Genomic DNA, 56,586 nt, shown 5'->3' with positions numbered 1-56,586 from the left:
AGATCGCTTCCACCATCGGGCTGCGGGTTGCGTCCGAGCTGCGATACAGCCGGACCTCGAGATCGAGCGTCCAGGTGGGATTGGCTGAACAGGCGACGAGACCGCCGCTGGAAATGTCTTTCTCGACGAGACTTTCCGGCAGCCAGCAGATGCCGGCACCCGCCAGCGTCAGTTCCTTGAGGCCGGCGCTGATCGTGCTTTCGTGCACCGTTTGACGCCGGAAGGGTGAGTGTTTCGAAAACAGCCTTCCAAGCGCTACGCCAAAGAACGAACTGTGACCGTAGCCCAGATAGGGCAAAGGCCGGGTCACCGTGTCCGGCCTGTCCAGAATACCTGCCGCATGCACCGGCTTGTCGAGGCGCAACTCCGGCGCAGCAACGGGGATCAGCCGGTCCGCGCCGATGGTCAGGAAGGCGAACTTGTCGCGGTCGAGGTGAAACGGCACTTCGCGGTGTGCGTAGGTGAGAAAAAAGTCGGTCTCATGATCGGTCAGCGCGGCGAGGTTCGCCTCGATGCCGCCCCTGTCGGCGATGAAGGACGTGCCGAACTTGCGGGTCGTGCGCTGCAATTCCCGCAGCCAGTCGGGAAAGAACGTGATGGTCAAGGTGTGGAGGGAGGCAAAGCGTACGAGGCCCTGTTCGGCGGGCGGGCGCAGCGATTCGCGCACCGAATAGAACATCCGGATCGCATCCTGCGCCATGGGGAGAAAATTGCGCCCGGCCGGTGTCAGTTCGGCCGGCATGGTGGCGCGGCTGATGAGCGGCGCGCCGACCCATGTTTCAAGCTGCTTGATGCGTCGGCTGAAGGCCGGTTGGGTGACATTGCGGATTTCGGCCGCGCGCGAAAAGCTCGATGTCTCGGCAAGCGTTACGAAATCCTCCAGCCATTTGATCTCCACCGAGCCCCCCTTGTTTGCGGCAGACAGCCGATTTTGAGCCGGAATTTTCCCTGAACTTGCAATGTATTTCATTCTAATTGCAATGCTATGCAAATTTTGCATAGCATGTTGCGAAAACCGAATTGGCCACGAGCCGGCCGACACCGCAACGTGAAACGAACAAGCTGGCAGGCAAGCTGGCGTCCGGGAGGGTACCGTTTTGAATTCCGCTGTCGATCCGGCAGAATTTCCGGATGCCGTTGACACAAGCAGATCTACCCAGCTTACTGAACACGACTGAGCGGCATCGTAACTCCGGGGGATGATTTGGGGCAGCCATCGATGCGCTTGTGAGATACGCGATGAGGTCGGGTGCGAGGGCTGTCCGGCCGGTGCACGGCGACGGATCGGCACTTCTCGTCAACCAAAGCTGGCGACGCCTTGCGCGCGCCTGGGGGAATAAAAAGCAATATGACTTCCGTAGATAAGGCCGACCTCGTCCTGCATAGCGGCAAAATATGGACCGGCTACGGCAATCCGGTCGTAGAGGCGATTTCGGTCCTTGGGAACAAGGTGCTGGCCAGCGGCTCGAATACCGATATCAAGGCGTCGATCGGCCCGGATACGAAAGTCGTCGATCTGGCCGGCCGCTTTGGCATGCCCGGTCTGAACGACGCGCACCTGCATCTGATCTCGACGGGGCTTCTGCGCAGCAAGGTCGATGCGACGCCGGATGCGGCACCTACCCGCAGCGCGCTGGTTGCCGCCCTTCAGGCGCGTGCCGCCCAAACGCCCAAGGGTGAATGGGTGACGGCGCGCGGATTTGACCAAACCCGTTATCCCGACGGCCAGATGCCCACGCTAAGGGAACTGGACGCGGCCTTGCCCGACCACCCGGTTTCGGTCACGCGCGCCTGCGGCCATGTCACCATCGTCAATTCGCGGGCGATGGCGCTGGCGGGGATCGACATCGACACGCCCGATCCGGATGGCGGCCTCATTGAGCGCGAGGGGGGCGAACTGACCGGACTGCTGGCGGAGAACGCCCAGCATCTCGTCTATGAGGTCCAGCCGACGCCGTCTCTTGCCGATATTGTCGACGCCATCGAGGCGGGCGGCCATCACCTTTTGCAGTTCGGCATCACGTCCTGCATGGACGCGGCCGTCGGCCAGATCGACGGGATGACCGAGATCGAGGCTTATCAACAGGCCGAGGGTAGCGGCCGGCTGCCGGTCCGGGTCTGGGCGACGCTGCTGGGCGATCCGGGGTCGTCCATCGTCGAGCCGTGCCATGCCATGGGCCTCGTCACCGGCAGCGGCAGCGCCCTGTTCCGCATCGGCGGCGTAAAAATCTTCACGGACGGCTCGGCCGGCGGGCGAACGGCCTGGATGCGCCAGCCCTATGTCGGCCAGCCCGACAATGTCGGCATTCAGATGCTACCCGATGCCCAGTTGTTCGAACTGGTCGACCGCTATGCAGCGCTTGGCTATACGCTGGTCTTCCATGGCATCGGCGACGCGGCAATAGACCAGTTGGTGCGCGCCTATGAGCGGGTGCGCGCCGCCAATCCGGACCACACCCACCGTCACCGGATCGAGCATTGCGGCTATGTCGACGATGCGCTCAACCAGCGCATGTTGAAGGCGGGCGTGCTGCCCGCGCCGCAGCAGGCCTTCATCTATGATTTCGGCGATGCCTACGTCCTGGTGCTCGGGCTGGAGCGCGGCTTGCGGTCCTATCCGATCGCGACCTGGGATCGCCTGGGGATGAAGCCGTCCACCGGCAGCGATTCGCCGGTCTGCTCGCCCAATCCCTTCCCGGATCTCTACGCCATGCTGACGCGCAAGACGCACAAGGGCACGGTGATGGACGCGTCCGAGATACTGACGCGCGAACAGGCCTTGCGCGCCTATACCGAAAATGGCGCCTATTCCCAGGGTGAGGAAAAGATCAAAGGCCGGCTGGAGCCGGGGATGTTGGCGGATATCGCCGTGTTTTCGAGCGATCTCCTGACAGCCGACCCTGAAAAAATCCTGCGGCAAACACACTGCGAGGTAACGATTCTGGACGGACGTATCGTCTATGAAAGAGGTTGAGCCGTTCGCTCAGGCGGGTCCGGCTCCAACAGGAAGACCATTAAACGAACCACACAGGGAGGAAACTAGGATGTGGACCCGATTTGGCCTGATAGCGGCGTTCGCGCTCGGAACGGCGACCGCCGCGCTGGCGCAGGATGCGACCCCAAAGGATGGCGGGCGATTCGTGTACGTCGCGCCTTACGGCAATTCCATCACGTCGCTCGACATAACGGCGACACCGCATACGCAAGACGAAATCGTCGCGAAGGCAATCAACGCCTCGCTCTACAAATGGAACTCGGAAAGCGGCAAGCCCGAGCTCGCTCTGGCGGAATCGGTCGAGAAGTCGGCGGACGGCAAAACCTATACGTACAAGCTTAAGGATGCGACCTTTCACAATGGCGACAAGTTCGACGCCGATGATCTGATCTGGTCCTACAACCGTCTGGCCGATCCCAAGAAGGCGCTGCCGGGCGCCGAGCAGATGCTGCAGATCGCCGGCGTCGCCGAATTCCAGGCAGGCAAGGCCGATCATATTTCGGGGCTGAAGAAGATCGACGACAAGACCGTCGAGATCACCTTCATCAACCTGGCCGAGCCGGGCTGGAACCTGATGTCGAACTTCGCGCCGATCTATTCCAAGGACTATCCGGAAGATCAGCTCGCCTCCAAGCCGAACGGGCTCGGGCCATTCAAGCTCGCCAACTACGTTCCAGGCTCGAAGATCGAACTCGAGAAGTTCGACGGCTACTATGAGCAGGGCAAGCCGCATCTCGACAAGCTCGCCATCATGCTGATGGGCGAAGCCGCCGCGCGTGACGTCGCCTTCCGCAACGGCGAAATCGACGTCAACGTCCTCGGACCCGTGCAATATGAAGCCTATGGCCAGGATGCGGCGCTGAAGGACCACATCCTCGAAGTGGCCGAAGTCTACACCCGCAATATCGGCTTCAACACCAAGCTCGATGCGTTCAAGGACAAGCGCGTCCGGCAGGCGATCAACTACGCGATCAATAAGGATTTGATCGTCGAGAAGCTCTTGAAGAACAAGGCCTATCCAGCGGTCTCGTGGCTGCCGATTTCATCTCCAGCCTTCGACAAGGACGCCAAGCCCTACGCTTACGATCCGGAAAAGGCCAAGGAACTGCTGAAGGAAGCGGGTTTTGAAAGCGGCCTGAAATTCTCGGTCACCGCGACCTCCAATGAAAGCTGGGGCGTGCCGATCGTCGAGGCGATCATCCCGATGCTGGCCAAGGTGGGCGTCGAAGTCACGACAGATCCTGTGGAAAGCTCGGTTCTGTCCGACAAGATCCTGTCGGACAATTTTGATGCCTATATGTGGTCGAACTCGTCGGGTCCCGATCCGCTGAAATATCTGACCTGCTTCTATTCGACAACGCCGCAGACCGCCTGCAACTACGTCAAGTTCAACAATGCCGACTTCGACAAACTGATCGACCAGGCGGGTAACGAAACCGACGAGGCCAAGCAGAACGAACTTCTCAAGCAGGCGAACAACCTGCTGCAGGAAGAGGCTCCGCTCTGGTTCTTCAACTACAACAAGGCCGTGATGGCCTATCAGCCATGGGTGCACGGTTTGAAGCCGAACGCCATGGAACTGGCGATCCAGGACTACGAAGACATCTGGATCGACGACACCGCACCCGCATCGAGCAAGTAGCGGGGTAGCCTGTTGGCTGGCGGGACCGATCATACGGCCCCGCCAGCCGTACGGCGCCCGCCATAGAGCACCGTGCGTTCAATTGAACGCACAAAGGACGCTCTAACACTTTGATGGAGCATCGGAATAATCCGAAAACCGGTTTCCACTTTTCGGTCCGATGCTCTAGGAGGCAGAACTCGCTTATGATGCGCTTCATCTTTCGCCGCTCGCTGCAGATGATCCCGACCTTGCTGGCGGTCGTCCTGATTATCTTCGTGATATTCAGCGTCGTGCCCGGCAGCTTCATATCGAGTTTGATGGCGGAGGGGCGTAACGCCACCAACGCCGATGTCATGGCGCATCTGAACGCGCAGTTCGGGCTGGACAAGCCCCTGCCAGTGCGTCTGTGGGACTATCTGTGGGGACTGGCGCATTTCGACCTTGGAATTTCCTACCGGACCCGCGAGGCGGTCTGGAACGTGATCGAGCCGCGGCTCTGGCCTTCGATCAAACTCGCCTTGGCGGCCATGGCCTTTGCCGCAGGGATCGGCATTCCGCTCGGTTTCATCGCGGCGCTGAAGCCGGGCAGCCTGTTCGATACCGGCACGATGATGGTGGCGGTTTCGGGCCTGTCGCTTCCCGAATTCTGGTTCGGCCTGCTTCTGATGTATTTCTTCGCGCTGCAGCTTGGCTGGCTGCCCAGCTTCGGCTACCAGGCCGGCAGCATCCGGCACGTCATATTGCCGGCCATCGCGCTTGGCGTATCGCCGATGGCGCTGCTGGCGCGAACGACCCGCGCGGGTGTTCTGGACGTGATGAACGCCGATTTCGTGCGCACGGCCCGCGCCAAGGGGCTGACCGAGTCGCGCCTGGTGCGTACGCATGTCACCCGCAACGTGCTGGTGCTGATCCTGACCACGCTTGGCCTTCAGATCGGCTCGCTCATGGGGCAGGCGATCGTGATCGAGAAGCTGTTCTCGTGGCCGGGGATCGGCTCGCTTCTGGTCGACAGCGTGGCGACGCGCGACATTCCCGTCGTTCAGGGCACGGTCATCGTGATCGTGCTGTGGTTCCTCGTTATCAACATGTTGGTCGATATCGCCTATGCCGTGATTGACCCGCGCATCAAGGTGGATTGATCCATGCGGCTGCGCTTCAATTTTGTCTTCGGGCTGACGCTGGTGGTGATCGTGGTGGTTGCTGCGCTCGCCGCTGGCTGGATCGCGCCCTACGATCCGGTATTCGACGCCGACCTGATGGTTTCCGAAATGCCGCCAAGCTGGGAGCACCTGCTGGGCACGGACGGGCAGGGCCGCGACGTCTTTTCCCGCGTTCTCTACGGCGCGCGGGTATCCTTGACGGTCGGCCTCGTCTCGCAGTTGATTAATTCGTTCATCGGCACGGCGCTCGGCGTGTCGGCGGGCTATTTCGGCGGCTGGTGGGACGATCTGGTCAACGGGCTGACCAACGTCATGCTGGCGATCCCGTCGCTGGTTTTCGCGCTCGCCATCATGGCGGTGCTCGGACCGGGGCTGCCGAGCCTGCTGATCGCGCTCGGCCTGACCAACTGGTCATGGACCTGCCGCATCGCGCGCAGTTCCACCCTGTCGCTCAAGAACCAGGGTTTCGTGCAGGCCGCCAGGGCGGCGGGCTTCGGCGACACCAACATCATGCGCACACAGATATTGCCGAATATCCTCGGTCCGGTCCTGGTCATAGCAACGCTTGGCATCGGCGGCGCGGTTCTGGCCGAGGCGGCGCTGTCCTTCCTCGGCGTCGGCATCCGCCCACCGCAGCCAAGCTGGGGCAACATGTTGTCCGATGCCCGCGAACTGATCCGCGCCGCGCCTTGGGCCGCCGTCTTCCCCGGCCTCGCGATCTTCATCACGGTGCTTGGCTTCAACCTGCTTGGCGACGGGCTGCGCGACATGCTCGATCCCCATATGAGGACCGAGAAGGCATGAGCGGCAATCTTTCCGATCCGATCCTGTCGGTGCGCGACCTGCGTATCGGCGTCGGCAAGCACAACGAAATCCTGCACGGCGTCTCTTTCGACATCCTGCCCGGCGAAACCTACGGGCTCGTCGGCGAATCCGGCTCGGGAAAAAGCATCACCGGCCTGTCGGTAATGGGGCTGTTGAAGCGCCCGCTGGAGGTGACCGGCGGCTCGATCCTGTTTCGGGGCCAGGACGTTCTGAAGCTGGGCAACCGCGCCAGGCGCCGCCTGCGCGGCGACCGCATGGCGATGGTGTTTCAAGAACCCATGACGGCGCTCAATCCGCTGGCCACGATCGGCCGGCAGATCGCGGAAATGTTCGTCGTGCATAGGGGCCTGGGATGGTCGGAGGCGCGCCGAAAAGCCGTCGAGGCGCTGGAAAGCGTTCGCGTGCCGTCGCCCGAGGAGCGCGCCCGGTCCTACCCGCATCAACTGTCCGGAGGGATGCGCCAGCGCGTCATGGTCGCGATTGCGCTGGCCTGCCGTCCCGACCTTTTGATCGCGGACGAGCCGACCACAGCACTTGATGTGACGGTGCAGGCGGGCGTGCTGGAGTTGATTGCCGAACTGTGCCGGGCCGAGGGAACAGCGGTGCTGCTGGTCAGTCACGACCTGGGCGTGATCGCCAATATGTGCCGACGCGTCGGCGTCATGGATCAGGGGCGGCTGGTCGAGGAGCAGGACACCAGGGCGCTGTTTGAAAATCCGCTGCATCCCTATACCAGGGGCCTGCTTGCGGCGCGCCCGCGCCTGGGTTCGCGCACGCTCGCCGAACGCGGCCGCTTGACCGAACTCGACCAGATGGTGACCAGCGCGGAGCGCGGGCGCGACGCTCCGACGCTGACCACGCCGCGCGCCCTGCCTCAGGAGGCGACCGCATGAGCACGCCCCTGCTGGAAATCCGCGATCTCAACGTCCACTTCCCGCTGGCGCGCAGATCGCTTTTGGGGAAAAAGCGGACGCTGCGCGCCGTGCAGGGCGTTAACCTGACCCTGAACGAAGGAGAATGCCTGTCCATCGTCGGCGAATCCGGTTGCGGAAAATCCACCACCGCGCTGACCGTAATGGGCCTGCAGGAGCCGACCTCGGGAGAGATCCTGTTCAAGGGAAAGCCGATGACGGGCCCCGGTGCTCCCGACAGGAAGGAACGCGCCCGCATCGCGCAGATGGTGTTTCAGGACCCCTATGCGTCGCTCAACCCGCGCCAGACCATCGGCCGGATGCTGTCCGCGCAGCTTGCCTTGCATGGTATCGCCAAGGGCAGCGAAGCCAGCCACCGCGTCGCCGAGATGCTGGTGCGCGTTGGCCTGACGCCGGATCATGTCGATCGCTATCCGCATGAATTCTCGGGCGGGCAGCGACAACGCATCGGCATCGCGCGAGCGTTGATGCTCGACCCGAAGATCCTGGTGCTGGACGAACCGGTGTCGGCGCTGGACGTGTCCATCCAGGCGCAGATCATCAACCTTTTGATGGATCTGCAGGAAACGCTGGGCCTGAGCTACATCATGATCTCTCACGATCTGAGCGTGGTCGAGCATGTCAGCGACCGGGTCGCGGTGATGTATTTCGGCCGCGTGGTGGAGGAAGGCGACTGGCATTCTATCTTCAGCCGCCCGACGCACCCCTATACGCGCCGTCTGATCGGTTCGGTTCCCGACCCGGATGCGATCCTGACCGGGGCGCGCGCCTTGCCGGAAGCTGCCTCCGTTCCCGAGGCTACGCGCTTTTCGCCCGACATATCGCGCCGCCCGAACCCCGACGAAGTGCCCGAGCCAAGCGAGCTTATCCAGATTGGCGGCAACCACCGCGTCCGCCTTGCGCAATAGAGACCGCCAATGACCTTCACTGTCCTGACCGCCGAATTCATGCATGAGAGCAATACGTTCTCGCGCTACGCCACCGACCTGCCGCAGTTCGAGGTGGATGCCCTGCACGTTGGCGACGAGGCGATCCGCGTCCGGCGCAACGCCAATACGGAACTCGCCGGGTTCATGGATGTGGCCGAGCCGGCAGGCTGGAACGTCGTTCATGCGATTTCGGCACATGCCGTACCCGGCGGGCGGGTGACGAAGGCGGCCTATGACCACATCGCCGGTATTATTGTGGAGGCGGCGCGCTCCAACAAAGGCCGTCTCGACGGCGTGCTTCTCGGCCTGCACGGCTCGATGGTGCCCGCGTTTTGCCCGGATGGGGAGGGCTACCTGCTGGGCCTGCTGCGGGCCGAGCTTGGGGCGGACATACCCATTGCGGTAACGCTCGACCTTCATGCGATGGTGTCGCAAGACATGGTCCGGGACGCGCAGATCTTTGTCTCCTACAAGACCTATCCGCATGTGGACATGCGTGAGATCGGCGCGCACGCCGCCCGCATCCTGGACCGCGCGATGCGGGGTGAAATTGCGCCGCGAACCGTCAGGGCGCATGTGCCGATGCTGGACGAAGTGAATTCCGGCCGCAGCGATGTTCCCGAGACACTGGCCCTTTATGACCGCGCCCGCGCGGCCGAGGCCGAAGGGCTGCTCGCGGTTTCCGTCAATTCGGGTTTTACGGGGGCTGACGTGCCCTGTGTCGGCCCGACCGTGCTCGCGACCTATGACAGCCGCGATCCCGACGCCGAAGAAGCTGCAAGGCGCGTGACGGAAGAACTGGCCGACAGGATCTGGCAGGGCCGGACCAAGAAGCGCACCGTTTTCATCGAGGTCGACGAGGCCGCCGCCGAGGCGCTCGCCTGGCGCGGCGACCGGCCGCTTGTCATCGCCGATTATGCCGACAATCCCGGCGCCGGCTCCTATGGCGACTCGACCGCGCTGTTGAAGGGCCTGCTCGATGCGGGGGTCAAAGGTGCCGTGTTCGCGCCGATGATCGACGCCGAGGCAGCGGCCGAACTGCACCGCCACAGGCAAGGTGAAACCGTAACCGTGACGATCGGCGGCAAGGGCGCCCCTGACTTTGGCGGCGGCCCGCTGACGGTGACGGGTGTGCTGGCCAGGCTTTCGGACGGCGCCTATGTCGGCGACGGCCCCATACAGGGCGGGCTTAGCCATAGTTTCGGGCCTACCGCCGTCATCGACGTTGACGGGATCGAAGTGCTGGTCGTTTCAGAAGCGCAACAGATGGTCGATCTTCAGCAATTGCGCGCTTTCGGGATCGAACCGACGGCGCGCCGCGTGCTGGTCCTGAAGTCGATGCAGCATTTCCGTGCCGCCTTCGAGCCGATAGCGGGCAAGGTCATCGTCTGCGACGCGGGCGCGCTGGCGACGCCGCGGGCGGAGCGGCGACCGTACAGCCATGTGCCGCGCCCGCTCTGGCCGCTCGACAATGATTTCGAGCGCGTCATTTAACCCGCTTCCTGAGCCTAAGTGCCCTTGGCCTGCCGCTGCTTGAACCAGTTGCCGCTATATTGCGCCAGCAGGACCAGGGCCGTGGAAATCAGGATCATGATGATGCCCAGCGCCGACAGCTTGCCCCACAGGCCGTCTTCGGCGAAGCTCAGTATCTGCACGGCCAGCACTTCGGTGCCGGGCCGCGACAGCACCACCGACACCGTCAGTTCGCGCATGAACATGGTCGCCATCAAGATCCACGCCGATACCACGCCGGGGATCAGCAGCGGCACGATGATGCGGCGCATGGTGGTCAGTGGGCTTGCGCCGCAGACCAGCGACGATTCCTCAAGATGCGAATGCACCTGCACGAAGGCGCTGGCCAGCGGCCGTACCCCGTAGGGGAGATAGGCAGCGATATAAGCCAGCAGCAGCGCCGTCAGCGTCGCATAGAGCGGCGTCTGCACGAAGAACCACATGAAGCCGATGCCGATGACGATGCCGGGGAACGAAAACGACAGGAAGCTCAATGTCTCCAGCAGGCCCGAAGCGCGGGTGCGTATCTTGACGATCACATAGGCCACGAACAGCGACAGCAGCACGCCCAGCGTGGCCCCCACGATCGCCAGGAACAGGCTGTTCTTCAGGGCAAGCAGCGACAGCGGATCGCGCAGGACATCGACCCAGTTCTTCCAGCTCATCATCGAGAAGGCGCGGGCGCTCGGCACCATGGAGTACGGCATGAAGGAGGTGTAAAGCAGCACCGCCACCGGCAGCACGATCATGAGCAGGCATAGCAGGCCGACGATGATGAACAGCGGCATGCGCGCGCGCTTCAACTCGATCATCGTTGGCTTGAAACCACGGCTGGAGATCGTCACATACTTGCCGCTTTCAGACGTCAGCGCGCGGTAGACGACGATCAGGACGATGGAGGCGGACAAGACGCTCATGCCGAGTGCCGCCGCCTTGCCGTAGTCCGGCGCAAAGCCGGTGGCGATCATTTCGTACAGGTAGGTTGCCAGCACGTCGACGCGTCCCGGCGTGCCCAGCACCCGCGGAACGGCATAGGAGGCCAGGCTACGCACTATGCCCAGTACGAGCGCCGCCAGGATGGCGGGGCGCAGGACCGGCAGCGTGATACGCACCAGCGTGCGCCAGAAGCCGGCCCCGAAGACGCGCGACGATTCTTCCAGCGAGACGTCGAAGGACGCCATGGCCGGCGCGATGATCAGATAGGCGATGGGCATGTTCAACAGCCCCTCCACCAGCACCATGCCGCCCAGGGAATAGATGTTGAACGGAGCGCTTTCCAGCGACAGCGTATTCATCAGAACGAGATTGATCAGCCCGTTGGACGGGTTGAGCAGCAGCGCCCAGCTTACCGAGAACAGCAAATGCGGGATCATCATCGGCACGATGGACAAAACGGTAAAGGCGGCTTTGAAGGGGATATTGGTGCGCGTATTCAGATAGGCCAGGAACAGGGCCAGCACCGTCGAAAACAGCGACGATCCCACCACGAACACGACGGTATTGAAGGTGACTTCCAGCAGAAAGGGATCGGTGTAGGCATCGACATATTTGCTGGTCGTGAACGTCCCGAAGGCGGTCAGCCCCTCGGAGAAACTGCCCAGCAGCAACATCAATACAGGGCAGAGGGTCAAAAGGCCGACGATAACGATCAGCGACCATGTCAGGACGGGGCGCGACTGGTTCATGCCGTGCCTTCAGGCCGACAGGAGCAGGCAGTGGGCAGGATCGAGGCTGATGCTGACTTCATCGCCCTGCGTCATGTCGATGTCCGGATCTATCCGGGCCAGCAGACGCTCCTCGCCCACGCTTATGTCGGCCTCATAGACCTCGCCGACGAACTCCAGCGCTTCGATCCTCCCCTGAATGACATTTTGGCCTTCGCCGCGATCCTTGCTGGTAACGCGTATGAATTCGGGCCGGATACACAGCGTTGCCGTGCTGCCCTCGGCCAGTTCGCGTGGCCGGCACTGGATGCGGCCCATCCCGGTCCGCACCACCGTGTGGCCGTCCCGATCGCCCTCGACGATCGCCTCGATCTGGTTTGCGCGGCCGATGAAGTCCGCGACGAAGCGGTGGTCGGCATTGAAATAGATTTTCTGGGGCGAGCCTTTTTCGACGATACGGCCTGCGCGCATGACGGCGATGGTATCCGACAGCGCCAGCGCCTCGACCCGGTCATGCGTAACATAGACCGCCGTGATGTTCAGCTTGCTCATGAAACTGCGCAATTCCTTGCGGGTTTCTTCGCGCAACTTTGCGTCGAGATTGCTGAGCGGCTCGTCGAACAGGATGACCTTGGGCTCCGCAATCAGCGCGCGGGCCAGCGCCACGCGCTGCTGCTGGCCGCCGGACAGCTTGGTGGCCGAGCGCTTCTCCACGCCCTCAAGCTGCACGAAACGCAGGGTGCGCGCGACTTTCTCGCGGATGACTTCCTTGCGTTCGCCCTTGATCTGCAAAGGATAGGCAATATTGTCGAACACGCTCATATGCGGCCAGATGGCATAGGTCTGAAACACCATGCCCAGGCCACGCTTTTCAGGCGGAATGGCTATTTTCTTGGCGCGAGACCACATGACCTCGCCGCCAATGCTGATCTCGCCGTCGTCGGGGGTTTCCAGCCCGACGATGCAGCGCAGCAGCGTTGTCTTGCCGCAACCGCTGGGGCCCAGCAGCGTGAAGATCTCATTGGCGGGAATGGTCAGGTCGACCTGATCGAGAGCCTTTACGGTTTTTCCCTCCGAGACGTAATGCTTGGACAGGCCCTCGATCCGTATTTCCATGTCGGTTCTTTTTCTGCTGGATCAACGAGTATTGAAAATGGTGCCGAATTCGCGGCCCCATTTCTGAATCTCTTCATCCGACAGATCGCGTACCGGCTTGACGTCCACTTTGTCGATGCCTTCGATGGCCGGGAATACGCCCGGTGCAAGCACATACTCGCCGACATCCTTGGCGAGCATGCCCATAGCTTCCTTGCCGAGCCAGTAATCCAGGAAAGCGCGCGCCGCGTCGGGATGCGGCGCTTTGGAGGTAAGCGCGATGGCGCGGGATGTGCCGAGCAGCGGCTGGCCGGAACGCGGACCCCAGTCCAGAGGCGCCGGCGCCTTGGTGATAATATATTTGGGCATGGAGATGCCGATGAGCTTCTCGCCGCTCTCGATGGGAGCGGGTGTCGGCCCGAAAGAGGCCACGAACATGGGTTGATTGGCCGCCAGGCCTTTGACGAAGACCATCCAGTCGTCTTCGGACTTGAAGACGCTTTCCTTCAGCCCGACCAGCCACGCGATGGTCGACGGGTGGTTGGACGGATTGGCCATGACGATCTGGTTTTTCCATTTGGGATCGGCCAGATCCTCATAGCTGGCGGGCGCTTCCGCCTTTTTCACGTGATCGGTATTGAACAGGTAGGAAACATACTCGATGCCGAAGAGCGTGATGCTGTCGTCCTTGACGGCCCAGTCCGGGTAGCCTTCGGCGGCGGGTGAGCGGTAGGCTTCCAAAACTCCCTTTTCCTTGAGCAAATCCAGCATGGGCTGCGGCGACTGCAATACGTCGGCCAAAAGTTTGCCGGCGTCAAACTCGGTCAATATGGTGGGGATGAACTTGGTGCTGGATGCGCGCGTGTATTCGCCCTTGACGCCGGTGGCTTTCTCGAAGGCTTCCATGATCGGATCGACAGAGGTGATATTGGCGTAGAATACGGCTTTCCCCTGGGCCTTGGCTTTTTCCATATCCGCTCCGGCGGCGCAGGCCAGCGTCGCGTAGAAGGGTAGAGCGCTCAGCCCGGCGGACAGTTTAAGAAAATATCTGCGATCGATGACGTGCATGGCAGCCTCCCTCCAAGGTTATATTGCCTGTTATCACAGGTCTGATTGCTGCGAACGTAGACTGGGGTGGAATACTTATCAAGAAGCGGATTCCTGCGCCGGCTTATCAACCGCACGGAATTTCTATTTGCCTTCCGAGACGGTCGTCAGTACCGCCTGCGCGGCCGGCGTGACCGTCCCCTCGTTCAGCGCATTCATATCGGCCAGGCCAAGCTGGCCATTGGCGATGCCGTTGGTCATGCGGGTGCACCACGCTTGCGCCGCCTGCTCCACCGGCACGCCCATGAACTGAGCGGCCCCGGCCGGGTTTTCGCCGATGCCCTGTTTGGTACAGACGGCGATGGCCGATTGCCTCTCCATCTCATTGGCTTTCAGGGCGGCCACCAATTGCTGAAACTCCTGCTCGTCGGCAGCCAATTGTTGCGCCCCGGCCGGCCCGACGGACAGGAAGCCGAGCAAGACGCCCACTACCAGAATCGATCTCAGATGCACGCTATCCTCCGTCCCTGTCTTAATGCCATGCCCGTCAGTCACCCCGCGTCAGGCTGCCGTCGAAGCCGCAAGCTCCTCCGTGGTAGAAGGTGCAAGGTCCTGCCACTTCCGTTTTCAGCGCGCTCCCTTCAGAAAGCGACAACTCCACCCGGCAGACCGGCGCTGCCAAAGACCCGCTCGTGCTGGTATTCGTAGAAGGTGATGCCAAGGGAGATATTCCATTTGAGAGAGGCAAGGTCCGGTCCGCGCCCGGCCGACCAGTCGAAGGAAGCATATCGGTCCTGCGCCCTGACATTGTGTGCGCCCTCGTCGAAGCGAAGCACCAGCCGATAGCCTTTGCGCATGCCGTGCACGCGCATCAGGTCCAGCCATACGGCGTCGGCGTAGCGCCAGTCGACGACGATCTCGTTTGCGTGGGCGCCACGGCTTATCGTGTAGGGAACGTCCTGCTCGTTGATGCCGAGCAGGCGCTGCATCAGCGTTTCCACCGCCACCGGAGCGATGCCGGGAACGGCCGGCACGGCACTCACCCAGGAAGCGACCCGGCCGAAGAGGAAGAATTGCATGCCGGCCCAGACGAAAATGCCGTATTTGGTGATCGACTTGACCTGTTCGCCAAAGCCATCCTTGGGGAAGGAAGGCGGGCCGTCGATCAGGCCGTACCTTGCCTGGACGACCGCCACGACGATCATCGGGATCGCGACGGCGAAGCCGAAGAAATAGAGGAACAACAGGAGCACCCGCAGGGCCTTTCCCGGACGTGGGGCCGGCATTTCCGGCGCGTCCTGCCCCCCTGCCCTGTCGCCGTCGCTTCCGGTGAACCCACGCTCCGCTCCGCTCGCATCGCAAGACGGCAGGCTGCCACGGCGATACACTCGATGTCTCGGACCAGGCGGAACCGGGCATGGACCAGACGGCACCGAATTGACGCTAATGGCCTCATACGGCATGATCGCCTGTGCCTTGCGGGGAACAAGTGAGCGAGCCGGAGCCTCTTTATTCGTCACAGCATCTTTCGACCGCTTCCCTGTCGGCGGCGGACAGGTTGCCGATGTGGCGCGAGGTGTTCGGGCAGACAATGGTTCGCCTCGACATCGAGCCAGCGAAAGGCCAGCCGTTCCATGCCGAAGGCACGCTCTGCGCGCTGCCGGGCGCCGCCCTCGCATCGGTGACGACCACCCCCGTTTGCGTATCGCGCACGCGCCGGCTGATCGCCGATGACAGCGTCGACATGCTCTTTCTCATCACCGCCAACGCGCCGCTCCACATTGCCCAGGGCGGCAAGGAGCAGAGGCTCGACGCCGGCGATGCGCTGTTCCTGCGCGGCGGCGAATGCAGCGTCATCCATTCGAAACAGAAGACGCGGTTCACCAATATCGCTTTCCCCGTGGACAGCCTGACGCCGCTGCTGCCGGGGGGCGAAGACCTGTCGATGACTGTGGTGTCGAGGCGAAACGAGACGCTGCGCCTGCTGCTCGGCTATGTCGACCTGTTGCAGACATGGCAACGGGCGGCTCCGACAGATGTTGGCCAGCTCGCGGCCGGTCATGTTCGCGATCTCATGGCGGCGATGGCGGCCACCATGCCGGATGTCGCGGCGGCCGGCGAACGGGGCGGCATCCGCGCCGCCCGGCTTGGCGCGATCAGGTCCGACATCGAAATGCAGCTATGCGATCCGGGCCTTTCGATCCAGCGGATCGCGGCGAGCAACCGGATATCGCCGCGCTACATCCGAAGGCTGTTCCAGGACGAGGGCACGACGTTTTCCGATTTCGTCCTCGGCCGGCGGCTGGAACATGCCTATCGCCTGCTGCTGCGCCGGACGCCGCCGTCAATGACGATCGGCGCCATCGCCTATGCCTGCGGCTTTTGCGACCTGTCCTATTTCAACCGCACGTTTCGCCGCCGCTTCGGTATGACTCCGAGCGATGTCCGTAACGGCACTGGTTAGAGCGCCGTGCGCCTCCACGCCAGCTTCACCCATGGGCCTGCGTGAAAGGCGCACATCAGCAGGTACATCGTGGCCATTCCGTTCAGGGGCGATCCGTGCGCGGCCGCGCAGATCATCCCGGCCGGGTCGCCGCCCGGAAGGCTGACCATGAGCGCCATGATGGCGAAGGTCGGCGCTGCCGCCAGAGCCAGCCAAAGCGCCAGCCAATCGGCCGTCCCTGGCGTGGCGGCGGGCCGGCGGGCCGGCTGCCCACCGGAATCGCCTGAACCGTCGCAACAGGCGTGGCTCATGGCTTCGCACCCGCCTCTTTGTTTCTAAACGCCGCCTCGCCGGCGTCCGACACTTCGGCCCACTTCTTGTTGGGTTCCGCCTCTGCCGCGTAATTGTCGTGCCAGTTCCACCATTTGTAGGTCGGGGTCTGCGGATAGCCCTCGGGCGAGTTTTCCCAGACCTCCTGCCGGCCAAGCGGCGTCAGGTCGAGATAGCTCCAGACCGTCCCCATCGCCTCGTCGCCGCGGTTGTTGATGAAGTAGGTGCGGAAGATCCGGTCGCCCTCTCGGATGAACACATTGTGGCCGTGCCACTCGTCCACGCCGAAATCGGCGTCAAAACTGTCGGTGATGGTGTACCAGGGCATTTCCCATCCCATCCTGGCCTTCAGGCGCACAATGTCGGCCTGCGGCGCTCGCGAGGCGTAGACCAGGGTGGTGTCGCGGGCGTTGAGATGGGCGAGATGGCCGACCTGGTCGGCTCCCAGCGAGCAACCCCGGCAGGCGTGGTCGGGCCAGCCGAACACGCCCGGCTCGAAGAAGGCGCGGTAGACGACCAACTGACGCCTGCCGTCGAACAGGTCGAGCAGGCTGGCCTTGCCCGCCGGTCCCTCGAACGCGTAGGGTTTCTCAACGGTCATCCACGGCATGCGCCGGCGCTCGGCAGCCAGCGCATCGCGGGCGCGGGTCTGGGCCTTTTCCTTCACGAGCAGTTTTTCGCGGGCTTCTTCCCACGCCTGCGGCGACACCACCGGCGGCGTTTGCATGGCAGGCTGTCCGGTAGTTTTTCCATTTTCGGCTGATCTGGTCATGGCTTTTGAAATCTCCTAGTTTTCACGAATTGCGTTGGACAGGGGGTAGCTTGGCACCGGAAATCGAAGGGCGGGAGTAACAAGTGTGACGGGATTGCGATGGACTCGCTGATTACCGCTGCCGCGCAGGCTCTGGCCGTCGGGGACCCGCTCGGCGCGTTGAAGCGGGTGGCCTTGCGCGACGATGCACCGGCGTTGGCGTTGCGCGGCATCGCGATGGCGCAGCTCGGCGATCTTGCGCGCGCGAAAGATCTTCTCCGGCAGGCGGGGCGCGCGTTCGGCCCGACGGATTCGATCCAGCGGGCACGGTGCGTGGTCGCTGAAGCCGAGATCGCCCTCGTCTCGCGCGACCTTACCTGGCCCACCAAGGCGCTCGACGCGGCGCGCATGGTGCTTGAACGGCGCGGCGACCGGCTCAATGCCGCGCACGCCGGCTGCCTCGCGGCCCGCCGCCTGCTGCTGATCGGGCATCTCGAAGAGGCCGAGCACCTGCTCGCCAAAATCGATCCCGCACCGTTCCCGCCCGCCTTGAGAGCCGGCTACGAGCTTGCGGCGGCAGGCATTGCGATCCGGCGCGTGCAGACGGCAAAGGCGCGCGCGGCGCTTGACACGGCCGCGCACGCGGCGCGGGTCGCCGGCATCCCCGCGTTGCAGGCGGAGGTGGCAAGCGTCTCGCTGCTGATGACGCAACCGGCGGCGCGGGCCATCGCGCGCGGGCAGGAACGGTTTCTCCTGCTGGAAGAGGTCGAGGCGCTGCTGGCTTCGGATGCACTGGTCATGGACGCCTGCCGCAATGGCGCAAGGCGCGCCGGAACGACGGTCTCGCTGGCGACCCGGCCGGTCCTGTTCGCCTTGGCGCGGGCGCTGGCCGAAGGGTGGCCAAGCGACGTGGCTAGGGAGGTGCTCATCAGGCGCGCGTTTCGGGCAAGGCATGCCGATGAATCGCATCGCGCCCGGCTTCGGGTGGAGATCGGACGGCTGCGCGTCGAACTTGGCGCACTGGCGCAGGTCAATGCGACCGACCGGGGCTTCATCCTGTCGCCGGGCGACGCGAGCGAGGTGATGGTGCTGGCGCCGAACACTGAAGAACAGCATGCGAGCGTTCTCGCCTTGCTCGGCGATGGCGAGTCCTGGTCGAGCACGACGCTTTCGATTGCGCTCGCCATCAGCCCGCGCAGCGTGCAGCGTGCGCTCGAGCAGCTTTCGAACACGGGCAAGGTGCAGTCCTTCGGGCAGGGCCGCGCGCGCCGCTGGATGACGCCGCCCGTGCCCGGTTTCCCGACAACATTGTTGCTCCCCGGCCCGCTGCCAAGCGGCTAGGATCGGGGGTGGCGATCATGACCCAAGGGGTATGACAGATGAAACCTTCCCGTGCCGAAGTCGTTGAGGAATACGGCCCTTTTCCTGAGGTCGATCAGGTGGGCGGCGTCACCTTCGATGGCCGTCACGTCTGGTTTGCATCCGGCAACAGGTTGAACGCGCTGGACCCGGTCAGCGGAAAGATCGAACGCAGCATCGATATCGCCGCGCATGCGGGAACGGCCTTCGACGGCCGATATCTGTTTCAGATTGCCGAGGACCGCATCCACAAGATCGACCCGGAAACCGGGGCCATCCTTTCCAGCATCCCGGCGCCCGGAAACGGCGGCGATTCAGGCCTCGCCTGGGCGGAAGGGACGCTGTGGGTCGGGCAGCATCGCGGCCGCAAGATCCACCAGATCGACCCGGAGACGGGCGCGGTCCTGCGCACGATCGAGTCCAACCGGTTCGTCACCGGGGTTAGCTGGGTGGACGGAGAACTCTGGCACGCCACCTGGGAAGGCGACGAGAGCGACATGCGCCGGATCGATCCCGAAACGGGAGAAGTTCTCGAAAAGCACAACATGCCGCCGGATGTGGGGGTATCGGGACTGGAGTCGGACGGGGGCGACCGGTTCTTCTGCGGCGGTGGCGGCAGCGGAAAGATAAGAGTGGTCCGGCGTCGGACGTGACCCCGCTGCTCTTAAGCCGGTCCAATCAGGCTGACTGCTCCGAATAAAGCTTGGAAAATACGGGCAGGAAGGTTGCGCCGCTCTTCGCCAGGAAATCCTGGAAGGCGGCGATGGCGGGCGTGATGACCCGGTCGTCGCGAACGACCGAAAACCACTGCCGGCGGATCGGCAGCCCGACGACATCCAGCACGGCAAGACGGCCAGCGCCCACTTCCGAAGCGATCGTGTGGGCCGATATGAAGGCAACGCCAAGACCCGCCATCACCGATTGCTTGATGGTCTCGTTGGAATCCATCTGCAGGTTTGTCTCGTCCAGCCGTGCGGGCGTGTCTGCGAAAAAGCGCTCGAAGGAGATGCGTGTGCCGGAGCCGGGCTCGCGCACGATGAAGTGTTCGGCGGCGATCCGCGTTCGGGTAATGTCATGCACGGCGACCAGCGGGTGATCGGGTGCTGCAACGATGACGAGCGGATGGTCGCCGAAGGCATGGGCATTGACCGCCACGTCGCGCGGCGGCCGTCCCATCACGGCGACGTCGATGGCGCGCCGCTTCAGGCTAGCGATCGTCTCGGCCCTGTTGCCCACCACCAACTGGATGTCGATGTCGGGAAAGGCGCGCATGAATCCGGCCATGAGTTGCGGCGCGAAATACTTGGCCGTGGAGACGACCCCGAGAATGAGGCTGCCGCGCCGCACGCCCGCAATGGCGTCGATCTGTTCCTGCAGCAGGCGCAGCCGCTCTTCGATGGCCAGGGCCGCCTCGACGAACGCCTGTCCTGCGTCAGTGGGACGCATCCCGTGCGATGTACGCTCGAACAGGGCCAATGCCACGACTTCCTCGACCTGCTGGAGCTGAAGGGTAACCGCCGGGCCGGTCAGGCCTAACATCTTGGCTGCATTGACGATTCGCCCTTGCTGATGAATGGCGGCAATGGTCCGGAGATGGCGCAGGGTAACGTTTCGCATTCCCCATAGTAAGCATTTCTTATCGCGGATGTAAGGGGATTAAAGTTTACTCACCGGGCGATTCAATGCCTTCTTTTGTCAACGCCGCCCCCGAAAAGGCTCCGGCGCACCGAGGGAGGATCGAATGCAAGGGTCGACACTGGAAGCTTTCCTGGCATCGCACGTTACGGCGACCGGCCGTTTGGATGTTGCGGATGTGATCAAGGCGCTCAGCAGCGCCGCCCTCAAGGTCAGCAAGGAAATCGAACTCGGACCGCTCGGCCATGCCTTCGCCGACGCACGCGGCACCATCAATGCGGATGGCGATGCCCAGCGTCAACTGGACGTCCATGCCGACGAGGTTTTTCTGGAAGCCGTGCGCCACACGCCGGTGGCGCTGTTTGCTTCGGAAGAGCAGGACGCCCCCATCGTGCTCGATCGCAACGCGTCGCTGGCGCTGGCGATCGACCCGCTGGACGGTTCCTCGAACATCGACGCCAACGTCTCCATCGGCACCATTTTCTCGCTCCTCCCTGCGGCCCCTGGGGCGGCCGAGACGCCGGCCGCCCCCTTTTTCCAGCCTGGCCGAAATCAGATTGCGGCGGGATTCTTCATCTATGGCCCGCAACTGGCGCTGGTACTCACTCTGTGCAGCGGCACCCATGGCTTCATTTACTCGCCGCGCATGGGCACGTTCATCCAGACGCAGGAAAGCATCTCCCTTAGCCGCGAAACCGGGGAATTTTCCATCAATGCTTCGAATTACCGGCATTGGGAAGAGTCCGTCCGGCTCTATATCGACGACTGCCTGAAGGGAGAGGACGGTTCGCGCCGGGCCGATTTCAACATGCGCTGGATCGCCTCGCTGGTTGCCGAAACCTATCGGATCCTGATGCGCGGCGGCGTCTTCCTCTACCCGCGCGATGCGCGCGAGGGCTATGGCAACGGCCGCCTGCGCCTGGTCTACGAAGCCAACCCGATCGCCCTGCTTGTCGAACAGGCCGGGGGGAGTGCCACCGATTCCGTCGACCGAATTCTCGATATCGTGCCCGCTGACCTGCACCAGCGCGTGCCCCTGGTCTTCGGCTCCGCCGGCGAGGTCGAACTCATTTCCCGCTACCACACCGGGCCGAGTTGCATCGGCGAACGAGCCCCCCTGTTCGGCACCCGCGGCCTGTTCCGCGCCTGAGGTCAGCCAATGTCCGCAAAGCATCCCATCATCTCGATCACCGGTTCGTCAGGCGCTGGCACCACGTCGGTCAAGCGCATCTTCGAGCAGATTTTCCGGCGCGAAAAGATCGAAGCCGCCTTCATCGAAGGCGATGCCTTCCACCGCTACGACCGCGCCGCGATGAAGACGAAGGTCGCGCAGGAGGAGAAGAAGGGAAACCCCAACTTCACCCATTTCAACGTCGAGGCCAACGAACTGGAGACGCTGCAGGAGGTCTTCGAGGAATATGGCCGCCGGGGAACCGGCCGCACTCGCACCTATGTGCATGACGAGGAAGAGGCGAAGCTCTACGCGACGCCGGCCGGGAGTTTCTCCGAATGGCGTGATTTTTCGCCGAGCGACCTGCTTTTCTACGAGGGCCTGCACGGCTGCGTGCAGAGCGAAACGGTGGACCTGGCAAAATACTGCGATCTCAAGATCGGGGTCGTTCCGGTCATCAATTTGGAGTGGATCCAGAAAATCCACCGGGATCGCTCAAGCCGGGGCTATTCGACGGAAGCGGTCATGGACGTGATCCTGCGCCGCATGCCGGACTATGTGCGCTACATCGTCCCGCAGTTCGCGCTTACCGACATCAATTTCCAGCGCGTGCCGATCGTCGACACGTCGAACCCGTTCATCGCGCGCTGGATCCCCACGGCCGACGAATCGATGCTGGTAATCCGCTTTGCCAATCCCCGGGGCATCGACTTTCCCTATCTGCTGTCGATGATCCACGACAGCTTCATGTCGCGGCCGAATTCCATCGTCGTGCCGGGCAACAAACTCGACCTGGCCATGCAACTCATTTTGACGCCGCTCATCCTGCAACGGATCGAGCGCAAGCATCGCGCGCCCTGAGGAGACCTGTCATGAACATCACAGCGGGCAAGATCGCCGCCACCACCACCACCACCACCGAACGCGAAATGGCCAACGCCATCCGCGCTTTGGCGATGGACGCCGTGCAGAAGGCCAATTCCGGTCACCCCGGCATGCCGATGGGCATGGCCGATGTGGCGACCGTGCTGTTCGGGCGCTTTATCAAGCTCGATTCGGCGCGGCCCGACTGGCCCGACCGCGACCGCTTCGTCCTGTCGGCCGGCCACGGCTCGATGCTGCAATACGCGCTGCATCACCTTATCGGCTACGCCGACATGCCGGCCGAGCAGCTGCAGAAGTTCCGCCAGTTGGGCAGCCGCACCGCAGGCCACCCGGAACATGGCCATGCGCTGGGCATCGAGACGACCACCGGGCCGCTTGGCCAGGGCATCGCCACGGCGGTCGGCATGGCGTTGGCCGAGCGCATGGCGAATGCGCGCTACGGTGACGGTCTCGTCGACCACTTCACCTATGTCATCGCCGGCGACGGTTGCCTGCAGGAAGGCATCAGCCACGAGGCCATCGACCTCGCCGGCCATCTGCAACTTGCCCGCCTCATCGTGCTGTGGGACGACAACCGCATCTCCATCGACGGACCGACCTCGCTTTCGACCTCGATGGACCAGCAGGCGCGTTTCACTGCCGCCGGCTGGCATGTGCAATCCGTCGACGGGCACGACCCGGAGGCCGTGGCGCATGCTATCGAGGCCGCGCGCATGGCGCAGCAGCCGTCGCTGATAGCCTGCCGGACCGTCATCGGCAAGGGTGCCCCTACCCTTCAGGGCTCCGAAAAGACGCATGGCGCACCGCTGGGCGACGCCGAAATCGCGGCAACGCGCGCAGCTCTTGGCTGGACGCATGCGCCCTTCGAGGTTCCGCAGGATATTCGCGCGGCATGGGCGCAGGTCGCCGCGCGCGGCAAGGCCTTACGCCTTGCCTGGCAGGAACGGCTTGCAGCGTCGGCCGAGCGCGATACTTTCCTTGGGGCGGTGGCGGGTGAATTGCCGGCGACGGTGACGGTGGCGTTGCGCGCCTTCCGGCGCGAGCATTTCGACCAGGCAACCAAGGTCGCGACCCGCAAGGCGTCGGAAATGGCGCTCGGCGCGATCAATAATGCTACCGACCTCACCATTGGCGGATCAGCCGATTTGACCGGCTCGAACCTGACGCTCACCAAGGGCATGAGCACCGTTTCGCCCGGCGATTATGCCGGCCGCTACATCCATTACGGCATCCGCGAGCATGGCATGGCCGCCGCGATGAACGGTCTGGCGCTGCATGGCGGCTTCGTTCCCTATGGCGGCACCTTCCTGTGCTTTGCCGATTATGCCCGCGGCGCGATGCGGTTGTCGGCGCTGATGGGCCAGCGCGTCATCTATGTCATGACGCATGATTCCATCGGGCTTGGCGAAGATGGCCCGACCCATCAGCCGGTCGAGCATCTGGCGATGCTGAGGGCGACGCCAAATCTCAATCTGTTTCGCCCCGCCGACATCATCGAAACAGCCGAATGCTGGGAACTGGCGCTGAAAAGCACCAACCGCCCAAGCGTGCTGGTGCTGTCGCGCCAGAACCTGCCGATGCTGCGCCAGGCGCATGAGGATGAACTGCCTTCAGGCCGTGGCGCTTATGTGCTGCGCGAACCGGAGGGAGCGAGGCAGGTGACGCTGATCGCCACCGGCTCCGAAGTCGAGATCGCGGTGGCGGCGGCCGACCGGCTGGCTGAAGACGGCATTGCAGCCGCAATCGTCTCGATGCCGTGCTGGGAACTGTTCGAGGAGCAAAGCCCGGCCTATCGGGGCCAAGTGCTGGGATCGGCACCGCGCATCGCCATCGAGGCGGCGGCCCGTCTCGGCTGGGATCGCTGGATCGGCGAAAACGGCGTCTTTATCGGCATGACCGGCTTTGGCGCGAGCGCGCCCGCCCCCGACCTCTACCGGCATTTCAACATCACGCCGCAAGCCGTGGTCGAAGCTGCGCGCAAGCTCATCTGAAGGGAGTAAACATGGCAGTCCGAGTTGCAATCAACGGTTTCGGCCGCATCGGCCGCAACATCCTGCGCGCCATCCTGGAATCGGGCCGCACCGACATCGTCGTCGTGGCGGTCAACGATCTCGGCCCGATCGAGACCAATGCCCATCTGCTGCGCTACGACAGCGTGCATGGCCGCTTTCCGGGTACGGTGACGGTCAAGGGCGACACGCTCGAAATCGACGATCTGCCGCCGATCCGCGTGACGGCGCTGCGCAATCCGGCCGACCTGCCGCATGCCGAGCTTGACGTCGACATCGCGCTGGAATGCACCGGCATCTTCACCTCCAAGGAGAAGGCCTCGGCGCACCTTACCGCCGGTGCGAAGCGTGTACTGATCTCGGCACCCGCCGATGGCGCCGATCTCACCGTCGTCTACGGCGTCAATGACGACAAGATCACCAAGGACCACATCGTCGTTTCCAATGCCTCCTGCACCACCAATTGCCTCGGTCCCGTCGCCAAGGTGCTGAACGACGCCATCGGCATCGAGCGCGGCTTCATGACCACGATCCATTCCTACACCGGCGACCAGCCGACGCTGGATACGATGCACAAGGACCCTTATCGCGGCCGTGCCGCAGCCCTGTCGCAAATCCCGACCTCCACGGGTGCTGCCAAGGCCGTCGGCCTGGTGCTGCCTGAACTGAAGGGCAAGCTCGACGGTGTCGCCATCCGCGTGCCGACGCCGAATGTCTCGGTGGTCGATTTCAAATTCGTGCCGTCGCGCCCGACCACGGTCGAGGAGGTCAACGAGGCGATGAAGGCCGCCGCCAAGGGGCGCCTGAAGGGTATCCTCTCCATCGTCGACGAGCCGCTGGTTTCCATCGATTTCAACCACAATCCGGCATCGTCCTCCTTTGCGCTCGACCAGACCAAGGTCATCGAGGGAAGCCTCGTGCGGGTGATGTCCTGGTACGACAATGAATGGGGCTTTTCCAACCGGATGGCCGACACGGCTGCCGCCATCGGCCGCACGCTTACCGGCAGCGCTGCCCCCGCCAAGATCAAAGAGGAGGCCTGACCATGGCTCGCATCACGCTTCGCCAATTGCTCGACCATGCCGCTGAACAAAGCTACGGCGTGCCGGCTTTCAACATCAACAATATGGAACAGGGCCTGTCGATCATGGAGGCGGCCGCCGCCTGCGACGCTCCGGTCATCCTGCAGGCCTCTCGCGGCGCGCGCTCTTATGCCGGCGACATCATGCTGTCGAAGATGATGGACGCGCTTGCCGAAATGTATCCGCAGATCCCGCTTTGCGTGCATCAGGACCATGGCAATGACGAGGCCACCTGCCTGTCCGCCATCCGCCACGGCTTCACCTCGGTGATGATGGACGGTTCGCTCGAAGCCGACGCCAAGACGCCCGCCGACTATGACTATAATGTTGCCATAACGGCGCTTGTGGCAAAGATGGCCCATGCCGTCGGTGCATCGGTGGAAGGCGAACTCGGTATTCTAGGCTCGCTCGAAACCGGCCAGGGCGAGGCCGAGGACGGCCATGGCGCGGAAGGCACGCTCAGCCAGGACCAGTTACTGACCGATCCGGACCAGGCAGTCGATTTCGTCGCCGCCACCAAAGTCGATGCGCTGGCGATTGCCTGCGGCTCTTCGCACGGCGCCTACAAATTCACGCGCAAGCCGGATGGCGACATCCTGGCCATGCATGTGATCGAAGCCATCCACGCCAAGCTTCCGGGCACCCATCTGGTCATGCACGGCTCATCGTCGGTCCCGCAGGAATTGCAGGACGTGATCAACAAATATGGCGGCCAGATGCCCCAGACCTATGGCGTGCCGGTGGAAGAGATCGAGCGCGGCATCCGCCACGGCGTGCGCAAGGTCAATATCGACACCGACTGCCGCATGGCGATCACTGGCCAGTTTCGCAGAATCGCAGCCGAAAACCCGACCGAATTCGACCCGCGCAAATTCCTGAAAGCCTCAATGGATGCGATGCGCACTTTGTGCCGCGACCGTTTTGAGCGTTTCGGCACGGCCGGCAACGCTTCGAAAATCAAGGTGATTTCACTCGACGACATGGCCAAGCGCTACGCCGCCGGCAAGCTCGACCCGCAGATCGCAACCGCCAGGGCCGCCTAACGACTGGACGCCCTTAAAAAACCGAAAGGAACAATGCCATGGCTACCAACTCGCAAACCGTGACGGGCGCCGATCGCTACAGATCCGGCGTTATGGAATACCGGAAGATGGGCTATTGGGAGCCCGACTACGAGCCGAAAGAGACCGACATCATCGTGGTTTTCCGCATCACCCCGCAGGATGGCGTGGACCCGATCGAGGCGGCCGCCGCCGTCGCCGGCGAATCCTCGACCGCGACCTGGACCGTGGTGTGGACCGACCGTTTGACGGCAACGGAAAAATACCGCGCCAAGGCTTACCGCGTCGATCCGGTTCCCAACGGGCCGGGGCAGTATTTCGCCTATATCGCTTACGATCTCGACCTGTTCGAACCCGGCTCGATCTCCAATTTGTCGGCGTCGATCATCGGCAACGTCTTCGGCTTCAAGCCGCTGAAGGCGCTTCGGCTGGAGGACATGCGCTTTCCTGTCGCCTATGTAAAAACCTTCCAGGGTCCGGCGACCGGCATCGTGGTCGAGCGCGAGCGGCTCGACAAGTTCGGCCGGCCGCTGCTCGGCGCGACCGTCAAGCCCAAGCTCGGCCTGTCGGGCCGCAATTATGGCCGCGTCGTCTATGAAGCGCTCAAGGGTGGCCTCGACTTCACCAAGGACGACGAGAACATCAACTCGCAGCCCTTCATGCATTGGCGCGAGCGCTTCCTCTACTGCATGGAGGCGGTCAACAAGGCGCAGGCCGAAACCGGCGAGATCAAGGGCACCTATCTCAACGTCACCGCCGCCACCATGGAGGACATGTATGAGCGCGCCGAATTCGCCAAGGACCTCGGCTCCAGCATCGTCATGATCGACCTGGTCATCGGCTACACGGCGATCCAGTCCATGGCCAAATGGGCGCGACGCAACGACATGATCCTGCATCTGCATCGCGCCGGTCACTCGACCTATACGCGCCAGAAAAACCATGGCGTCTCGTTTCGCGTTATCGCCAAATGGATGCGGCTTGCCGGTGTCGATCACATCCATGCCGGCACCGTCGTAGGCAAGCTGGAAGGCGATCCGGCAACGACCAAGGGCTACTACGACATCTGCCGCGAGGACTATAATCCGATGCAGTTGGAGAACGGCATCTTCTTCGACCAGCATTGGGCCTCGCTCAACAAGATGATGCCGGTGGCCTCGGGCGGCATTCATGCCGGCCAGATGCACCAGCTTCTCCATCTCTTGGGCGAAGACACCATCCTCCAGTTCGGCGGCGGCACGATCGGCCACCCGATGGGCATCGCAGCAGGCGCCACCGCCAACCGCGTCGCGCTCGAGGCCATGGTTCTCGCCCGCAACGAGGGCCGCGACTATTTGCGCGAAGGCACTGAAATCCTCGAAAATGCGGCCAAATCCTGCCTGCCGCTGAAGCAGGCGCTCGAAGTCTGGAAAGACGTCACCTTCAACTATGCATCGACCGATTCGCCGGACTTCGTTCCGGTGGCAACGGCAGCGGAATAAGGAGAACGAACATGCGCATTACCCAAGGAGCCTTTTCCTTCCTGCCGGACCTGACCGACGATCAGATCAGGGCGCAGGTGCAATACTGCATCGACAACAACTGGGCCGTCAGCCTCGAATTCACCGACGATCCGCATCCCCGCAATACCTATTGGGACATGTGGGGCCATCCGATGTTCGACAATCCGGACGCGGCCGCCCTCCTGCTGGAATTGAAGGATTGCCGCAAAGCCTATGGCGACCGGTACATTCGCGTCGTTGCCTTTGACTCAAGCCATGGCTGGGAATCGGTGAAACTGTCCTTCATCGTCAACCGGCCGGCCGAAGAACCCGGCTACCGGCTGGAGCGGCAGGAAGGGGTGGGCCGCCAGATCCGCTACACCACCAAAGCCTATGCCGCCGACAAGCCGGCAGGCAGCAGATACGCATGACGGCATTGCACCCTCACCGGCCTGCGTCGCGAGCCGGATGAGGGTGCAGACCTCCGCAAGATCATCCGCAAAACGCGAGTGACTGCGCATAACCCAAGCGAGAATTTCCATGGCCGCAACCGCTGAAATCGAACCCCAGATAGCTGAAATCCCGACGGCAATCGACCTGCGCGAAGAGTTCGAGAGTTCCGGCGTCAAGGAAGTGCTGGCCGAACTAGATCGCGATCTGGTCGGGCTGGCCCCGGTCAAGAAGCGTATCCGCGAGACGGCGGCGCTGCTGCTGGTCGAGCGCGCCCGCAAGCGCATGGGTCTGGCCCACGACACGCCGACGCTGCATATGAGCTTCACCGGTAATCCGGGCACCGGCAAGACGACGGTGGCGCTACGGATGGCCGACCTGCTGCATCGCCTCGGTTATATCCGCAAGGGCCATCTGGTGTCGGTCACGCGGGACGATCTCGTCGGCCAATATATCGGTCACACCGCGCCCAAGACCAAGGAAATCCTGAAGCGGGCCATGGGCGGCGTGCTGTTCATCGACGAAGCCTACTATCTGTTTCGGCCCGAAAACGAACGCGACTACGGGCAGGAGGCCATCGAGATCCTGCTTCAGGTCATGGAAAACCAGCGCGACGATCTTGTCGTCATCCTGGCCGGCTATACGGATCGGATGGACAGGTTTTTTGAAAGCAATCCGGGCTTTCGCTCGCGCATCGCCCATCATATCGACTTCCCCGATTATGGGGATGGCGAGCTGCTGCAGATCGCGACCAAGATGCTGGATCACCAGAACTACAAGCTCGACGCGGCAGCGATCAACGCGCTCACCGACTATATAGACCGCCGGCGCGCCCAGCCGCATTTCGCCAATGCCCGCTCGATCCGCAATGCGCTGGACCGCGCCCGGCTCAGGCAGGCCAACCGCCTGTTCGAAAGCTCGAAGGGCCCGCTTGACGCCAATGCCCTGTCGACGATTTCGGCCGAGGACATCACCGCCAGCCGGGTCTTCGCCATGAAGTCCGGGAAAGAAGGCAAATGACGAACAAGACGATCATCGCGCCGTCGGTGCTTTCCGCCGATTTCTCGCGGCTCGGCGACGAAGTGGAGGCAATCGTGCGCGCCGGGGCGGACTGGATCCATCTCGACGTCATGGACGGCCATTTCGTTCCCAACATCACCTTCGGCCCGCCGGTCATCAAGGCGATCCGCGACCGCACCGACAAGGTCTTCGACTGCCATCTGATGATTGCGCCCACCGACCAGTATCTGGCGGCATTCGCCGATGCCGGTTGCGACATCATTACGGTACATGCCGAAGCCGGCCCGCATCTCGACCGGTCGCTGCAGGCTATCCGGAATCTCGGCAAGAAGGCCGGCGTGTCGCTCAATCCGTCGACGCCGGAAAGCGTGATCGAATATGTGCTCGACCGCCTCGACCTGGTGCTTTTGATGACGGTCAATCCCGGCTTCGGCGGCCAGGCCTTCATTCCGGCCGTGGTGGAAAAGGTAAAGCGCGTGAAAGCGCTGATCGGCAACCGGCCGATCGACATCGAGATCGACGGCGGCGTCACGCCCGAGACCGCGCCGCTGGTAAGTGCTGCCGGCGCCAATGTGCTGGTCGCCGGCTCGGCCGTGTTCAAGGGGGGCGCGGAAGCCGCCTACCGCGATAATATCGCCGCGATCAGGCGGGCGGCCGACGCCGCGAGCAACGCCTGAACGGCTCGCAATAGGCTCCGCCACATGCCCCATGCAGGGGCCGCTTTTCACATCCCATCCATGCCGGGCGGCCCAATCCCTTGGCCCCTGCCCTGCCAATAGCGCCGGTCGCGACCGACATGGCGTGGCTTGCTGTGCGCGCCGTCGCTGACAGGCTTCAATAGTCAGCCACCCGAGTGCCGTTGACACCGTCGCTGACCCTAGTACGAAGGCTATCGTCGCCCCTCGCGCATTCCGGCGCTCTAGAAGCCCCTCCTCCCAGGCCGCAACTCCAGTCGCGCCAACGCAGGAAACAGAGTTTGACCCCTAACGACGGGATTAGCATCAGATCGCGCATCGGCCGCCTTGGCCGTCATCCGGACGTAATGCGGATGGCCACGGTCGTGCTGGTCAAGATCATGATGGTCGCCTTGAACTTCGCGTTCATCGCGGTCGCCGCCAGGGCACTGAACATAGTGGGGTTCGGCAATTATTCGATCCTGTTTTCGGCCGCCGGGCTGTTGTCGGTCGTCGCGGTGGCCGGTCAGGAGTTGTTTGTCATCCGCTCGTGGAACGAGTTTGCGCTTGCCGGCGATGCCGCACGGACGAAGGGCCTGCTTTGGTTCAGCTTCGCACTGGCTGCCGGAGCGACCACCATCGTTGCCGGCGCGTTTTATCCATGGGCCAGATGGACTTTCGGTGCCGATACGGCTCTGGCCGTCACCTTCTTTCTGGCGTTCGGCGCAATCTTGCAGATCTCATGCCATCTGCTGCGCACGGCTGTCAGCGTCGCGGCTGGCGATGGCGCGGGCGCGTTGCTGCAAACCCTGCCCGCGATCGTCTATATCGGCGTCTGCCTGGCGCTCGGCGGCGCGGCCGACCTGGCAACGGTCTTCGCATTTCTCGCCCTGGGCTCGGCTGCGGGCGTTGCCGTGCATTTCCTGCTCATGCGTAGGCTTCTTCATCGACTGTTCCCGGACATTCACAAGGCTCCCGTCGTAATCAACTGGAAGGAATGGTCCGGACGTTCCGTCAGGCTGTGGGGCGCAAACATCCTTGAAGCCGTCAACCAGTACAGCGACGTTCTCATCATCGGCTATCTGGTCAGCCCCGCCATAGCGGGTGCCTATTTCGTCATCGTGAAGCTTGCCAACGTCTTCGCCGCCGCCGCCGATTCCATCAACCTTTTCGCGACGAGCCGCTTCTCGGCTCTCTACCACCAGGGCGTCAATCGCGAACTGGACGACCTTTTGAACAGCGTGGCGTGGACGACGCTCATCTTCGTCGGCTGCGGGATGGTGGGGGTGGCTGGCGGCGGCTATCTGGCGCTCCTTTTGATCAACGAAGCGTACACGGTCTATTTCCCGGAATTGCTGATCTTATGTCTTGGCACCGCGGCGCTCGCCATGGCCCAGCCTTGCGGGTCGATCCTGATGCTGACGGGCCACGAAGACCGGTATGCCTGGATCATTGCAGGCTCCGTTATCGTGCGCATGCTTGGACTGTTCATCATGATCCCGCCTTTCGGCATCATGGGAGCGGTGACGGCAACGGCCGTCTCGTTCGTCGTCACTGCGGTTGTACTGCGTCAGTCAGCCAAGTCCGCAACAGGCCTGGACCCCTCGATCGCCCGGCTGTTCAAGCGTGCCGAAGGCCGTAGCTAAAGCACGTCGCGATCTTTCAGATTCGCTTGCCGAGTTTCAGGCCTTTGTTTTCTCGCATGTCTTTACCCCGAAACCGGTTCCCACTTTCGGGAGACATGCTTAATCAGCCAGGTGCATCACACCCAGCCAGGTCGACCAGACAATGAGCCCGACGCTGGCGGCAACGGACAGTTTCTGCGAAGGCCTGAACCGTTGAACCAGGATTTTTGCCGGGCCTCTCAAGGCGGGGTAGCGTGAAAGCCCTTTTCTGACCAGGCGGCGGAAATTTGCGTTTGCCAGAGCAATATGCCCGCGCAGGCTCAAGGCTTCATGCCGTTCCAACAGCGGGGTTGTCGTTCCCGGCAACCTGTCCTTGTAGGCGAATTCGCCGACGCCGATGTCGTAATGCTGGATGCCGCGTGCAAGCGTTTGATCGAGAATGAGCATGAAGGCGATGGTGCCCAGCGAATACCGGGCGAACTCTTCCCCGGCTTTCATGGAAGTGAATATGCCATGGTGGGTGCTGCCGTGGACGATGCCCAGATCCGTCGCGACGCATTCTCCGTCGAAATAGAGTCCGCCGAAGAGAACTTCGCCACGCTCGACGCCGTCTTCGATCAGTTCACGATAAAATCGACGCACCTCGGGTCGCGCCAGGGCATCGGGCCGTTTCAAAGCCGAGAACCGGACCCGCCGCTGCTCCAGGAGATGCTCGAACTGGGCAAGCCCGTCCTCGGGCGTCTGCGCGATCCGGAATTCCACCTCGCCGTGCTTCTGCAACCGGCGCAACTGCCGCATCCCATCCTTGTAGAGACCGGAACGCCGATAGTGCGTCGCGCAATCGAGGCTGCGCAGGTCGAGTGTTTTCGTCGTGATGCCCATGCTTTCCGTTCCCGGCAGCAGGGCCAACGGGTTTTGGTGCCGGTTGCGAATGCTGTTCGGCATCTTCTTGAGGCTAAGCAGGTCCGCCGGCGGCAAAAAGCGCAACAGGGCCTTCCACAGAATATTCATCTCGGAAGCTGTCGGCCTGAACCAATCGGCAACGGCTGGAGCCACATAGTCGGACAGGCCGAGATCGGCCCCTTCGATCAGGCGCAGCGTATAGACCTCGCGCATCAACAGAGGCAGAAGCATCGCGATCCGGCCGCTGCCGACCTCGCTGACACTCACGATCAGGCCGCTGCAATTTTTGGGCAAATGTCGATAGAATGCTGTCAGAACCTGTCGGCGCTGGAACGGGGTCATGAAAAAATCATGACTATCACGCTCCCAGAACGACATGAGTTCGGGAGCCTCGGGCCCGTCGTGAATCGCGAACCTATACTTGTTGCCAGCCATAGCGCCCCCGCGCGTCATATGCCGAATTCTCCCATCGGCCTTTGCGCGCTATGAGGTCGAGAACCCATCGACGGTCAAATTTTCGCGCAACAACCATGCTATCTTAGCCACGAGGTCCAGAACCGTCGAGACAGAGATAGTAAAAGTCATTGATATCCTATCTTTACGTTAACATATGCCTGAATCGCAGAATAATAACGTATCGTTATCGGCCGAAGCAGACCAAGAAACGGCCTGCGTCATATACTTGCGGAAGCTGACATCTACCTGCGGTTGAAGGCCATGTGCCGGCTATTCTGGCAGCCCGGCTAACGGATTCTGATATGGCACCCCTAACGGCCGGAAATCTTTTTCATTTTCCGTGAGAACGATCAGATCATGACGGCGGCCGGTCGCGGCAATGGCGATGTCCTCGAAGCCCGGTGAGATGCCCGCAGCCCGGGCGACCGTCATGAGATGCCCGGCCACCGCTGCCGTTTCGAGGTCGAGCGGCAGGATGCGGCTTGCATGATAATGGCGGATTTCTCCCCACCATTCAGCCAGCGCAGCCGCCTTTCTGGTGGCCCCGATCCGCTTGGCGTTGGCAATCCCGTCTTCGATTTCGGCTGCGGTGATTACCGAAAGCCAGAGATCGGCCGACCGGTCGACGATCCAGGCGACCAATTCCTCGTCGGCGGGCGTCCTCTTTTTCGAAGGCGCGAGCAAGCTGACGATATTGGTATCCAGCAGGTACAATTCAGAACGCCGGATCGCGTCAGAACGCCGGATCGCGCAGGGCTCGCGCCGGCTTGCGCTCGCGAACGGGCAGGTCGCCTTCTTCCAGCGGCGAATTGGCCAACAGCCAGCCGAGGGACGGCACCCGCGACAGGCGTTCATAGTCGGTATAGCTGAGGACAACGGCTTCCCGCTTGCCGTGGCGGGTGACCACGGTTGGCGCCCCGGCAACGGCCTCGTCGACGACATGGGAGAAGGTCGCCTTCACGTCCTTGAGCTGGGCTTCCTTCATTGCCTGGATCTCCGATGACCAAAGTAGTCATATATAGCACAGCATCCGCGCTGACAAGGGTTCGGAAAATTGAGGGAGGGCGTTGGCGTGGCCTGGAGCGGTGTAGCCGTTCGACGAAATTACTCGTCGTCCAGCAGGATGCGCTCGGCGGCTCCGTCGAGATCCTCGTACTGGCCGCTTTTCAGCGACCACAGGAAGGCGGCGAGCGCCCCGGCTCCAAGCGCCAGCGCCAGCGGAACGAGAAAGATGAGGCTACTCATTCATCTGGCGGCGGTCAGCGGATGCGGGGTCAGTGGATGGCCTTGTCGAGCGCCGCGCGCGGGCCGCGCGGTCTTGCCGGCGTTCAGCCGCAGCGCGTTGACGACGACGAGGACGGACGACAGCGACATGGCAATCGCCGCCACCAGCGGCGTGACGTAGCCGGCAACAGCGATGGGCAGCGCGATGGCGTTGTAGGCGATGGCGAGGCCGAAATTCTGCCGCACCAGCCGTCCCGCTTCCCGGGCGACGGCAAAGGCGGTCGGCACCGCGTCGAGGCTTTCATGCAGGAAGACGAAATCGGCGGCGTTGCGGCCGATGTCGGCGGCGGTTGCGGGAGCCATCGAAACGTAAGCCGCCGCCAGCGCCGGCGCGTCGTTGAGGCCGTCGCCGACCATCAGCACGTGGCGGCCGGCCTGCGCCTGAGCCGTCAGCCGCTCGACCTTGGCACCCGGCAGCAACCCGCCGGCATGATCCTTGATGCCGAGCCTGGCCGCCGTCTCCGCCACGATCTCCGCCCTGTCGCCGGAATAGATCGCGGTCTCGATGCCGCGTTCCTGCAAGGTAGCGACGGCGTCGCGCGCGCCCGGACGAAGCGCGTCCTCGAAAGCAAAACTCGCCAGTGGCGCACCATCGCGGGAGAGCACCGTTCCGGTCGCGGTTCCCGGACCGTCCTTTGCAAGCGCCCAGTCGGCACGGCCGAGGCGGTAGACGCTGCCTTCCCGACGTGCCTCCATGCCGAGGCCGGGGTGCTCGACGATGTCGGAAAAGCGGATGCCGGCCAGGTCGCGGCCTTCCCCCGCAGCCGCCAGCGCCCGCGACAGCGGATGGCGCGAGTGCATGGCCAAAGCCGCACCAATGGCGAGCGCTTGCGGGTCGAGCGATGGCGCGTCGAGCAGGCGCGGCCGGCCCAGCGTCAGCGTGCCGGTCTTGTCGAAGGCGACCGCGTCCACCTCGGCCAACCGCTCGATGCCGGAGCCGTCCTTGACCATGATGCCATTTTCGAACAGGCGGCGCGCGGCGATCACTTGCACGATGGGTACGGCCAGACCCAGCGCACAGGGACAGGTGATGATGAGCACGGCAATGGCAATGCCGATGGCGCGGTGCCAGTCGCCCGTCGCCAGCATCCAGCCGATGAAGGTAAGCAGGGCAGCGCTATGCACCACCGGCGAATAAAGCCGTGCGGCGCGGTCGGCCAGCCGCCGGTAGCGGGCGCGGCCGCCTTCCGCCGCCTCCATCAGGCGCACCATTTCGGCGAGGAACGAGCCTTGCGCCCGCGCCGTTGCCGTGATCGCCAGCGGTCCGGTCAGGTTGAGCGTGCCGGCCCGAACCGCAGTGCCCGGCTCGACGCGGCTCGGCGTGCTTTCGCCCGTGGCGATGGCGCAGTCGAGGTCCGATACGCCGTCGGCGACGGTGCCATCCACCGGCACGCGGTCGCCCGCCACCAGCAGCACGCGCATGCCGGGCTCGATCTCGGCCACCGGCAGATAGTCGCGGCTGCCATCAGTGCGCTGCACGGTCGCCCCGCGCGGGGACAGGCGTACCAGGCCGCGCACCGCCGCGCGCGCCTTTTCGCGCATCACATGATCGAGCGTGCGGCCGATCAGCAGGAAAAACACCAGTGTCGTTGCGGCGTCGAAATAGGCGTGTTCGCCATGGTGCAGCGTGTCGTAGAGGCTGAGGCTGAAGGCCAGCGTGATGCCGATGGAAATCGGCACGTCCATATTGGTGTGGCCATGCTTCAACGCGCTCCAGGCCGAGCGGAAGAACACGCGTCCGGCATAGACAAGCGCGATCAGCGCCAGTCCCGCTGAAATCCAGTGGAAGGCCTGCCGCGTCTCGGCGTCGGCGCCCGACCATACCGACACGGAAAGCAGCATGATGTTCATGGAGCAGAAGCCGGCAACGCCGAGCGCGCGGATGAGCCGGGAAAGTTCGGGATCGCCCTTGTCTTCTCCGGCTTCGAACAGATGCGCCTGGTAACCGGTCTTGGCCAGCGCCTCGATCATCGGCGGAACGCTGTCCCCCCGCCATTTGACGCTGGCGCGTTTGGTCGACAGGTTTACGCGCGCGGCCTCGACACCGGGCAGTCGGCCGAGGCCGCGTTCGACAGCCTGGATGCAGGCGCCGCAATGCATGGCCGGCACCGACAGGTCGGTCTGGTAAAGGCCATTGCCCAGGTCGCGGCTGGCCAGCCGGATTTCTTGCGGCGACAAAGCGCCGTCCGGCTGCGCGGCAACTTCAACGCCGGGCGCGCAGCAACTCATCTGATCGCCTTGTAGGCATGCCATGTTGAATGGCCGAGCAGCGGGAAGATGACGATCAGCCCAACCAGTGCGGTCGCGACCGAAACGGCAAACAGCACCGAAACGATGGCCCCCCACATTACCATCACCGGCAGGTTACGCCAGACCATGGAGATCGACGTGCCCATCGCGGTGAAGGCGTCGAGTTCCTGGTCGAGCAGCATCGGCACGGCAAAGACGCTGATGGCGAAGGAGAAGGCGGCAAACAGCCCGCCCACCACCGTGCCGACCAGCAGCATGCCCCAGCCTTCGGGCGTGGTGAACAGCATCTCGGCGACATGGTCGAGACCCGGAAACGGCAGCAGCCCGAAGAACAGTGCATAGACGATGACGGCGGCGCGGTTCCAGACCAGCATCAGCAGGCACAGGATCGCGCCGGTATAAAGAACCTGCGCACCCGAGCGCGCCGGCAAGAACAGCATGCGGTGGAGGCCGACCTGCTCGCCGTTTTCGATGGCATGGCTCTTCTGGTAGAGGCCGATGGCCACCAGCGGCCCAACGACCATGAAGCCGGAGAGCGCGGGAAACAGGATGTAGTCCAGTTCGAGCACGAACAGGCCCCAGACGATGGCGGCCGAGAGGGCGAACACGACAAACCCGTAGGCGAGGCTTGGCCCCGGCTGGTTCCACAGGTCGCGCCAGCCATGGGCAAGCCAGCCGAAGGCGGCACTTGCGGGCAGATTGCGCTGACGCCGCACCGCAAGCGGGACGGGAAGCGCATTCGTATGATCGACTGACGGCATTGCAGCTATCCTTTCCGGTTCAACAGGCGGAGCGCGCGGCCCGCAGGGGCGCGCCTTCGACACCGATTTCCTTCGCGTGCGGCACGCAGTCGGGCTGGGAAGTGAATGCCACATAGACAAGATGCGCGTTGGCGCCAAGCAGCACGGCGATGCCCAGCGCCACCAGTGCCAGCACGGCCGCCTTGCGCCCGAGGCGCGGCGGCCGCTGGCTCGTCGGTTCGGCGGGCGCCGTCATCTGGCGTCCGGCTGCAGCGTGTGGACGTAGAGCGTCAGGAGCTTGAGCTGCAGCGGCGACAGCCTTTCGCCCCAATGCGGCATATGCCCCTGACGCCCCGAATAGACGGAACTGTAGACCGACTGCTCGTCGCCGCCATAGATCCAGCTTGCATCGGTCAGGTTCGGCGCGCCGAGATCGTGAGTGCCCTTGGCGTCGTCGCCATGGCAGGCGACGCAGTTGTCGGCAAAGACCTGTTTGCCCGCCTCGATGCGCTCAGCATTACCTTCGGCCGGCAGCGCGCCCGACAGAGAGCGCACATAGGCGACGACATTGCCGATCTGCTCGCGGTCGAGCATGGCGTCGCGGCCGAACGCCATCATCTGCGAGACGCGCGTATCGTCGTTGGTGGAGTTGATGCCGACGCGGATCGTCTCCTCGATGGTTTCAGGCTCGCCGCCCCACAGCCACGCCTTGGCGGCAAGGTCGGGGAAGCCCGGCCCGCCGGTGCCGCCCACGCCGTGGCAGGCGGCGCAATTGTCGTCGAACAGCGTGCGGCCGGCTTGCCTGACCGGCTGCATCAGGGCCGGTTCCGCCTCGATATCGGCATAGCTCATCGCCTCGACCTTGCCGGCCCACGCTTCGTTGCGCGCGGCGTCGGCCTTGGCCACCTGCTCGGTCACAAGGTTGCGCTGGTCGAAGCCGGTGAGCCCCTGCGTGTAGGTCCGGCCGAGCGGCCATGTCGGATAGAGCACCCAGCAGGTCACGGCGAAAACGAGCGTCGCCGCCAAAAAGGCGAACACCACTTTTGGGATCGGCGTTTCGAGTTCCTCGATGCCGTTCCATTCATGGCCGGTCGTTTCGCGCCCGGTGACCGGATCGTGCTTGATTATACTCACTGCCCTATCTCCACGGCATTTTTTCGCGCCCTGTCCGGGCGGCCCCTATTCCAGCGGCCCCTACTCCAGCGGCTTGTCGTCCTCGTCGAGGATGCTTTTCTTGGCCCTGTCGAAGCGTTTCCGGTTGGATGGCCACAGCGCGTAAATCAGCACGCCGATGGCAAAGGCGATGAAATAAAACAGCCCCCAGGTCTTCGCGATCCCGACAAGCGTCTGATGGTCGACATCCATACCTAGTCACCGGCCGGTTTGGGTTGCTCATAGGCGACCTCGGTGAGGCGGCCCAGAATCTGCAGATACGCCACCAGCGCATCCATTTCCGTGACCCGCGCCGCATCGCCGTCGAAGGCGCGGATCTGCGTCGCTTCGCCGTAGCGCTCGCTCAACGCCGAGGCGCCGGCGCTGTCGGGGGTGGCCTGCGCGTAGGCGTCCTTCACGGCCTCGTCGATCATCTCCTGCGTATAGGGAACGCCGACGGTCTGCTGTGCCGCCAGATGCTTGTCGAGATCGTTGGTGCGCAACTCGTTGCGCGCCAGCCAGCCATATTTCGGCATCACCGAGCCCGGCACGACGTCGCGCGGATTGATGAGATGGGCAACATGCCATGCGTCCGAATATTTGCCGCCGAGGCGCGCGATATCGGGGCCGGTGCGCTTGGAACCCCACAGCATCGGGTGGTCGTATTTGGACTCCACCGCCAGCGAATACGGGCCGTAGCGCTCGACCTCGTCGCGCAGCGTGCGGATCATCTGGCTGTGGCAGGCATAGCAGCCTTCGCGGATATAGATGTTGCGGCCAGCCAGTTCGAGCGGCGTGTAGACGCGCATGTCGGGCGCGTCCTCGACGGTCTTGTGGATGGTGAACAGCGGCGCGATCTCGACGATGCCGCCGACCGAGGCGACCGCGAGGATGGCAATGACGAAGCCGATGGCGCTGCGTTCGATCTTGCGATGGAAAAACTCGGGCATGGTCGGTTACTCTCCGGCCTGAACGGCGTCACGGGCGAAGAGGGGAACGTCGCCATCTTCACTTTTCTGGGCAAGGTCGGCACGCGCCTGCCGGATGGTCATCCAGATATTGTAGGAACAGATGACCGCGCCGGCCAGGAACAGCAGGCCGCCAAAGGCGCGAGCGATGTAATAGGGGTGCATCGCCTCGACCGTATCCATGAAGGAATAGGCGAGCGTGCCGCCGTCGGTGTAGGTGCGCCACATCAGGCCCTGGATGATGCCCGAGTTCCACATGGCGAAGACGTAGACAATCGCCCCGGCCAGCGCCAACCAGAAGTGCACCTCGATCAGCTTGGGCGAATACATGGCGGTGCGCTTCCACATCCACGGCACCAGCGCGTAGAGCGAGCCGAAGACGATCATCGAGTTCCATCCGAGCGTGCCGGCGTGGACGTGGCCGACGGTCCAGTCGGTGTAATGCGATAGCGCGTTGACCGGGCGGATCGCCATGAACGACCCTTCGAAGGTCACCAGGCCGTAGAACACCGCCGCTACCATCATGAAACGCAGCGTGGCGTCGTCACGCACCTTGGCCCAAGCACCGTTCAACGTAGCCAGCGCGTTGCCGGCCGATGCCCAGGACGGCACCAGAAGGATGATCGAGAAGCTCATGCCGAGCGTCTGCACCCATTGCGGCAGCGCCGTATAATGCAAATGGTGCGAGCCTACCCACATGTAAAGAAAGGTGATGCCCCAGAACGAGATGATCGACAGCCGGTAGGAGAAGATCGGCCGGCCGGCGCGCTTGGGCAGGTAGTAGTACATCATGCCGAGGAAGCCTGCGGTGAGGAAGAAGGCGACGGCGTTATGGCCGTACCACCATTGCGTCATCGCATCCTGCACGCCCGAAAACGCGGAGTAGCTCTTGGCCGAACCCCAGGAGATCGGCACCGCCAGATTGTTGACGATGTGCAGCACCGCCACGACCAGGATGAAGGCCATGTAGTACCAGTTGGCGACGTAGATATGCGGCTCCTTGCGCCGCGCGAGCGTGCGCAGATAGATCGCGAAATAGACGACCCAGACAACGACCAGCCAGATATCGGCATACCATTCCGGCTCGGCATATTCCTTCGACTGGGTAATGCCCATGAAATAGCCGGTCACCGCCAGCACGCAGAACAGATTGTAGCCGATGAGCACGAACCATGGGCTCAACTGATCGGGCAGGCGCGCGCGCGTCGTGCGCTGGAGGACGTGGAAGGACGTGGCGATCAGCGCGTTGCCGCCAAAGCCGAAGATCACCCCGGTGGTGTGGACTGGACGGATGCGGCCAAAGCTCGCCCAGGCGGCGTCGAAGGTGAGATCGGGCCAGGCGAGCAGCGCCGCCACCCAGACGCCGAAGCCCATGCCGATCACCGCCCAGATCATGGTCAGGACGATGCCGACCTTGGTCGGGTCGTCATAGTAGCGGGACAGGCGCTCCGGGTCGGGCTCCGGCGTGTAGTAGCCGGCCATGACGACGAAGGCCAAGGCGACGCTGGATAGAAGCACGATGATGCCGTGGACGCCGAGCGGGTCGCCGCGGCCACCGGCAGCCATGGCCAGTCCGCAAAGCGCGGTCACCACAAGAATGACCAGCGCATATTGGCGTTCGGAGAGCGTCAGTTGCGATATCATCGTGCACCCTGTGCGTGAGTTTAGGCAGTCGAAACCGCCCTATAGTCGGGCGAACCCAGGCGGTCTTTGCTCTTGCGCAAAAATTTCGAAGCGCGATCCGCGCCCGGTGAAAAACCGTTGCTTCGATGCAAATGAATGCAAATCTCGTAACGGTGTCCCTCAATGTCTCAATTCAATCGTAGCCGGGGGGCCGGGTGGTTTCCAGTCCGACGGGGCGAGCCGTTTGCCGCAGCGCCGTTTGTCGCAGGACTGAGCCGCACCCTTGAAATGCCGGTGTGCAGGAACAACGACGCTGCCGACAGAGTTTTCAGGTGCCCGCTTATGCGTATGCCGCAGGAGCCGACGCGCGGTCGATGTCCCGGCGCAAGACGATCAGCGTCGTCAAATCCTGCACGCCGCTGTCGCCGGCAATCATGTCCCGCAGCGTGTTGAGCCGGTCGATGGAGGGCACCTCGACCTCGACCATGAGGTCGAGCTGGCCGCCGATCGAGGAAACGCGCCGGACCTCGGCGAAACCCGCCAGCTTGTCCAATATGCCGAGCGCGGGCGTTCGCGCCAGCGTCACCATCAGGAAGGCGCGGATGACATTTTGGACCATCTGCCCGATGTCGGCGCGGTAGCCACGGATCACGCCGGTCTTTTCCAGCATCGCCACCCGTTCGGTGGTCGCGCTGCGCGACAGCCCGATACGCGCGGCCAGCGTCTTCAGCGGAATGCGCGCCTCTCGGGACAGGATGGAGAGGATCTGCCGGTCGCGGTCGTCAAGCTCCCTCATGCCCCTCCCCTTCGCGTGGCCGATAATATGCCGGTCCAGCCAGTTAATATGCCGGTTGAACCGGCACTATGCTGGATGCCAGACTTTTCGACCTGTGCCAAGTTCCGGGTATCGCCAATGCAGCCCTGCCTGGAACCACGCCGATGACCGATTTGAACCACCCTGCCCCCGCCTTTTTGCCGGATGAGGCCAGGGCGCTGGCAAGTGACCTTTTCGGCGTGGTCGGCGAAGTGACCCCGCTGGACAGCGAGCGCGACCAGAATTTCAGGCTAACGGCCGGGCCTTTGGCATGGACGCTCAAGATCGTGAACGCTTCCGAGCCGGCCGCTGAGAGCGCGTTCCAGACCGCGCTGCTCGAGCATCTGGAGCGCATGACGCCGGATGTGATTGTTCCGCGCCTCGCCAAGACACGCGATGAAAAATTCCTGGCCACCGTCGACGCGCCGTCGGGCGAGCGCCATGCCGTGCGGCTGGTGTCGTGGCTGGATGGCCGGCCGCTGGCGCAAAGTCCACGCACGCCGGAGCTTTTGCAAGCGCTGGGCGGCGCGTTGGGGCGGCTTGACCGCGCCTTGCAGGGCTTCATCCATCCGGGCGCGCTGCGCGTGCTCGACTGGGATATTCGGCGCGCAAGCGAGGCGCGCGGACGGCTGGCCCATGTCCGCGATGAAGCCGACCGGGCGCTGCTGGCGCGCTTCCTCGACCGCTTCGACGCCACCGTAGCGCCCCGCCTGCCCGGCCTGCGCGCGCAAGTGATCCACAACGACGCCAATGACTGGAACGTGCTGGTCGATCCGGCCAATCCGGACCGCATCGCCGGGCTGATCGACTTCGGCGACGCGCTGCATTCCGTGCTGATCGGCGAGGTGGCGGTGGCCTGCGCCTATTCGATCCTCGATCTGGAAGACCCGATCGGTGCCGCCGCCCGGATCGTGGCCGGCTTCCATGCCGAGTATCCGCTGCGCGAGGAGGAGATCGACCTTCTCTTCGACCTGATCGCCATGCGGCTGGTCATCAGCGTCACGCTGTCGGCCGAGCGCGCCGACCGTACCGGCGACAATCCCTATCTGGCCATCAGCGAGGCTCCCGCCTGGCGTCTGCTGCGCCGTATGGATGCGATGAACCCGCGCTTTGCCACCGCCATCCTGCGCAATGCCTGCGGCTTCGACGCCGTTTCTGGAGCGAGCGCCATTGCGCGCTGGATATACGACAACGCAAGAACCTTTTCAGCCGTGCTCGACCGCCATCCGGCAACGCTTGCCAAGGAAATCGTGCCTTATGGCGACCCCGCGCACCCGATGACGGTGACGTCGGCAGCGGCCGAGCCGGCCAAGGCGACCGCGTGGTGGGATGCGCATTGCGCCGAGAACGGTATCGAACTGGGCATCGGCCCATGGGGCGAGGCGCGCACGGTCTATGCCGGGACGATGTTCGAGTCGCGCTTCGTGGAAGGCGAAAGGCGCGACCGCCATCTCGGCCTCGACCTGTTCATGCCGGCTGGAGAGAAGGTGCGCACGCCGCTCGCGGCAATCGTGAAAAGCGTCGAGATCGAGGAAGACCCGCTCGGCTATGGCTGCCTCGTCGCGCTGGAACATTTTCCTGAAAACTGCCCGCCCTTCATCACGCTGTGGGGCCATCTGGCGCATGAGGCGATGGACCGGCTGAAGCCTGGCGAACGGCTGGAGGCCGGCGCGGTCGTCGGCGAAATGGGTGCGCCGGCGGAAAATGGCGGCTGGGCTCCGCATCTGCATTTCCAGATTTCAACCGATACTTCACTTGCCGCGCGCGACATTCTGGGCGTCGGCGAGGCGCGCTATCTCGACGTCTGGCGCGAACTTTTTCCCGATGCCGCGACGCTGGCCGGCATCCCGCCGGAAACCTTCGAGCAGAAGGGCCGCAGCCGTGCCGAAATCGTCGCGGCGCGCAAAACCTCGATGCTGCCCAACCTGTCCATCTCCTATTCGGAGCCGATCAAGTTCGTGCGCGGCGACGGCGTCTGGCTGATCGACCATCGCGGGCGCGCCTATCTCGACTGCTTCAACAATGTCTGCCATCTCGGTCACGCCCATCCTGACGTGGTCGCGGCGATTGCGCGGCAGGTTAGCCGGCTCAATACCAACACGCGCTATCTGCACGATTTGATCGTGGACTATGCCGAGCGGCTGACCGCGACCCTGCCGCCGGAGCTTTGCGTGGCCTCCTTCGCCTGCACCGGCAGCGAGGCCAACAGCCTGATGCTGCGCATGGCGCGCACGCATACGGGCCGCGAAGACGCGATCGTGCTCGACTGGGCCTATCACGGCACCACGCAGGAACTGATCGACCTCAGCCCCTACAAATACAAGCACAAGGGTGGGCAGGGCCGGAAACCGCATGTGTTCGAGGCGGCTATTCCCGACAGTTTTCGCGCGCCGGCAGATTGGCCGCTGGAGGAGCACGGCAGGCGCTTTGCCGAGAGCGTCGCCGAACAGATCGAAGCGATGGCGCGAAAAGGCCGCGCCCCGGCGCTGTTTCTGGCCGAATCCATTCCGAGCGTAGCCGGGCAGGTGTTTTTCCCGGAAAATTATCTCGCTGAAGTCTACGCCATGGTGCGCAAGGCGTGCGGCGTCTGCGTGGCCGACGAGGTGCAGGTCGGCTTTGGTCGGGTCGGCAGCCACTGGTGGGCGTTCGAGACGCAGGGCGTGGTGCCCGATATCGTCACCATGGGCAAGCCGATCGGCAACGGCCATCCAATGTCGGCCCTTGTGACGACGCGCGAGATCGCCGCCTCGTTCAACAATGGCCTCGAATACTTCAACACGTTTGGCGGCAATCCCGTTTCCTGCGCGGCGGGCCTTGCCGTGCTCGACGTGATCGAGCGCGACGGCCTGCGCCGCAACGCCAGCGAGATCGGCGCCTATCTGATAAAGCGCTTTCGCGAAATGCAGGCGCGCTACGAGGTGATCGGCGACGTGCGCGGCATGGGCCTGTTCCTCGGCATCGAACTGGTCAATGACCGAAAAACCAAGGAACCGGCAACGGCGCTCGCCAAGAAGATCAATGACGGCGCGCGTAGCCGAGGCGTGTTGATGGGAACCGAAGGCCCGCACGATAATGTGCTCAAGATGCGCCCGCCGATGATCTTCAGCCGCGAAAACGCCGATCATCTGGTCAGCGTTCTGGACGATACCTTCGCCGCCGTTCTGGCCAACGAGGGTTAGCGCTCAGCCGGGCCGCGCGACGCGTTGCGAGCGGCCCGGCCCGGTGGCCTCACATATGGTCGCGCGGGATGCGGGCGCTCCGCTCGCGCTCGAACACGGTGTCGTCGCCATGCCGCGCTTCGATCCGCTCCGAAATCACCCATTCGGTTTCGGTGCAGGACAGGTGGGACCTGTAATGGGTATGGACGCGCCAGCCTTCCCGCTCTGTGCTGCATGTCCAGTCGATCTCGGCCGTCATCGACAAAGGATCGCCCGGCGCTATCGACCAGAGTTCCTCCCGCGTATCGCGACTGCATAGGCCATTGCCGGGATGGCGGCTGAGGCCGGTGTCCTCGCGCACGCGGTAGCGGGTGACACCTTGCAGAAGGTCGCGCTCCACCGAGCGGCCCGACGATCCTTGCGTCAAGACCTCGTAGGGCGGCAAGGGATCGGGGTTGGCCGGCTCCGGGATCTCGATCCGTCGATGCGCGCCGAGAAGCGGCAGATCGACTTGCAGCGTGGCGAGGTCGATCGCAAGCGTCGCATCGTAGGGCGAAGGCAGGATCGTCGGCCAGTAGGCGCTGGAAAACGACACGCGGATGCGATGGCCCGGGGCGAAACGGTAGCCGCAGGCGTCGAGCGCCAGTTCGATCTCGACCGGCTTGCCCGGCTCCATAGGGTGCGGCTCGGCATTGCCATGGCGATGCGCAAGGTTGAGCACGCCGTAGCTGACGCGCGTGGCCGTCCCATCCGTGTGCACATCGACCAGCCGGACGGCAAGGTTGCCGAGCGGGGCATCGCTGGAAAGCGACAGTTTTGCCACCGGCTGGCCGAGAATGACGCATTCGTCGGAAAGAACGGCACTGTCGAAGCTGAGCGAGCCGGCATCGTCGAGGCGCTGGTCGCCAGCCATTTCCGTATCCGGTTTGAGCGTGAAGAATTCACCCGAAGCCGTGCCCGTATCCAGCGGCGAGCGCAGCAGGACGCTGCCTTCGGCTCGCTGGGCAGGATCGCGCCCAAGCCGGCCCGAAGCGTCCGGGCGAAGGGTAAGGGTTGCCGGCGCGGTCCATTCGTCCACGGCGACCCAATAGCCGGGGTCGGTTTCGCGCCAGCGCGCGGGCTTTGGGCCGTCCAGTATATAGGCGCGCAGTCTTGGTGTCGTTTCCGCCTTGTTGTCCTCGCCGCACAGCCAATGCCGCCACCAGGCGATCGCCTCGGCGTGGAAGTCGGTGCGCGGCTTCGGATAGGCGAAATGCGGGTATTTGTGGACCCATGGGCCGACCAGCCCCCAGGCCTTTTCCGGCATGCCGGCGACCGCCTTCAAGGGCGTGTTGCGATAGCCGTCGGCCCAGCCCGCAATCACCAGCGAGGGCACGCAATAGCCGGCAAAATCCTCGCCGATTGAGCCATGCCGCCAGAACGCGTCGCGGCGCTGGTGGGAAAGCCATTCCTTCATGAAGAAGGGTTCGCCTTCCAGCCGTTCCAGCCACATGTCGCGCCAGCGGTCGCCGACGAGAGCGGGATCGGGCGCGCGCGACTGATAGGCGCCCATCGTCGCCGCCCATGACGCCTGCGCCGACAGATGCGCGCCGTTCTTGTAGTGGATGTCGTCATTGTAGCGGTCGACCGTGGATGACAACGAAATCACCGCCTTGAGCGCCGGTGGCTTGAGCGCGGCCACCTGAAGCCCGTTGAAACCGCCCCAGGAAATGCCCATCATGCCGACATTGCCGTTCGACCAGTCCTGCGCGGCAATCCATTCGATCACCTCGACCGCATCGGCAAGCTCCCGCTCAGTGTATTCGCCGTCGATCACGCCGTCGGATTCGCCGCAGCCGCGAATATCGACGCGTAACCCCGCAATGCCGGCAGCGGCGAACACCGGATAGGTGGATTCGTCACGCGGGGCGGTGCCGTTGCGCTTGCGATAGGGCAGGAATTCCAGCACCGCCGGCACCGGCGTGCCGGGCGAGGCCGCTTCCGGCATCCAGATGCGGGCGGCAAGCCTCGTGCCGTCCTTCAGCACGATCCACTCGTTTTCGAGGACGTTGAAATTCTTGTCTGTCATGAGATCAACCATAATGAAGGGACCGGCGGCAAGCACGCTGATGCCGCCGCCGGTCAATGAATGTTTGTTGCCGCCCCGGCTCAGGCCTCGAGCCAGACCCGGCTGGCGATGCGGCCATTGGACAGATCGTTGCCGATATCCGGGACGAAGCCCTTCAGATGGCTCGAACAGGCATTGAGATAGTCGTTGAACACCGGCAGGATCAGCCCGCCCTCGTCGCGCACCATCAGCGCCATGTCGCGGTAAAGCGCGCGCCGCTTGGTCTCGTCGAGTTCGCCGCGCGCGGCGACCGCCATCTTGTCGAAGTCGGGCCGCTTGAAGCGGGTGTCGTTCCATTCCGCGTTGGAGACATAGGACGTGGAATAGCGCGCGTCCTGCGTCGGGCGTCCGCCCCAGTAGGAGGCGCAGAATGGCTTGACGTTCCAGACTTCCGACCAGTAGCCGTCGCTTGGCTCGCGCCGCACGTCGATCTTGATGCCCGCTTTTTCCGCGCTCAACTGGAAAAGCTGGGCGGCATCGACAGCACCAGGGAACGCAGCTTCCGAGGTTCTAAGCAGGATCGGGTCCTGATGGCCCGACTTCTTGAAGTGGAAGGCCGCCTTGTCGGGATCGTAGGTGCGCTGCTCGATATCGGTGGGGGCGAGCGCGTAGTTGGCGTTGACGGGAAAATCGTTGCCGATGGTGCCGAATCCGCCCAGCACCCGCTTGAGGATGGCCTCGCGGTCCACCGCATATTTCAGCGCCAGGCGCAGATCGTTGTTGTCGAAGGGTGCTGTGTCGCAGTGCATCAGGAAGGAATAGAAACCCTTGCCGGAGGTGCGCAGGATCTCGACGCCCGAAACCTGCTTCAACAACGGCACGACCTTCGGTTCGACGACGTTGATGAAATCGACCTGCCCGGAGCGCAAGGCGCTGATACGGGCGGTCAAGTCGTTCATGACGGTAATAAGGACGCTATCGACGTAACCCCGGTCCTGGCGCCAATCGTCCTTGTTTTTTTCGAATTCGGCGCGAACGCCCGGCTCGTACGAAACCAGCTTATAGGGACCGGTACCGATTGCGGCCGCAGGCTTGTCGACGCCGCCGCCCGGCTGGATCTGGAGATGATAGTCCGTAAAAATCAGCGGCAGGTCGGCATTGGCCTCCTTCAGCGTCACCACCATGTCGCCGGCGCGCGCCTCGATGCGGTCCACGCCGGTCAAAAGGCCAAGCGCGCCCGATTGCGATTTTGCACCCGCATGGCGGCGCAACGTCTCGACAGCATCGTTGGCGGTCATCGGCGTGCCGTCGTGGAAATGAACGTCCTTGCGTATCTTGAATGTCCATTCCTTGGCGTCAGCCGACGGCGACCAGGATTCGGCCAGCGAAGGCACCGCCTCGCCCGTCTTGGGGTCGGACTCGACCAGCGTATCGCCCCAGCAATGCGCGATCACGAATGCCACGCTGGCGGTCGCCAGAGCGGGGTCGAGCGTATCGGCCGAAGCGCCGCCGTCCAACCCCATCCGCAATTGCCCGCCGCGTACCGGCGCTTGCGCCCTTGCCGGCGATACGAGCGAGCCGGCAGCGACCGAGAGCCCCAAAACCGTTCCCGCCTGAAGCAGGCCGCGACGCGATAAATTCAATGTCTTGCCAGACGCGCTCATGTGAATTCCCCTTATGATGCTGAAGCGTTTCGCTCGATCTTAAGCGGCGGCCACGCCAACGCAATTTCACGGTTTGACGCGCCTTTAAGCAGGTTTATGCTGCCAGCATGAGGAAGCCCTGCCCCAATTTCAGCAGCAATTTGAAACGCGCCTGCAGCACGCGAGAATCGGTGTCCGAACTGTGCCGGGCGATCGGCCTCAACCGGCAGCAGTTCAACCGCTACCTCAATGCGGGGTCCCTGCCCTCGGCCCATAATCTGATGCGGATCGCGGCGGCCTTCGGCCTCGAGCCGGCCGATTTCGAGCTGCCGGAAAGCGCCTTTGGCCGCAAGCTCGGCGAGCGGCGCCGGCCCGCGACCCGTGCGGGGCCATTGGCCAACGCTTTCCCGGGCGATTTGAACGCGCTGGCCGGCTATCTCGGCTTTTACCAGACATGGCACATGTCGCTGTCCTGGCCCGGCCGCGTCGTCTGTTCCTGCGCCCATTTGCGCGAGAGCGGCGGGCAGGTTCTGGTGACCTCGCTGGAGCGCATCGAGGATGTCGAAAGCGGCATTGTGCAGCGCTCGCGTTATGTCGGACTGGCGGCCTACCGGCGGCAGCGCATCTTCGTGACCGAACTGACCAGCGACGAAGCGCCAACCTTCGGGCAGACGATCCTGATGCCGTTTGAAATCCACCAGCGGCGCTATCTGCGCGGCATCACCATGGGCCTGGCGTGGCGAAACAACAATCTGCCCTACGCTACCCGCACGATCTGGCACCATCTGGGAAACGCCGCCGACAGACGCGGCCTGATCGCGCGCTGCGGCATCTATCAGCCTGGCTCGGCGATCTTGCCGTCCACGGTGACGACCTTTCTGACCGAGGCGCGGCCAATCAGCGCCTCAACCATGCAGCCGCAGGGGTGAGGCCCCTGCCCTACCCGCGATAGCCGCGCCGACGTTTTTGCCTTTCGAGGCGCGAAAAAGCGGCGGACGCCCCCTCGCCTGTCGGATAGGAATCGATCTTCATGCGGCCGCGCGTGCCGATGCGGCCCCAGGCCCGCACCACGGACACCTCGCCGAACAGCGTCGGCTGCAATGACAGGCAATAGAACCGCGCCATGTTTTGCGCGGGATCGACGCGGTGGAGAATGGTCTCGGAGGCTTGGCTGTTGGTCATGCGGCCATTGGAACGGCCATGCGCCGTTGCGTCCAACGCCAATTTTGAATCGGTCGTACGGCATCGATTCACAGTGTTGATCGGTCGAACCGGCCGTCGTCCGGATCGGATCGAGTTGACACCTGTCAACTCCGGCGAAACCAACGCAAGAACCGGGCTGGCTAAATGGTTAATTTCCATTAACTATAAATTGCTTGACCCGACTCGGCTCCTCACCCATCCTGTTACGGTGTTTGCCGTATGGCGTCATGTTACCCGTAACTGATTGCCATTCGCGTTAGCTGCGCTTTGCTCCGTAATAAACAGGCCTGGCGTAGGCGAGATTCGGATTCGCCGGCGAATCGGCGCATAAAGGTTTTCAGGCATGGACATGGCCCTTCCGGGAGAGGTTTTAGGCGTGGCGACTTCAGGCCAGCACACGGCTAGCGCGCGGCAGATCGGCGTGGACACGGACAGCGCGGGCTGGTCGACGGATCGCGCCATCGCCAAGGATGCCGAGCTGCTGTCTGCCCAGTTGCAGGCTATGCGCGACCGGCTCTATGCGCCGGCCTCGAGCAAGGTGCTGCGGCGTTTTTCCAGCGGCGAGGCGGCAAGGCTGATCGGTGTTTCCGACGGCTATCTGCGCCAATTGTCCATCGCCGGCGACGGGCCGCAGCCGGAGACGGGCGCGGGCGGCCGCCGCTTTTACACGCTGGAAGACATCAACGGCTTGCGCCGGCACCTGGCTGAGCAGAGCCCGGCCAAGGCGCGTAGCTATCTGCCCCGGCGCGACGCGGCGCGCGGCGAACATATGCAGGTCATCGCGGTCACCAACTTCAAGGGTGGCTCCGGCAAGACCACGACCAGCGCGCATCTGGCGCAGCATCTGGCGCTGGCCGGTTTTCGCGTGCTGGCCATCGATCTCGATCCGCAGGCGTCTTTGTCGGCGCTGTTCGGCTACCAGCCGGAACTCGACCTCGACGGCAACGACACGCTCTATGGCGCCATCCGCTATGATAGCGAGAGCCGGCCGCTGTCGGACGTGATCCGTAAAACCTATTTCGACGGGCTGGACATCGTGCCCGGCAATCTCGAATTGCAGGAGTTCGAGCATACGACGCCGCAGATGCTGGCGGCGCGCCAGGGCGACGACAGCGACGGCCCGATGTTCTTTGCACGCGTGCAGGCGGCCCTTGCCACGGTCGCCGACCGCTATGACGTGGTCGTCATGGACTGCCCGCCGCAGCTTGGTTTTTTGACGCTGTCGGCATTGTGCGCCGCGACCTCCGTGCTGGTCACCATCCATCCTCAAATGCTCGACGTCGCCTCGATGAGCCAGTTCCTGTTCATGACCGCCGATCTTCTGTCGGTGGTGCGCACTGCCGGCGGCGAACTCAACTTCGACTTCATGCGCTACCTCGTCACCCGCTATGAGCCCAATGACGGGCCGCAGACGCAGATCGTCGGCTTTTTGCGCTCGCTGTTCGGGGAAAGGGTGCTGACCGCGCCGCTGGTCAAGTCGACCGCCTTTTCCGACGCTGGGCTGACCAAGCAGACGCTCTATGAGGTTTCGCGCGAAAGTTTTAGCCGCGCCACCTACGACCGGGCGATGGAATCGTTGACAGCTGTCAACGGGGAGATCGAAGGCCTTATCATGAAAGCCTGGAACAGGCCGGCATGAAGGAGGCAAAGATGGCAGGACAAAATCGCAAGAACCAATTGAAGGCGCTGTTCCAGCCGATGGAGCAGCCGGCTGCCGACCACGCGGCGGATGCGCCGACGCCATCGGCTGAACCCGCAGCGCACCCCCCTGCCCCGGCGTCCGAAGCGCGCGCCCGTGCGGCTTCTGGTGCCGTGAAAGCGATGGGCCTTTCGCTCGGCGGTCTGTCGCGTGAAATCGAGGATGCGCGCCGGCTGAAGGAAAGCCTGAGTATGGCCGACCGCGTCAACGAGATCGAGCCGGATCTGATCGATACGTCCTTCGTCAGCGATCGCCTCGGCCAGGACGACCGCGACGAAAGTTTTGTGACGCTCATGCACAGCATCGAGGTGAGCGGCCAGCAGGTGCCGGTGCTGGTGCGGCCGCACCCCGAAAAAACCGGCCGCTTCCAGACCGCCTATGGCCACCGCCGTATCCGCGCCGCCGCCCGTCTCGGCCAGCGCGTGCGCGCCATCGTGCGTGAGCTTTCAGACACCGAACTGGTGCTGGCGCAGGGCAAGGAAAACACCGAGCGCCGAGACCTGTCCTTCATCGAGCGCGCGTTCTTTGCCCATAGGCTGATCGAGCGCGGTTTTGAGCGCGGCGTGGTGCAGGAGGCGCTGTCGCTGCACAAGGCGGAGATGACGCGCTATCTGCAGGTGGCCGAAGCGGTGCCGCATCGCATCGCCAGTGCCATCGGTCCCGCGCCAAAAATCGGCCGGCCGCGCTGGATGGCGTTGGCCGACCTGCTCAAAAGCGAGGCGGCAACGGTCAAGGCCGAAGACGAGATCACCACCGAGCGTTTTCGCGCTGCTGCCGGCAGCGACGCGCGCTTCAACCTGGTGTTTTCGCGGCTGCAGCGCAAGGCGGCGGCCAAGGCCGGCGAGCCACGAGAAATTCGCGATGGACAGGGCAGGGCGGTCGCCCTCGTCAGCGTCGCCAAGGGCAGGGCGCGCGTCGAATTCGTGGACAAGATTGCCGACGGTTTTGAAGATTTTTTGGGTGGAGAACTGCCCAAGCTGTTGGAACGGTTCAGGCAGGGAGCAAAAAGCCCGGCCGGACCGGACTAGATTTATCCCCGACCGGCCAACAGGGTGGATGCTCGGCATTCAGCCCACGGCCGGAAAGGAGCGTAGAGCGTTAGTGTCGAATGCGTAGCAGCTAGAAACAGAAGGAAAAACAGGCAAAGAAAAAGGCCCCCGAAACGTCGCCATTCCGGAAGCCCTCATCAATGTAGCAATTGTGAGAGAATCATTTCCGGACCGACTTGTCAACACTGGACGCGTTCCGGAATGCCTTCGGCTTGCCTTTTATCGAGGTGAACGAAGATGATCGAGCCTATCTCGACGACGCCCTTCGGGCGGCGATCGCTGTCGCTTGCCATGGTGGCGGGGCAGATGGCGGCCGAGCGTTGCACGCCCGGCGCCAGCGCCAATAAATGGCAGGTGTTCCGCGCCGTCTGCGAGGCCAAGACGATGCTTGGCGCGAGCGACCGCGCGCTCGGCGTGCTCAATGCGCTGCTGAGCTTCCATCCCGACACCGATCTGGTGGAAGGGGAGGGGCTGGTGGTGTTTCCGTCCAATGCGCAGCTGGCGCTTCGCGCGCACGGCATGGCGCCGGCGACGCTGCGGCGGCATCTGTCGGTGCTGGTGGAATGCGGCCTCGTCGTGCGCCGCGACAGCCCCAATGGCAAGCGCTATGCCCGCAAGGACCAGGGCGGCGAGATCAGCCAAGCTTTTGGCTTCGACCTGACGCCGCTGTTGGCGCGCGCGCAGGAATTCGAACACATGGCGGACACGGTACGTGGCGAACGGCGCGCCTTGCAACTGGTCAAGGAACGCATCACCATCCTGCGCCGGGACATCGGCAAGATGATTGCCTTCGGCCTGGAGGAAGGGATTTTGGCCGATTGGCAGGGCCTGCATCTCGCTTATCGTGAGATCGTCACGCAGATCCCGCGCACGGCCAGCCGGATCGAATTGGAACCGGTCGCCGCAACCCTTGCTGAACTCGCCCTGGAGGTACGCAAGACGCTGGAAAATCATGTTAAAACACAGAATCCAAACGGCAATGAGTCTCATTTTGAGCGCCACATACAGAATTCAAAAACCGACTCCCATGAAATTGAACCTCGCTCCGAAAAAGAGCAGGGGGGCGAGGCCGCACCTAAGCTGGAAACCAAGAGCCAGCCGCCAACGGGCTACCCGCTTGGACTGGTGCTGCGGGCCTGCCCCGACATTGCCAATTACGCCCGCGACGGAATTTCGAACTGGGCGGGGCTGGTCGACACGGCAAATCTGGTGCGCGGCGCGCTCGGCGTCAGTCCGGACGCCTGGCAACAGGCCTGCGAGGCGATGGGGGCCGTGGATGCGGCGATCTGCATGGCGGCGATCCTGCAACGGGCCGAGCATATCAACAGCCCCGGCGGCTATCTGCGCAGCCTGACCGACAAGGCGCGGGAAGGGCGGTTTTCCGTCGGGCCGGTGCTGATGAGCCTGTTGCGGGCAATAGGGCGAGGGGAGGGGAGCAAAGCTGGCTGATCGGCGATCTTGCACGTCGCCTCACATGAGACTATAGTCCGTCTCAACTGGATAGGAGATCGATCATGCTGGCCCTTGCCAATGTCGCCGACGTTCTCGGCCTGCCGCCGCGCGAAGCGGCCGCGCGCTCGCCCTTCGGGCTGATGACGCGCATCGAAAATGGTTTGCCGATCGGCGCGCTCGAACGCGTGGCCCTTCTGCTCGCGCCGGGCGACGCCCAGTTCAAGTATCGGCTGGTGCCCAAGGCGACCTATGACCGGCGCAAGAAGGGCGCGCTGCTTCTGTCGACGGAAGAGGGCACGCGGCTGGCGCGGGTCGCCCGGGTCTGGGGTTTTTCGCTCGACGTCTGGAAAAGCGACGAGGATGCGCGAGAGTTCCTGTTCCGCTCGCATCCGATGCTGGAGGACCGGCGGCCGATCGATGTCGTCATCCAGAGCGAGATCGGGGCCGAACTGGTGCTCGATATTCTCGGCAGCCTGAAATATGGCAGCGCTGCGTGACGGCGCAGAACCTGGACCGAACGCTTTTCTGCTTCAGGATCGGCGATCCGGCGGGAAATTATCCGATCTTCGACGCGACCGGCTCGATGCTGGCCCCTGGCCGCTGGAATACGCCCGGAAGCCCGATGATCTACGCGGCCGAGCATTATTCGACGGCGCTGCTGGAAAAGCTGGTGCATGGCAGCGGCCGCCTGCCGCCCAACCAACATTTTATCCGCATCACTGTGCCGAGCGGCGCGTCCTATGAAGTGTTTTCGCCGCCCTCGCTTCCCGGCTGGGATACGATGCCTGCCACGGTGAGCAAACGCTATGGCGAGGAATGGTGCCGGGAGCGGCGAAGTCTCATCCTGCTCGTGCCCAGCGTCGTGGCGCGGCTCGACCGTAACGTGCTGATCAACCCGGCGCACCCCGAGTTTTCCCGGATCGAGACCAGCCTGCATAAGCCGGTCTATTGGGATCGACGGCTGTTTGGCGTGTAAAAGCATCGGGCCGAAAAGTGGAATCCGGTTTTCGGATCATTCCGGTGCTTAATCAAAGTGCGTGGCCGTCAGCGCCAGCCGAGCGCCGGGGCGACCTGGGTCAGGATCGCCTCGATGACATGGGCGTTGTAGGCGACGCCGAGCTGGTTGGGCACGGTAAGCAGCAGCGTATCGGCCTCGGCGATGGCCTCGTCCTTACGCAGCTCCTCGATCAGGACGTCCGGTTCGGCGGCGTAGCTGCGGCCGAACACGGCGCGCGTATCGGCTTCGATATAGCCGAAATGATCCTGGCTTTCGTCGCTGCCGAAATAGGCCCGGTCGCGGTCGTCGACCAGCGCGAAGATCGAGCGGCTGATCGATACGCGCGGCTCGCGCGCATGCCCGGCTTGCTTCCACGCCTCGCGAAAAGCCCGGATCTGCTCGGCCTGCTGGATGTGAAAGGGCTTTCCGCTTTCGTCGAATTTGAGCGTGGAGCTTTGCAGGTTCATGCCAAGCCTAGCCGCCCATTGTGCGGTGGCGTTGGTGGCGGCCCCCCACCATATCCTGTCGCGAAGCCCTTCCGAATGCGGCTCGATGCGCAGCAGGCCGGGCGGGTTGGCAAACATCGGGCGCGGATTGGGTTGGGCAAAACCCTTGCCGCGCAGAATTTCGAGGAGAACGTCGGTGTGCTGCCGGGCCATGTCGGCGTCGGTCTGGCCCTCTTGCGGCACATGACCGAAATAGCGCCAGCCGTCGATGACCTGCTCGGGCGAGCCACGGCTGATGCCGAGTTGCAGGCGGCCGCCGGCGATGAGGTCGGCAGCGCCCGCATCCTCGGCCATGTAGAGCGGGTTCTCGTAGCGCATGTCGATCACGGCGGTGCCGATCTCGATGCGGCTGGTTTTCGCGCCGGCCGCCGCCAAAAGCGGAAACGGCGAACCAAGCTGGCGGGCAAAGTGATGCACGCGAAAATACGCCCCGTCCGCGCCCAACTCCTCGGCGGCGACCGCAAGGTCGATGGACTGCAGCAAAGCGTCGGAGGCCGAGCGCGTCCCGGACTGCGGCGAGGGCGACCAATGGCCGAAAGAGAGGAAGCCGATCTTTTTCATGAGGATACCGTGTGAGGGTGCCGGTGGGGGTGAATGTGTTCGGCTTATTTAGGCATTGAACCGCCGGTACGCCATAGGGCCTGAGAATGGGAGCGCGGGGAGGGTAGGGGGCTTTTAGTCCCGACGCCTTCCCGGTGTTCCTATAGCCCCGACGCTTTTGTCAGATTGACCCTGAACCGATCCCTTCGGCGCTGGTATTTGCGTGTCATTTCGGCGCTAGCGTGGCCGAGTTGCTTTTGCACATAGCGCTCGTCGACTTCGGCCGAGGAGGCGAGGCCAGCCCGCAGAGAATGCCCGGAGAATTTTTGCGCCCGCTCGCCTT

53 protein-coding genes (1 of these 53 only partly in view) are annotated in these 56,586 nt (G+C 63.4%); 27 read left to right on the top strand and 26 right to left on the bottom strand.

The window, feature by feature from the left end; genetic code table 11:
• A protein-coding gene (locus ACX3P0_RS23220; RefSeq protein ID WP_459092316.1) for a LysR family transcriptional regulator crosses the window boundary here: on the bottom strand, nucleotides 1-898 show its 5' portion. The gene continues 62 nt to the left of window position 1, outside the view; 898 of the gene's 960 nt are visible here — the first part of the coding sequence; its start codon is at nucleotides 896-898; the stop codon falls past the left edge of the window.
• Between the two features lie 450 nt (nucleotides 899-1,348).
• On the opposite strand from ACX3P0_RS23220, the gene ACX3P0_RS23215 reads away from it, so the two are divergent.
• From ACX3P0_RS23215 to ACX3P0_RS23185, 7 genes are all read left to right on the top strand, one after another.
• A complete protein-coding gene (locus tag ACX3P0_RS23215; protein WP_459092314.1) occupies nucleotides 1,349-2,974 on the top strand; it encodes an amidohydrolase in 1,626 nt (541 codons plus the stop codon).
• 70 nt (nucleotides 2,975-3,044) lie between these two features.
• Entirely contained in the window at nucleotides 3,045-4,637 is a 1,593-nt protein-coding gene (locus ACX3P0_RS23210) for an ABC transporter substrate-binding protein (RefSeq protein ID WP_459092312.1), read from the top strand.
• Nucleotides 4,638-4,822: 185 nt separating this feature from the next.
• Nucleotides 4,823-5,758 (top strand): ABC transporter permease, encoded by a 936-nt coding sequence (locus ACX3P0_RS23205; protein ID WP_459081471.1) that lies wholly within the window; start codon nucleotides 4,823-4,825, stop codon nucleotides 5,756-5,758.
• Between the two features lie 3 nt (nucleotides 5,759-5,761).
• Nucleotides 5,762-6,583, top strand: a complete 822-nt coding sequence (locus ACX3P0_RS23200) for an ABC transporter permease (protein ID WP_459081470.1) — start codon at nucleotides 5,762-5,764, stop codon at nucleotides 6,581-6,583.
• Entirely contained in the window at nucleotides 6,580-7,497 is a 918-nt protein-coding gene (locus tag ACX3P0_RS23195) for an ABC transporter ATP-binding protein (RefSeq protein WP_459081469.1), read from the top strand. The genes ACX3P0_RS23200 and ACX3P0_RS23195 overlap by 4 nt, the downstream gene beginning before the upstream one ends.
• Nucleotides 7,494-8,444 (top strand): ABC transporter ATP-binding protein, encoded by a 951-nt coding sequence (locus ACX3P0_RS23190; protein ID WP_459092310.1) that lies wholly within the window; start codon nucleotides 7,494-7,496, stop codon nucleotides 8,442-8,444. The genes ACX3P0_RS23195 and ACX3P0_RS23190 overlap by 4 nt, the downstream gene beginning before the upstream one ends.
• Before the next feature lie 9 nt (nucleotides 8,445-8,453).
• Entirely contained in the window at nucleotides 8,454-9,959 is a 1,506-nt protein-coding gene (locus tag ACX3P0_RS23185; protein WP_459092308.1) for a M81 family metallopeptidase, read from the top strand.
• Nucleotides 9,960-9,973: 14 nt separating this feature from the next.
• On the opposite strand, the gene ACX3P0_RS23180 is transcribed toward ACX3P0_RS23185, so the two are convergent.
• The 5 genes from ACX3P0_RS23180 to ACX3P0_RS23160 form a co-directional block, all read right to left on the bottom strand.
• The gene (locus ACX3P0_RS23180) at nucleotides 9,974-11,662 is read right to left on the bottom strand and encodes an ABC transporter permease (RefSeq protein WP_459092306.1); all 1,689 of its coding nucleotides are present in this window, start codon (nucleotides 11,660-11,662) and stop codon (nucleotides 9,974-9,976) included.
• A gap of 9 nt (nucleotides 11,663-11,671) precedes the next feature.
• The gene (locus ACX3P0_RS23175) at nucleotides 11,672-12,757 is read right to left on the bottom strand and encodes an ABC transporter ATP-binding protein (protein WP_459092304.1); all 1,086 of its coding nucleotides are present in this window, start codon (nucleotides 12,755-12,757) and stop codon (nucleotides 11,672-11,674) included.
• Between the two features lie 21 nt (nucleotides 12,758-12,778).
• Nucleotides 12,779-13,804 carry an ABC transporter substrate-binding protein gene (locus ACX3P0_RS23170; RefSeq protein ID WP_459092302.1) on the bottom strand — a complete coding sequence of 342 codons (1,026 nt, stop codon included), beginning with the start codon at nucleotides 13,802-13,804 and terminating at the stop codon, nucleotides 12,779-12,781.
• Between the two features lie 123 nt (nucleotides 13,805-13,927).
• Nucleotides 13,928-14,296: a hypothetical protein gene (locus ACX3P0_RS23165; RefSeq protein WP_459092300.1), complete on the bottom strand. Its 369-nt coding sequence runs from the start codon at nucleotides 14,294-14,296 to the stop codon at nucleotides 13,928-13,930.
• Between the two features lie 128 nt (nucleotides 14,297-14,424).
• Nucleotides 14,425-15,069, bottom strand: a complete 645-nt coding sequence (locus tag ACX3P0_RS23160) for a hypothetical protein (protein ID WP_459092298.1) — start codon at nucleotides 15,067-15,069, stop codon at nucleotides 14,425-14,427.
• Between the two features lie 203 nt (nucleotides 15,070-15,272).
• Here ACX3P0_RS23160 and ACX3P0_RS23155 point away from each other — a divergent pair, with 203 nt between their 5' ends.
• Nucleotides 15,273-16,247, top strand: coding sequence for an AraC family transcriptional regulator (locus tag ACX3P0_RS23155; RefSeq protein ID WP_459092296.1), 975 nt, complete (start codon nucleotides 15,273-15,275; stop codon nucleotides 16,245-16,247).
• On the opposite strand, the gene ACX3P0_RS23150 is transcribed toward ACX3P0_RS23155, so the two are convergent.
• Entirely contained in the window at nucleotides 16,244-16,537 is a 294-nt protein-coding gene (locus ACX3P0_RS23150; RefSeq protein WP_459092294.1) for a hypothetical protein, read from the bottom strand. The two genes, ACX3P0_RS23155 and ACX3P0_RS23150, sit on opposite strands and share 4 nt — an antisense overlap.
• On the bottom strand, nucleotides 16,534-17,328 hold the full coding sequence (locus ACX3P0_RS23145; protein ID WP_459092292.1) for a DUF899 domain-containing protein: 795 nt from the start codon (nucleotides 17,326-17,328) through the stop codon (nucleotides 16,534-16,536). The genes ACX3P0_RS23150 and ACX3P0_RS23145 overlap by 4 nt, the downstream gene beginning before the upstream one ends.
• A 99-nt stretch (nucleotides 17,329-17,427) precedes the next feature.
• Here ACX3P0_RS23145 and ACX3P0_RS23140 point away from each other — a divergent pair, with 99 nt between their 5' ends.
• Nucleotides 17,428-18,648 (top strand): helix-turn-helix domain-containing protein, encoded by a 1,221-nt coding sequence (locus ACX3P0_RS23140; protein ID WP_459092290.1) that lies wholly within the window; start codon nucleotides 17,428-17,430, stop codon nucleotides 18,646-18,648.
• A gap of 38 nt (nucleotides 18,649-18,686) precedes the next feature.
• A complete protein-coding gene (locus tag ACX3P0_RS23135) occupies nucleotides 18,687-19,319 on the top strand; it encodes a Vgb family protein (protein ID WP_459092288.1) in 633 nt (210 codons plus the stop codon).
• Between the two features lie 25 nt (nucleotides 19,320-19,344).
• Here the strand turns inward: ACX3P0_RS23135 and ACX3P0_RS23130 are convergent, their stop codons facing one another.
• Nucleotides 19,345-20,283, bottom strand: a complete 939-nt coding sequence (locus ACX3P0_RS23130) for a LysR substrate-binding domain-containing protein (RefSeq protein ID WP_459081453.1) — start codon at nucleotides 20,281-20,283, stop codon at nucleotides 19,345-19,347.
• Between the two features lie 124 nt (nucleotides 20,284-20,407).
• Here ACX3P0_RS23130 and ACX3P0_RS23125 point away from each other — a divergent pair, with 124 nt between their 5' ends.
• The 10 genes from ACX3P0_RS23125 (at nucleotide 20,408) to ACX3P0_RS23080 (ending at nucleotide 31,780) form a co-directional block, all read left to right on the top strand.
• Nucleotides 20,408-21,451 (top strand): class 1 fructose-bisphosphatase, encoded by a 1,044-nt coding sequence (locus ACX3P0_RS23125; RefSeq protein ID WP_459092286.1) that lies wholly within the window; start codon nucleotides 20,408-20,410, stop codon nucleotides 21,449-21,451.
• Between the two features lie 9 nt (nucleotides 21,452-21,460).
• Entirely contained in the window at nucleotides 21,461-22,333 is an 873-nt protein-coding gene (locus tag ACX3P0_RS23120) for a phosphoribulokinase (protein WP_459092284.1), read from the top strand.
• Between the two features lie 11 nt (nucleotides 22,334-22,344).
• Complete coding sequence (tkt, locus tag ACX3P0_RS23115; RefSeq protein ID WP_459092282.1) at nucleotides 22,345-24,348, top strand: transketolase; 2,004 nt, start codon at nucleotides 22,345-22,347, stop codon at nucleotides 24,346-24,348.
• Nucleotides 24,349-24,359: 11 nt separating this feature from the next.
• Nucleotides 24,360-25,409, top strand: a complete 1,050-nt coding sequence (gap, locus tag ACX3P0_RS23110; RefSeq protein ID WP_459092280.1) for a type I glyceraldehyde-3-phosphate dehydrogenase — start codon at nucleotides 24,360-24,362, stop codon at nucleotides 25,407-25,409.
• Nucleotides 25,410-25,411: 2 nt separating this feature from the next.
• Nucleotides 25,412-26,491 (top strand): class II fructose-bisphosphate aldolase, encoded by a 1,080-nt coding sequence (fba, locus tag ACX3P0_RS23105; RefSeq protein WP_459092278.1) that lies wholly within the window; start codon nucleotides 25,412-25,414, stop codon nucleotides 26,489-26,491.
• Between the two features lie 38 nt (nucleotides 26,492-26,529).
• A complete protein-coding gene (locus ACX3P0_RS23100) occupies nucleotides 26,530-27,990 on the top strand; it encodes a form I ribulose bisphosphate carboxylase large subunit (protein WP_459081447.1) in 1,461 nt (486 codons plus the stop codon).
• An 11-nt stretch (nucleotides 27,991-28,001) separates the two neighbouring features.
• Nucleotides 28,002-28,421 (top strand): ribulose bisphosphate carboxylase small subunit, encoded by a 420-nt coding sequence (locus tag ACX3P0_RS23095; protein WP_459081446.1) that lies wholly within the window; start codon nucleotides 28,002-28,004, stop codon nucleotides 28,419-28,421.
• A 109-nt stretch (nucleotides 28,422-28,530) separates the two neighbouring features.
• Nucleotides 28,531-29,460 (top strand): CbbX protein, encoded by a 930-nt coding sequence (cbbX, locus tag ACX3P0_RS23090; RefSeq protein ID WP_459092276.1) that lies wholly within the window; start codon nucleotides 28,531-28,533, stop codon nucleotides 29,458-29,460.
• Complete coding sequence (gene rpe, locus ACX3P0_RS23085) at nucleotides 29,457-30,137, top strand: ribulose-phosphate 3-epimerase (RefSeq protein WP_459092274.1); 681 nt, start codon at nucleotides 29,457-29,459, stop codon at nucleotides 30,135-30,137. Before cbbX ends, rpe begins: the two co-directional genes overlap by 4 nt.
• Before the next feature lie 371 nt (nucleotides 30,138-30,508).
• The gene (locus ACX3P0_RS23080; RefSeq protein ID WP_459092272.1) at nucleotides 30,509-31,780 is read left to right on the top strand and encodes a lipopolysaccharide biosynthesis protein; all 1,272 of its coding nucleotides are present in this window, start codon (nucleotides 30,509-30,511) and stop codon (nucleotides 31,778-31,780) included.
• A 99-nt stretch (nucleotides 31,781-31,879) separates the two neighbouring features.
• Here ACX3P0_RS23080 and ACX3P0_RS23075 read toward each other — a convergent pair whose 3' ends face one another.
• From ACX3P0_RS23075 to ACX3P0_RS23020, 12 genes are all read right to left on the bottom strand, one after another.
• The gene (locus ACX3P0_RS23075; protein WP_459092270.1) at nucleotides 31,880-32,929 is read right to left on the bottom strand and encodes a GNAT family N-acetyltransferase; all 1,050 of its coding nucleotides are present in this window, start codon (nucleotides 32,927-32,929) and stop codon (nucleotides 31,880-31,882) included.
• A 459-nt stretch (nucleotides 32,930-33,388) separates the two neighbouring features.
• Nucleotides 33,389-33,832 carry a PIN domain-containing protein gene (locus tag ACX3P0_RS23070; RefSeq protein WP_459092268.1) on the bottom strand — a complete coding sequence of 148 codons (444 nt, stop codon included), beginning with the start codon at nucleotides 33,830-33,832 and terminating at the stop codon, nucleotides 33,389-33,391.
• Nucleotides 33,833-33,851: 19 nt separating this feature from the next.
• Complete coding sequence (locus tag ACX3P0_RS23065; protein ID WP_459092266.1) at nucleotides 33,852-34,103, bottom strand: type II toxin-antitoxin system Phd/YefM family antitoxin; 252 nt, start codon at nucleotides 34,101-34,103, stop codon at nucleotides 33,852-33,854.
• A gap of 119 nt (nucleotides 34,104-34,222) precedes the next feature.
• Nucleotides 34,223-34,363, bottom strand: coding sequence for a cbb3-type cytochrome oxidase assembly protein CcoS (ccoS, locus tag ACX3P0_RS23060; RefSeq protein ID WP_459092264.1), 141 nt, complete (start codon nucleotides 34,361-34,363; stop codon nucleotides 34,223-34,225).
• Nucleotides 34,364-36,631 carry a cation-translocating P-type ATPase gene (locus ACX3P0_RS23055; RefSeq protein ID WP_459092262.1) on the bottom strand — a complete coding sequence of 756 codons (2,268 nt, stop codon included), beginning with the start codon at nucleotides 36,629-36,631 and terminating at the stop codon, nucleotides 34,364-34,366.
• Entirely contained in the window at nucleotides 36,628-37,413 is a 786-nt protein-coding gene (locus ACX3P0_RS23050; RefSeq protein WP_459092260.1) for a DUF2189 domain-containing protein, read from the bottom strand. The genes ACX3P0_RS23055 and ACX3P0_RS23050 overlap by 4 nt, the downstream gene beginning before the upstream one ends.
• A gap of 19 nt (nucleotides 37,414-37,432) precedes the next feature.
• The gene (locus tag ACX3P0_RS23045; RefSeq protein ID WP_459081439.1) at nucleotides 37,433-37,648 is read right to left on the bottom strand and encodes a hypothetical protein; all 216 of its coding nucleotides are present in this window, start codon (nucleotides 37,646-37,648) and stop codon (nucleotides 37,433-37,435) included.
• A complete protein-coding gene (gene ccoP, locus ACX3P0_RS23040; protein WP_459081438.1) occupies nucleotides 37,645-38,526 on the bottom strand; it encodes a cytochrome-c oxidase, cbb3-type subunit III in 882 nt (293 codons plus the stop codon). The genes ACX3P0_RS23045 and ccoP overlap by 4 nt, the downstream gene beginning before the upstream one ends.
• A gap of 60 nt (nucleotides 38,527-38,586) precedes the next feature.
• Nucleotides 38,587-38,757: a cbb3-type cytochrome c oxidase subunit 3 gene (locus tag ACX3P0_RS23035; RefSeq protein ID WP_459081437.1), complete on the bottom strand. Its 171-nt coding sequence runs from the start codon at nucleotides 38,755-38,757 to the stop codon at nucleotides 38,587-38,589.
• 2 nt (nucleotides 38,758-38,759) lie between these two features.
• Nucleotides 38,760-39,494 carry a cytochrome-c oxidase, cbb3-type subunit II gene (gene ccoO / locus ACX3P0_RS23030; RefSeq protein WP_459092258.1) on the bottom strand — a complete coding sequence of 245 codons (735 nt, stop codon included), beginning with the start codon at nucleotides 39,492-39,494 and terminating at the stop codon, nucleotides 38,760-38,762.
• Between the two features lie 6 nt (nucleotides 39,495-39,500).
• A complete protein-coding gene (gene ccoN / locus ACX3P0_RS23025) occupies nucleotides 39,501-41,156 on the bottom strand; it encodes a cytochrome-c oxidase, cbb3-type subunit I (protein ID WP_459092256.1) in 1,656 nt (551 codons plus the stop codon).
• A 319-nt stretch (nucleotides 41,157-41,475) separates the two neighbouring features.
• Nucleotides 41,476-41,931 carry an Lrp/AsnC family transcriptional regulator gene (locus ACX3P0_RS23020; RefSeq protein WP_459092254.1) on the bottom strand — a complete coding sequence of 152 codons (456 nt, stop codon included), beginning with the start codon at nucleotides 41,929-41,931 and terminating at the stop codon, nucleotides 41,476-41,478.
• Between the two features lie 143 nt (nucleotides 41,932-42,074).
• Here ACX3P0_RS23020 and ACX3P0_RS23015 point away from each other — a divergent pair, with 143 nt between their 5' ends.
• On the top strand, nucleotides 42,075-45,128 hold the full coding sequence (locus ACX3P0_RS23015) for an aminotransferase class III-fold pyridoxal phosphate-dependent enzyme (RefSeq protein ID WP_459092332.1): 3,054 nt from the start codon (nucleotides 42,075-42,077) through the stop codon (nucleotides 45,126-45,128).
• Nucleotides 45,129-45,177: 49 nt separating this feature from the next.
• On the opposite strand, the gene ACX3P0_RS23010 is transcribed toward ACX3P0_RS23015, so the two are convergent.
• Together ACX3P0_RS23010 and ACX3P0_RS23005 are read right to left on the bottom strand one after the other, a co-directional pair.
• Entirely contained in the window at nucleotides 45,178-47,175 is a 1,998-nt protein-coding gene (locus tag ACX3P0_RS23010) for a CocE/NonD family hydrolase (RefSeq protein WP_459092252.1), read from the bottom strand.
• Nucleotides 47,176-47,255: 80 nt separating this feature from the next.
• Nucleotides 47,256-48,818 carry an ABC transporter substrate-binding protein gene (locus ACX3P0_RS23005; protein ID WP_459092250.1) on the bottom strand — a complete coding sequence of 521 codons (1,563 nt, stop codon included), beginning with the start codon at nucleotides 48,816-48,818 and terminating at the stop codon, nucleotides 47,256-47,258.
• Between the two features lie 107 nt (nucleotides 48,819-48,925).
• Between ACX3P0_RS23005 and ACX3P0_RS23000 the strand changes: the two genes are divergently transcribed.
• Entirely contained in the window at nucleotides 48,926-49,726 is an 801-nt protein-coding gene (locus tag ACX3P0_RS23000) for a helix-turn-helix domain-containing protein (RefSeq protein WP_459092248.1), read from the top strand.
• Between the two features lie 10 nt (nucleotides 49,727-49,736).
• Here the strand turns inward: ACX3P0_RS23000 and ACX3P0_RS22995 are convergent, their stop codons facing one another.
• Nucleotides 49,737-50,021 (bottom strand): WGR domain-containing protein, encoded by a 285-nt coding sequence (locus ACX3P0_RS22995; protein WP_459092246.1) that lies wholly within the window; start codon nucleotides 50,019-50,021, stop codon nucleotides 49,737-49,739.
• Between the two features lie 355 nt (nucleotides 50,022-50,376).
• On the opposite strand from ACX3P0_RS22995, the gene repA reads away from it, so the two are divergent.
• The 5 genes from repA to ACX3P0_RS22970 all read left to right on the top strand — a co-directional run bounded on the left by repA (nucleotide 50,377) and on the right by ACX3P0_RS22970 (nucleotide 55,176).
• Complete coding sequence (gene repA, locus ACX3P0_RS22990; protein ID WP_459092244.1) at nucleotides 50,377-51,639, top strand: plasmid partitioning protein RepA; 1,263 nt, start codon at nucleotides 50,377-50,379, stop codon at nucleotides 51,637-51,639.
• An 11-nt stretch (nucleotides 51,640-51,650) separates the two neighbouring features.
• Nucleotides 51,651-52,727: a plasmid partitioning protein RepB gene (gene repB, locus ACX3P0_RS22985; protein WP_459092242.1), complete on the top strand. Its 1,077-nt coding sequence runs from the start codon at nucleotides 51,651-51,653 to the stop codon at nucleotides 52,725-52,727.
• A gap of 312 nt (nucleotides 52,728-53,039) precedes the next feature.
• Nucleotides 53,040-54,197, top strand: a complete 1,158-nt coding sequence (gene repC, locus ACX3P0_RS22980) for a plasmid replication protein RepC (protein WP_459092240.1) — start codon at nucleotides 53,040-53,042, stop codon at nucleotides 54,195-54,197.
• 65 nt (nucleotides 54,198-54,262) lie between these two features.
• Nucleotides 54,263-54,697, top strand: a complete 435-nt coding sequence (locus ACX3P0_RS22975; RefSeq protein ID WP_459081426.1) for an antitoxin Xre-like helix-turn-helix domain-containing protein — start codon at nucleotides 54,263-54,265, stop codon at nucleotides 54,695-54,697.
• Entirely contained in the window at nucleotides 54,694-55,176 is a 483-nt protein-coding gene (locus ACX3P0_RS22970) for an RES family NAD+ phosphorylase (RefSeq protein WP_459081425.1), read from the top strand. Before ACX3P0_RS22975 ends, ACX3P0_RS22970 begins: the two co-directional genes overlap by 4 nt.
• Before the next feature lie 68 nt (nucleotides 55,177-55,244).
• Here ACX3P0_RS22970 and ACX3P0_RS22965 read toward each other — a convergent pair whose 3' ends face one another.
• Together ACX3P0_RS22965 and ACX3P0_RS22960 are read right to left on the bottom strand one after the other, a co-directional pair.
• Nucleotides 55,245-56,264 carry an LLM class flavin-dependent oxidoreductase gene (locus tag ACX3P0_RS22965; protein ID WP_459092238.1) on the bottom strand — a complete coding sequence of 340 codons (1,020 nt, stop codon included), beginning with the start codon at nucleotides 56,262-56,264 and terminating at the stop codon, nucleotides 55,245-55,247.
• 140 nt (nucleotides 56,265-56,404) lie between these two features.
• On the bottom strand, nucleotides 56,405-56,586 hold a 182-nt coding region (locus tag ACX3P0_RS22960; RefSeq protein ID WP_459092236.1), incomplete at its 5' end, for a tyrosine-type recombinase/integrase.

It is taken from the genome of Mesorhizobium sp. A556, from assembly GCF_054489545.1.
Note: the sequence above shows the minus strand (reverse complement) of the source record. Positions and strands in the feature narration are given on the sequence as shown.

What these genes read in the sequence shown, in the direction of transcription:
- ACX3P0_RS23215 (WP_459092314.1), top strand. Translation starts at nt 1,349, where the DNA reads ATGACTTCCGTAGATAAGGCCGACCTCGTCCTGCATAGCGGCAAAATA.
- ACX3P0_RS23210 (WP_459092312.1), top strand. Translation starts at nt 3,045, where the DNA reads ATGTGGACCCGATTTGGCCTGATAGCGGCGTTCGCGCTCGGAACGGCG.
- ACX3P0_RS23205 (WP_459081471.1), top strand. Translation starts at nt 4,823, where the DNA reads ATGATGCGCTTCATCTTTCGCCGCTCGCTGCAGATGATCCCGACCTTG.
- ACX3P0_RS23200 (WP_459081470.1), top strand. Translation starts at nt 5,762, where the DNA reads ATGCGGCTGCGCTTCAATTTTGTCTTCGGGCTGACGCTGGTGGTGATC.
- ACX3P0_RS23195 (WP_459081469.1), top strand. Translation starts at nt 6,580, where the DNA reads ATGAGCGGCAATCTTTCCGATCCGATCCTGTCGGTGCGCGACCTGCGT.
- ACX3P0_RS23190 (WP_459092310.1), top strand. Translation starts at nt 7,494, where the DNA reads ATGAGCACGCCCCTGCTGGAAATCCGCGATCTCAACGTCCACTTCCCG.
- ACX3P0_RS23185 (WP_459092308.1), top strand. Translation starts at nt 8,454, where the DNA reads ATGACCTTCACTGTCCTGACCGCCGAATTCATGCATGAGAGCAATACG.
- ACX3P0_RS23180 (WP_459092306.1), bottom strand. Translation starts at nt 11,662, where the DNA reads ATGAACCAGTCGCGCCCCGTCCTGACATGGTCGCTGATCGTTATCGTC.
- ACX3P0_RS23175 (WP_459092304.1), bottom strand. Translation starts at nt 12,757, where the DNA reads ATGGAAATACGGATCGAGGGCCTGTCCAAGCATTACGTCTCGGAGGGA.
- ACX3P0_RS23170 (WP_459092302.1), bottom strand. Translation starts at nt 13,804, where the DNA reads ATGCACGTCATCGATCGCAGATATTTTCTTAAACTGTCCGCCGGGCTG.
- ACX3P0_RS23160 (WP_459092298.1), bottom strand. Translation starts at nt 15,069, where the DNA reads ATGCCGGCCCCACGTCCGGGAAAGGCCCTGCGGGTGCTCCTGTTGTTC.
- ACX3P0_RS23150 (WP_459092294.1), bottom strand. Translation starts at nt 16,537, where the DNA reads ATGAGCCACGCCTGTTGCGACGGTTCAGGCGATTCCGGTGGGCAGCCG.
- ACX3P0_RS23145 (WP_459092292.1), bottom strand. Translation starts at nt 17,328, where the DNA reads ATGACCAGATCAGCCGAAAATGGAAAAACTACCGGACAGCCTGCCATG.
- ACX3P0_RS23140 (WP_459092290.1), top strand. Translation starts at nt 17,428, where the DNA reads ATGGACTCGCTGATTACCGCTGCCGCGCAGGCTCTGGCCGTCGGGGAC.
- ACX3P0_RS23135 (WP_459092288.1), top strand. Translation starts at nt 18,687, where the DNA reads ATGAAACCTTCCCGTGCCGAAGTCGTTGAGGAATACGGCCCTTTTCCT.
- ACX3P0_RS23130 (WP_459081453.1), bottom strand. Translation starts at nt 20,283, where the DNA reads ATGCGAAACGTTACCCTGCGCCATCTCCGGACCATTGCCGCCATTCAT.
- ACX3P0_RS23125 (WP_459092286.1), top strand. Translation starts at nt 20,408, where the DNA reads ATGCAAGGGTCGACACTGGAAGCTTTCCTGGCATCGCACGTTACGGCG.
- ACX3P0_RS23120 (WP_459092284.1), top strand. Translation starts at nt 21,461, where the DNA reads ATGTCCGCAAAGCATCCCATCATCTCGATCACCGGTTCGTCAGGCGCT.
- tkt (WP_459092282.1), top strand. Translation starts at nt 22,345, where the DNA reads ATGAACATCACAGCGGGCAAGATCGCCGCCACCACCACCACCACCACC.
- gap (WP_459092280.1), top strand. Translation starts at nt 24,360, where the DNA reads ATGGCAGTCCGAGTTGCAATCAACGGTTTCGGCCGCATCGGCCGCAAC.
- fba (WP_459092278.1), top strand. Translation starts at nt 25,412, where the DNA reads ATGGCTCGCATCACGCTTCGCCAATTGCTCGACCATGCCGCTGAACAA.
- ACX3P0_RS23100 (WP_459081447.1), top strand. Translation starts at nt 26,530, where the DNA reads ATGGCTACCAACTCGCAAACCGTGACGGGCGCCGATCGCTACAGATCC.
- ACX3P0_RS23095 (WP_459081446.1), top strand. Translation starts at nt 28,002, where the DNA reads ATGCGCATTACCCAAGGAGCCTTTTCCTTCCTGCCGGACCTGACCGAC.
- cbbX (WP_459092276.1), top strand. Translation starts at nt 28,531, where the DNA reads ATGGCCGCAACCGCTGAAATCGAACCCCAGATAGCTGAAATCCCGACG.
- rpe (WP_459092274.1), top strand. Translation starts at nt 29,457, where the DNA reads ATGACGAACAAGACGATCATCGCGCCGTCGGTGCTTTCCGCCGATTTC.
- ACX3P0_RS23080 (WP_459092272.1), top strand. Translation starts at nt 30,509, where the DNA reads ATGGCCACGGTCGTGCTGGTCAAGATCATGATGGTCGCCTTGAACTTC.
- ACX3P0_RS23065 (WP_459092266.1), bottom strand. Translation starts at nt 34,103, where the DNA reads ATGAAGGAAGCCCAGCTCAAGGACGTGAAGGCGACCTTCTCCCATGTC.
- ccoS (WP_459092264.1), bottom strand. Translation starts at nt 34,363, where the DNA reads ATGAGTAGCCTCATCTTTCTCGTTCCGCTGGCGCTGGCGCTTGGAGCC.
- ACX3P0_RS23055 (WP_459092262.1), bottom strand. Translation starts at nt 36,631, where the DNA reads ATGAGTTGCTGCGCGCCCGGCGTTGAAGTTGCCGCGCAGCCGGACGGC.
- ACX3P0_RS23050 (WP_459092260.1), bottom strand. Translation starts at nt 37,413, where the DNA reads ATGCCGTCAGTCGATCATACGAATGCGCTTCCCGTCCCGCTTGCGGTG.
- ACX3P0_RS23045 (WP_459081439.1), bottom strand. Translation starts at nt 37,648, where the DNA reads ATGACGGCGCCCGCCGAACCGACGAGCCAGCGGCCGCCGCGCCTCGGG.
- ACX3P0_RS23035 (WP_459081437.1), bottom strand. Translation starts at nt 38,757, where the DNA reads ATGGATGTCGACCATCAGACGCTTGTCGGGATCGCGAAGACCTGGGGG.
- ccoO (WP_459092258.1), bottom strand. Translation starts at nt 39,494, where the DNA reads ATGCCCGAGTTTTTCCATCGCAAGATCGAACGCAGCGCCATCGGCTTC.
- ccoN (WP_459092256.1), bottom strand. Translation starts at nt 41,156, where the DNA reads ATGATATCGCAACTGACGCTCTCCGAACGCCAATATGCGCTGGTCATT.
- ACX3P0_RS23020 (WP_459092254.1), bottom strand. Translation starts at nt 41,931, where the DNA reads ATGAGGGAGCTTGACGACCGCGACCGGCAGATCCTCTCCATCCTGTCC.
- ACX3P0_RS23015 (WP_459092332.1), top strand. Translation starts at nt 42,075, where the DNA reads ATGACCGATTTGAACCACCCTGCCCCCGCCTTTTTGCCGGATGAGGCC.
- ACX3P0_RS23010 (WP_459092252.1), bottom strand. Translation starts at nt 47,175, where the DNA reads ATGACAGACAAGAATTTCAACGTCCTCGAAAACGAGTGGATCGTGCTG.
- ACX3P0_RS23005 (WP_459092250.1), bottom strand. Translation starts at nt 48,818, where the DNA reads ATGAGCGCGTCTGGCAAGACATTGAATTTATCGCGTCGCGGCCTGCTT.
- ACX3P0_RS23000 (WP_459092248.1), top strand. Translation starts at nt 48,926, where the DNA reads ATGAGGAAGCCCTGCCCCAATTTCAGCAGCAATTTGAAACGCGCCTGC.
- repB (WP_459092242.1), top strand. Translation starts at nt 51,651, where the DNA reads ATGGCAGGACAAAATCGCAAGAACCAATTGAAGGCGCTGTTCCAGCCG.
- repC (WP_459092240.1), top strand. Translation starts at nt 53,040, where the DNA reads ATGGTGGCGGGGCAGATGGCGGCCGAGCGTTGCACGCCCGGCGCCAGC.
- ACX3P0_RS22975 (WP_459081426.1), top strand. Translation starts at nt 54,263, where the DNA reads ATGCTGGCCCTTGCCAATGTCGCCGACGTTCTCGGCCTGCCGCCGCGC.
- ACX3P0_RS22965 (WP_459092238.1), bottom strand. Translation starts at nt 56,264, where the DNA reads ATGAAAAAGATCGGCTTCCTCTCTTTCGGCCATTGGTCGCCCTCGCCG.